The following is a 57,671-nucleotide window of genomic DNA, read 5'->3' as shown; positions in this document are numbered from 1 at the left end:
TTATATTGGCGACAGGGTGGAAAGCAATAATTTACGGAATCATGTGAAGGCTGTTTTGCCGGAATATATGGTGCCGGATTATTTTGTATATCTTGATGAGATGCCCCGAAACGAACGAAACAAGGTGGATTACTTAGCCTTGAAGAATATGGAGCCACCAGTGGAGGAGGAGGTATATGAGCCTCCGCAGAATGAGCTGGAGGCGAGGATTTGCTCTGCCTTTGCCAAGGTTTTGGAGTTACCCCGGGTCAGTGCATCGGCAGACTTCTTTAATATGGGCGGAACCTCCCTTTCCGTGGCTATGCTGGTGGCCAAGCTGGATGATACCAGCCTGTCATTTAATGATGTGGCCTCTTATCCAACTCCACGGGCTCTTGCTGCCTATATACAGGAAAAAGCCCATAATAATTATCCGGAAAAGCCACAAATGGACCGTGAATTTTATCCTTTGACCAAAACCCAGATGGGTATTTATCTGGAGGGCTTAACCGGTGGAAATAATGCCACCTACACCCTATCCTATCTGATGGTGGCAGATACCCGTGTAACTGCTGAACAGCTGGCAGCTGCCGTACAGGAGGTCGTGGCAGCTCATCCTTCCATGAAATATATTATTCGGGCGAGGAAGGATGGTATTCCCCATATGTATATGGCCCCTGAAGCCGTGGTTGAGGTTCCTGTGACAGATGGCAGTGAGGATAAACGCCTTGATTTTATCCGTGAATTTATGCCAGTGGTACCTATGACAGAAGAGCTACTGTTTTATTTTGCCATTTATCGCACCCCGGAAAGATGTTATTTGGCCTTAAAGAGTCATCTGATTTTTCTTGATGCTACCTCCCTGAGCCTTCTGATTAGCGAGCTGAACCGTGCTCTTGGTTCTTCCTCCGGAGGTGTGGAATATCTGCAGGAGGAATATACCATACAGCAGGTGGGGATGTATGAAGAAGCCCTTATGCAGGGCGGTGCCCATAAAAAGGCCGAGTCCTATTTTCAAAATTTGTTTGCCAGGATGGATGAAGTGCCGGCTCTGGTGGGTGATCGGGAGGGTAGCCTGACCCCGGGAGTAAGCGAAAACATTCGTTATGTACCGAAAACCCTTGCACCGGAAAGGGTCAAGGCCTTCTGTAGCCGTTACCAGATTTCCGAAGGCAGCTTCTTTATGGGAGCCATGGCATTACTGTTATCCAAATACCTTACTTGTAAACAGGTATCATTTTCCAGCGTATACAATGGCCGGGCCCGGACGGGAATGGATACCACCATTGGTACTCTTATAAAACGAATTCCTGTTTATGGAGATTTTACAGAAAATATTTCCGTGGTGGATTATCTGAAAAATATGGGACGACAAATCGTCAACAGCATGGGCAACGATATTTATTCCTTTGATGAGGTGCTGAAGCATTGTCCTGTAAATGAGGATGTGGAATTCATCTATCAGGGGGATTTATTTACTGATAACATGGGCGGTGGCCATGGTAACAGTGATGCTGAAGGTGGCAATCTCATTTGTGGAGATTCCTACTTCCTTGAGCATTACCACACCGGCATGGTAACCGGGTGCTTTTCCATTCAATTCTTCTGTACCGATGGTCTTTATAACATGACCATTGAATACCGTAATGAGCGGTTTTCACCGGCCTTTGTGAAGCGGTTTGCCCAGGATTTATTTACTGTGGCTGAGGGGCTTTTAAAGGAGGAATTAATTGGTGATATTTCCCTCCTGACAGAAGATGACAGGAAGTCCTTGGCACTCTTCAACAATACAGAGGTGGCCATGGACTTTGTGCCGGTACAGGAGCAGATTCGCCGTCAGGCCCATATGACACCGGATAAAGCAGCGGTTACTGCCGCCGGAAAGACCTTGACCTATAGAGAATTGGATGAGCTTTCCGACAGGGTGGCCTATTCCCTTTTACAGAAAGGGGTGACTATGGAAACGCTGGTAGGTGTTCTCTTTGACCGGGAGGTTTGGACCTATGTGGCTGAAATCGGCATATTAAAGGCCGGCGGGGCATTTGTGCCATTTATTCCGGAGTATCCGGACGAGCGAATTGAGTTTTGCCTGGAAGATGGCAATATTCCTATTTTGCTTACCTCAAAGGATTTGCTTGCTTCACGTTCCGCCCTAAAGGAGCATTGCAGGGTTTTGTCTTTGGACGAGCTCATTGAACGTGAGGGTGCAGAGGCTGCTCTGCCAGTTGTTGGTGCTGATAATTTGGCATATTGTATCTATACCTCCGGTACCACGGGCAAACCAAAAGGGGTAATGATTGAGCATAAAAATATTGCCAATTATGTCCATCGTAATGAAAAATCTCCGGAAATCATGCATTATACCAAGCCTGGGCGCATTGCACTGGCCCTAGCCTCCTTCTCCTTTGACGTGTCCATTGTGGAGGAGTTTGTTCCCCTGTGTAATGGGTGTTCTGTGGTAATTGCCACTGAGGAAGAAATACACACCCCAAGTCAGCTGGCTCAGCTGATTCTGAACAATGGGGTAAATGGCATCACCTGTACTCCAACCTATCTGTTGGGGCTTTTGGCTATTCCGGAAACGGCGGAAGCCTTAAGGCAGATTACCTTTTATGATGTGGGTGCTGAGGCCTTCCCAGCCGGTCTTTATCAAAAGCTGCGGGATTTGCGTCAGGACAGCGTGATTTTAAATGTTTATGGTCCTACAGAGGCCACTATGGGCTGTGCCGCCGAGGAAATGGCGGATAGCAGGGTGGTGACTGTTGGTACGCCTATAGCCAATACCCAGTTCTATATAGCTGATTCTTTTGGTAATCCATTGCCAGTTGGCATACGTGGCGAGCTGATGATTTGCGGTCAGCAGGTTGGTCGCGGCTATATTAATTTGCCTGACAAGACGGCGGCGTCCTTCTTTACCCATGATGGGGTACGGGCATATCGTAGCGGTGATTTGGCGGCATGGACCGATGAAGGAAAAATCCGGGTCTTTGGCCGTATTGATAATCAGATAAAGCTGCGTGGCTTCCGAATTGAACTGGATGAAATCGAAAAGGTATTGATGGAATATCCTGCCATTAATTCAGGGGCTGTTTCTGTCCTGAAAAAGGGAACGGGTGAATATCTGGTGGGCTATTATACTGCGGTTAAGGACGTGGATGATAATGACCTTAAGAACCATCTTGCTGCTAAACTCCCTGAATACATGGTACCTAATCTGTTTGTCCATTTGGAGGCTATGCCGTTGACACCAAATGGAAAGGTGAACAGGAGAGCGCTGCCAGAACCGGATTTATCAGCCTTCAGGGCCCAATATGAGCCACCTGCCACAGATGTGGAAAGGGCTCTTTGCCATGCCTTTGCTTTGGCTCTTAAATTGCCGGAGGACAAGGTGGGGGCATTGGATGATTTCTTTGATTTGGGTGGCGATTCCCTCAGTGCCATGGTGGCTTTGGCCAACGCGGATATTTCGGGACTGATTGCCGCAGATATTTTCCAGAAGCGTACCCCTAGAAAAATTGCTGCTATTGCCATGGAACGCATGAAAATGGGCAGTATCGAGGATCGGGAAATGGAGGCCCGGAAACGGCCATTGGCATTAACACCGCTGCAAACCCAAATCTTGGATGTACAGCTTTTCCGTCCGGATGCCACTATGTGGAGCAATATGCATTTTCTTGTTCAATTTGAGCCGAATGATGTTGATATTCATCGATTATGTAAAGCAGTTAATCGGGCAATTAACAATCATCCTGCCTTATCATCCGTATTCCGTTTTGACGAGAACCGGGAGCTGGTGCAGCAGTACGTGCCAGGTCTTTTGGAGGAGATTGAGGTTCAGGATATTAACGAAGAAACTGTACCAATGCTGCCGGATGTATTGGTGATGCCATTTGATAAAATATTAGATGCCTGTCTGTGTCGCGTGAAGGTATTCCGTTCGCCGTCCCATGGATATCTGTTTATGGATATTCACCACATGTTGATGGATGGTGATTCCCTTGGTGTGCTGCTGGCGGATATTGTAAATGCATACTTTGATCGTGATCTGCTTCCTGATTATTACTTTGCCCTTCGCAGTGAAGAAATACAGCGGATGAAGCAGGGGAGTTTTGAAGAGGATAGGGCTTGGTTTGAGTCCCGATATGGAGATGAGGTTTGGTGTAATATGCCTGATGAATCGGTGGAGGCCCAGATGCTGGTAGATCGTGACCATATCGATCAGGCTGATATGGATAAAAGACTTGAGTTTACAGCAGATGATGTGGAAAAAGCTGAGAGCTTCTGGGGTGTAAGCCACTCAGTTATGGCCATTGGAGCGGCTCTTTTGACCCTGTCCCGCTTTACGGGCAAACAGCATGTTATGGTAAACTGGATTTTCAATAATCGTTTGGCTGTGGAGGCCCAAAATGCCGTGGGTATGATGATAAAGAATTTACCGGCGGCTGCCCGGATGGAAGAATATACATCCATGTCTGACTTCCTTCTTTCAGTAAAGGAGCAGGTGGCGGAAGGAATTGCCCATAGCTCCTATGATTTTATGGCTGGGAACTATGAAGCATTTGTCAATGATTGTATTGAGGTAAATCTTCAGCTGGGAATCAATGGTGATGAACTGGATGTGTTAAAGCCAACCCTGATTGAACTTAATAATGATTTTTCCGCTGCCGGTGCCCGTTTGGAGCTGGAGCTTTTGGAAAATGAGCATGGGGATGGAGGCTTTGATTCTGAAATGGAATATGCAAAGGGGCTGTTTGACCCGACGCAAATGGAAGACTTCCACAATCTCTACGTAGAAATACTGGAAGGGATTGTCCGTTGTGAGGATAATATATGAATATAAAACTGTCAGATCATTTTACATGTGGCAAACTTGTTTTGTTTGCGTTGCCCACCATTGGTATGATTCTGGTTTCTACAACCTATGATCTTATTGATGGCTATTTCGTGTCCAATTATATTGGTAAGACAGCCTTTGCTGCCATAAATATTATTTATCCATATTTGTTGGCGATTATGGCCGTGGGGATGATGTTCGGAGTTGGTGGCAGCGCCCTTATTGCCGCTGAGCTGGGCAAGGGGGATAGAGATCGGGCCAACCGCTACTTTACCATGATTATCAAGGCAGCCTTTGGTGCTGGAATTTTTCTTGGAGCTGTTGGCTTGTTTGCATTACCTACAGTGTCTGGTTGGCTAGGGGCTACAGAGGATATGATGGCCTATGGATTGCCTTACGGTCGTGTCCTGTTAGTATTTATGCCAATAGCAATGCTTAGCTATGCCTTTCAAAGCCTATTAATTACTGCTGAAAAGCCCCAGTTTGGCTTGTATTTTTCCCTGATAAACATGTTGTCAAATATTTTTTTCGACTGGCTGTTTATCGTGATTTTTGGCTGGGGCATGACTGGAGCAGCACTGGCTACAGCCATAGGTATGTGCCTTAACGGTATTTTGCCTCTTATCTATTTTATGCGGGAAAATACCAGTCCGTTGCGGCTGGTTAAGAGTGGCTGGGAGATTGGACCATTGCTGGGGGCCATGGGGAATGGTTCCTCAGAAATGGTGACCAACGTTTCCACTGCATTAATTTTTATTTTTTACAATATGCAGCTTATGCGATTTATTGGTGAAGATGGTGTTGCTGCCTACGGAACGGTTCTTTTTGTTGAGGGTATTTTTGCCGCTATCTTTTATGGACTGGCTATGGAGGCTGCCTCTGTAGTGGGTTATCATGCAGGTGCACAAAATTATCAGGAGCTGCAGAGCCTGTTGAAAAATGGCATTAAGCTTAATTTGGGCTGTGGTATAGTGATGTTTGGTACAGCTCAATGCTTTGCCCCATTTGTGGCAGAAATCTATTTAGGCTATGATGCTGAGTTATGTGCTTTGGGAATATATGCCCTTAGGATGTTTGCTTTTGCCTTTATATTACAAGGCTTCAATGAATATGCGTCGGCATACTTTACTGGCTTGGGTAATGGTAAGGTTTCAGCAGCTATAGCTTTTATGCGCACCTTTGTGCTGCAATCCGTTGCCATTTTTGGCCTGCCACTTCTTTTCGGTGTTGATGGACTGTGGTTTTCCCAGACCTTTGCTGAGGTGGTTTCTACAGTGGTGGCCATCGTTTTCTTAATCAAATTTCGTCATGAATACATGGGGTAAAATGATAGATTATGTAGATGGAGTATCATCGATATGAAAGATATCTTTAGCTATTTGTCAGGTGGAAAAGTGAATAGTATTTTGCATAAGATGATACGGATACTCCTTGGCAGTAATCTGGTTATTATTCTGGTTTTGGTTATAATTGCCTTTTATGGCTTGGGCTCGGCTCTTTATCGGGCGGAAGAATTGGTGAACAGACTTGGTGAAGTGTCCTACGAGAACAGCTCGGAGCTTTTGGTTGAGCAAGGGCAGGAGGAGCTGATGTATATTACCAGTGATAATGCCAAAATTATCAGTTTATACATGGAGTCCAATGCCTATGATGTGGAGGCCGTTGCCCGTGAGGCCGGGGAAATTCACCGGCATTCGGAGTTGTATTCTCCATGGAAGGTAGCGGTGCCAAGTGAAGGGGATTTTAAACCACTGAAAATTTATCTTCAGCACGGAGCTGAGGTAAACCCGGACAATTATCGCCATGAAATAGCCTTAATGGGAAATATTGAAGGTCTCCTTGTCCGTCTTTTGGAATGTAATGATATGGTAAAATCCTTTTTCGTTACTTCCAATCATAATTTTACCCTTTCCGTTGATGAACCCGATGAGCTGGAAGGGAACAAGGAAAATATTCCACAGACTGTATACAACGCAGTGGAGGCTGATTGGTATAAGCAGGCGGTAGAAAAGGGAAATACTATCTTTACAGATGTTAGAATGTTTACATTCTCCAATATGCCTGGACTGTTTTGTGCCAGCCCATATTATGATGATGACGGCAACTTGCTTGGTGTGGCTTCCATGGAGATTTCCCTGGAAAATATGCGAATTCTTGTTAGAGATATTAATCTGCCTAATGCCGGATTTTGTTTTGCCTTGGATAAAAAGGGAAGGGTCATTTTATCCTCCCAGAAAGAGGCTTACGCAGTCGGTGCGGAAATGGAGCTGCCGGTAGATTTGAATAAGGATATCCGCACTGCAACAAATCATTTCCTGGCCCAGATAGCCCAGGAAATGACTTTGGGACACAAGGGGATACAGCTGGCAGAAATAGATGGTGATGAATATTTTGTTGCCTACACTCCCATTGAATGTACGGGATGGAGCTTTGCTACGGTCTTTGCCAAGGACGAGGTAATTGCCCCGGTAGAAAAAAATAGGGAAATTATTGAAAAGCTTACTGCTGACAAGATAGAAGATATGGTGAATCATATAGATTTAATCATACTTTTTATGGTCGTTTCTATTATCGTCCTGCTTTGTTTAGTGATTCGTGTCGGCCAAAAATTATCCGGCAGATTTGTTGCATCCATTCAACGGCTGACTGATGGTGTTCGTGATATAACCAAGCATGTTGTAATTGGTACATTGAATGCTTATGGCGACTTACCGGATGGAGATAAAAATAATGCCAATAATATGTTTAAGAAGCGGGTGAAAATAAATTCCGGAGATGAAATTGAGGAACTGGCAAATTGTTTTAATATTATGACTGAGGAACTGGAAGGTTACATGGATACCCTTGTGTCTGAGACAGCAGAAAAGGAGCGTATAGCCACTGAGCTGACTCTGGCCCAGGATATACAGATGGGTGTATTGCCTCATAAGTTTCCACCATTTCCGGAACATAAGGAATTTACTCTTTATGCATCTATGCAGTCAGCCAGGGAGGTTGGAGGCGATTTCTACGATTTCTACATGGTAGATGAAAACCATCTGGCAGTAACTATTGCTGATGTGTCCGGTAAGGGTGTTGGAGCGGCCATGTTTATGGCCATATCAAAAACTATATTAAAGAACTTGCTGCTTACAGGAAAAAATATGACGCTATCCGATATTGCGGCCCATGCCAACAATCAGCTCAAAGAGGATAATACCGCCAGAATGTTTGTAACGGCTTTCATTGGTCTTTTGGACATACGGACAGGTTATTTTGAATATGTAAATTGTGGCCATAATCCATCGCTTATTTACGAAAAGGAGACGGGAGCTTTCCGTTATCTTGATGTGGAATCAAATTTTGTCCTGGCCGGTCGCAAGAACATTACCTACGAAAGTCAGACCCTTATCCTGAAGCCGGGTGACAGTCTGTTCCTGTATACCGATGGCGTTACTGAGGCCATGAATAATAAAGATGAGCTATATGGTGAGGAAAGACTGCTGTCTCAGCTTAATTGCTCTAAAAATGCTGATGAACCTCAATCACTTTTGGAGGAAATTGACAAGTCTGTGGCAACCTTTGTGGGAGATGCAGAACAGTCTGATGATATTACTATGCTGGCACTGACTTATTTCGGCCCAGTTGGGGAAAAATAACTTTTTTCCAGATAAATAAAGGATTTTGAAGGTTTATTATCGAAGTGTAAAGGGTAAGATAATTTTTGAAAACGGAGGGGCTTTTTTATGTATCAGAATGAATATAAGCGTTGGATGTCCTTTGACCTTGAAGACTGCGACCTGTATCCTGAATTAGCAAAGATTGAAGGTAATGACGAGGAAATAAAGGACCGCTTTGCAGTGTCCTTAAAGTTTGGTACTGCTGGCCTGCGTGGTGTGCTGGGAGCCGGTACTAACCGTATGAATATTTACGTTGTTCGGCAGGCCACCCAGGGCCTGGCCAACTGGGTAAAGAAGCAGGGGGGCAGCCAGACTGTTGCTATCAGCTTTGATACCCGCCTAAAGAGTGATGTGTTCTCCAAGACTGCGGCTACTGTACTGGCGGCCAATGGCATCAAGGTCCGCATTTATGATGCAGCCATGCCGGTTCCCGCTTTGTCCTTTGCCACCCGCTATTATAAGTGCAATGCCGGTATTATGGTGACAGCTTCCCATAATCCGTCCAAGTATAACGGCTACAAAGCTTATGGCCCTGATGGCTGTCAGATGACTGATGATGCTGCCGCCATTGTTTATGATGAGATTCAGAAGACCGATGTGCTCACCGGTGCCAAGACCATGTCCTTTGCCCAGGGGGTAGAGGAAGGCCTTATCCGTTTTGTAGGAGATGACTGCAAGAAGGCCTTCTATGAGGCTATCGAGTCCAGACAGGTCCGTCCGGGGCTGGCCAAGACCAGCGGTCTGAAGCTGGTGTACAGCCCGTTGAATGGTTCCGGTCTGGTGCCTGTAACCCAGGTGCTGAAGGATATTGGTATCAATGATATTACCATTGTTCCTGAGCAGGAGTATCCAAACGGCTATTTCACCACCTGCAGCTATCCAAATCCGGAGATTTATGAGGCCCTGGAGGCTGGCCTTAAGCTGGCCAAGGAGTGCGGTGCCGATCTGATGCTGGCTACAGACCCTGATGCAGACCGTGTTGGTATTGCCATGAAGTGTCCTGACGGCTCCTATGAGCTGGTATCCGGCAATGAGATGGGCGTATTGCTGCTGGATTATATCTGTGCCGGCCGCATTGAAAAGGGTACCATGCCAAAGGACCCTGTAGCAGTTATGTCCCTTGTATCCACTCCGTTGGCTGATGCAGTGGCCAAGAATTATGGCGTGGAGCTCCGCAAGGTTTTGACTGGCTTTAAGTGGATTGGCGACCAGATTCTCCATTTGGAGGAGGTAGGCCAGGAGGAGCGGTTTATTTTCGGCTTTGAGGAAAGCTATGGTTATCTGTCCGGTTCCTATGTCCGTGACAAGGATGCTGTTGTTGCTTCCATGCTGATTTGCGAAATGGCGGCTTACTATAGAAGCATTGGCTCCAGCATTAAACAGCGTCTGGAGGAAATTTATGCCAAGTATGGCCGTTACTATAACAAGATTGACAGCTTTGAATTCCCTGGTCTCAGCGGAATGGACAAGATGGCGGGAATTATGCAGGGCCTTCGTGAGAATCCACCAAAGGAATTTGCGGGCTTAAAGGTTACCAAATCCGTGGATTACAAGAAGACAGAGGAGACCGGGCTGCCAGCCGCCAATGTGCTTATCTATACCTTGGAGGACGGCGCTACCATTGTGGTAAGACCTTCCGGCACTGAGCCAAAGATTAAGGCTTACTTTACAACATTGGGTAAGGATTTGGCGGAAGCACAGGCAAAGAAGGAAAAATTGTCTGTTGCCTGCAAACCATTGTTTGAATAATAATTGAAAAAATGCCATAGAACCTGTATAATGAAAGGGATTTTCGTACACGGTTGTTAGATTTGGGCATTTCATATTACTCGGGGAGAATGAATGAGGTGCAAGAAAAATGAAGTATGAGAAGATTCGCGAGCAGGATGCCAAGCATTACATTTATGAATTTGAGGGTAGGTACCCTGTAATCAGTGACAAGGCCTATTCCTTCAGCACAGCCACCCTGGTTGGTGATGTGGAGCTCAAGGAGTATGCCAGTGTTTGGCCAAATTCCACTCTGCGTGGTGATGTTAATAAGGTTGTTGTAGGCCGTTACAGCAACATTCAGGATAATTGCTGTCTCCATGTAGCAGATGATTATGCCTGTATTGTAGGAGATTATGTAACCGTTGGTCACAGCGTAACCCTTCATGCATGTACCATTGAGGATTATTGCCTTATCGGCATGGGCGCAACAGTGCTGGATGGAGCGGTTATCGGCCGTGGTTCCATCGTAGGGGCTGGAGCATTGGTTACCAAGGGCACTATTATTCCACCAAATTCTCTGGTGGTGGGCTGTCCTGCCAAGGTTAAGAAGACTCTGGACGAAAATGGCTTCAAGGCCATTCACGCCCAGGCAGTAAAGTATAAGTCCGAATGGGCTGAGAAATATGGTCTTGGTCCTGATGTAGGCGGCGAGGTTTACGACGGCTCCAAGATAGTTTAAAGGGAGATTTAAATGGCTATAATGGATGAGAAAATTCAGGGGATTACCGAGGATATTTTTGCAGATGTGGTGGAGGCCCATTCTGCCAGTAAGTTGTTTGAGCATTTGCAGATAGACAAGGATTGTATTATCAATATCCTGGATAACCTTGTAGCCATTCTGTTTCCTGTTCATTTTGCCGACCAGAAAACTCCTGGAAGCAATGCTTTAAAGTATGAAATGGGTACTCGGCTCTCCAATGTTGTGGAGGAGCTTACCAAGCAGATAAAAATATCCCTGCAGCAGCATCCTGAGTACATGAATAAAAATGATGATGTCCGCAGTGATCATGCTGAGGCTGTGGTGGGTGTCTTTATCGATTCTCTCCCCAATATCCGTCAGCTTTTGAAGAAGGATATTCAGGCGGGCTACGACGGAGACCCGGCTGCCACCAGCTTTGATGAGATTATTTTTTCATATCCCGGCTTTTATGCCATTATGGTGAACCGAATTGCCCATGTGCTGTATAAAATGGAAATTCCTATGATTCCCCGTATTATGACGGAATATGCCCATGGTCGTACTGGTGTGGACATTCATCCTGGTGCCCAAATTGGGGAGTATTTCTTTATTGACCACGGAACCGGCGTTGTTATTGGAGAAACCACCATTATTGGCAACCATGTTAAGCTTTATCAGGGGGTTACCCTGGGTGGTCTGTCCACCAGAGCTGGCCGGGGACTCATTGGTGTTCAACGTCATCCAACCATTGGGGATAATGTTACCATTTATTCCAATGCTTCTATTTTGGGTGGAGAAACTGTTATTGGTGATGGTTGTATTATCAGCGGTAACTGCTTCATTACCAGCTCTGTACCACCAGGAATGCGGGTAAGCAATGCCAAGGGTGAGCTGCAGATTATACCGGACAGGAAAGAGAAATAAAAATTTCATGAAAGTGCTGTCGTAGTTGGTGTTTGACAATATCATCAAGTGCGGCAGCCTTTTTAAAAATCATTGCAAATTCTGATGAGAGGATGGAGCCCATTGAGAAGGAAAAATGTTTTATGCAATATCTTTCTCTGTTTTTTGGCAGTTATTATTTGCCTTTTTACTCAAATTAATAGTACCTCCAATGCGGCCACCCAGCCTCTGAGGGAGCATAAGGACGTGCGGGTGGGTTATGTTCAGTCCACTAATTTTATGGAGGGTATAGGAGACAAAGCCGTAAAGAGAGGCATGGCCTATGATTATATCCAGAGGGTGTCATACTATGCCAATTGGCACTGTATCTATGTCTATGGAGATTGGAATACTATACTGGACAAGCTGTATAACGGTGAAATAGACTTAATGGCCGGGGTGTCCAAAACGCCGGAACGGATGGAAAAGGTGCTGTTTCCTGATTATCCTATGGGCTCTGAAAGCTATTATATTTACGTCCATGCCAACAATCCATTGGCAAATCAGGGAATGGCAGCACTGGCAGGACACACGGTAAGCGTAAATCATAATACCCTGATGGAGACTATACTGCGGAACTGGAATGATTCGGAAAATCATCATGTCCGCATCAAAACCTTCAGTGGCAACCAGTCGCGGTATAATGACTTTTATGCCGGGAAAACCGATGCCACAGTAGATACGGATAACGCTGTCAAGCCGGAGGATAAGATGATACCCGTGGCCAAAATTGGCCAATCGGAATTTTATTTGGCAGTAAACCGGCAGCGGCCTGATATATTGAAGGAGCTTAATACAGCACTGCGCAAGATTAATTCCACTACGCCTGGTTTTACCAATCAGCTCTCCAATAAGTATTTTTCCGGACTGGCTGTTTTGGCCCAGCTCCAAAATGATGAGCTTGCCTGGCTAAAGTATCACCCGGTTATCTCAGTGGGTTACGTTGATGATTATCTGCCATTATCCGGTACGGGCAACAATGGTCGGCCTACGGGTATCATTGTGGATGTACTGAATGAAATGGTTGAGGAGCTTAAGATACAGGACAAGGTTCAGTTTAAATATGTGGCCTTTGGCAGCTATGAGGCAATGATTCAGGGGCTGAAAAACGGTGCCGTGGATATGGTGTTCCCGGCCAACAATGACGTTGATCAGGCGGAACGGGATGATATATTCCTTACCAGTGAGGTTATCAATGCACCTATGTATCTGGTATATAAGGGTGACTATTCTGACCTGCAGCTTAGGCGTATGTCCGCCAAACGGGGCAATTCCATAGGTGACATCTATATCCGCGCCCATTATCCAAATGTAGAGCTGGTTTATTATGATGATATTTTTGAGGTATTGGATGCCGTTAAGGATGGAACAGTGGACGGCTGTATTTTAAACCAGTTCCGCAAGGATGGTTATCTTAGCCATCCTGATTATTGGGACCTTAACACCTTTATGCTAAAGGAAACCGTAAGCCGGTGTTTTGCCGTAAAATGCGGCAATAATGAGCTTCTGTCAATTCTAAATCGGGGGATAACCAATCTGCCGGAGGATTTTGGCATGAACTGCACATACACCTATACTGAAAAAATTTCTTCCATGACCATAAAGGATTTCTTTTTACAGCACATTTTTATCTTCACAATAGTAGTAGTACTTATCAGTACTGTTTTCAGCGGTCTGGTTGCCTACATCATACTCATTCAGCGCAATAAGAGGAGAATGGCTTTTCTTGCCCATCATGACAGCCTTACAGGCTTGTTGAACCGTCAGAGCTTTGATGAGGTTATTGATACCGGGGGAGCTCTGCCGGCAACGGAAAACCTCGTTGTAATAGCCATGGACCTTAATGGCTTAAAGAATGTCAATGATGCCCTGGGGCATGAAGCGGGAGATGAACTGATTAAGGGAGCAGCTGACTGCATGACCCGGATATTGTCACCTTATGGTACGGTTTACCGGATTGGCGGTGACGAATTTATGTCTGTTCTCTACGCTGAGCCTGATCAATGGCCGGATATTATTCAGCGGCTGAAGGAAGCCTTTAATGGCTGGAAGGGCGAAAAGGTGGACAAGCTGTCCGTTTCCGTTGGCTCGGTGGTGTTCAATGAAGCTGAAAACCTGACCATGAAAAAGATGGTAACCATGGCTGATGAGCGTATGTATCAGGACAAGGCTGAATATTACAGGCACTCCGGTGCTGACAGAAGAAAAAATAGATAATTTGCATACGATTAATCACAATAAAAAGAGCAGTGCGTTTTGCACTGCTCTATATTTTCCCATAATTTACCCTTTAAGGCGTTCAGCTATGCTTCTGGCAGCCAGCTTCATAAGTATGAAAAAGGGGTCTGTATCATTATAAAGAAGCTCCTGGATTTCTGTGGCCACATCATCAAGAATTTTATCTACTGCTGTATAAATCCTGCACCGTTCCTTCTCGTCCACCTTCTGGCAATAAAAGGACAAGCGGCCAGTACAGGTATTCTTGCCTCTTTCAAGCCCAAAGAAAAGCCGCTGTCTGTCAGCATCAAAATTGCCAAAGGCAGCGATTTGTCCAATGGCATCAGCACAGATTTCGTCCAGAGCGTGATTTTTCATACCACTAAGGAGCCTCAGGGTTTCGTAATGTGTGCCTTCATGGGCAAGACGAAGCCCATAGGAATGCTCCAGCCATTCTTCAGAGGACAATCCCAGCTTTTCAGCGGGAACATTGCTGTATGGAGCATGATTCAGGAGTATTATTCGGTGATGAAATATACTTGCTGCCCGGGCCTGAATTGTAAAAGCGTTGACCGACAGGGGCAGCTCCCGGGGGTGGCTGCCACCGTTTACCAGGGCCTCCATGGCACGAAAATCCTCATGGCAGCCTGTGGTTATTACTGGTAATTTTCCCCCTGCGGTCTGGGTGAAGGAAATGCTGAGAGAATCAGCTTTCAGCCATTTAAAGTCAGGAGTCGGAAGGCCCAGACTATTTTTCATGAACTCCAGTACATTGCTTCCGGCTGACTCCTGCCATCGATTAAGGAAAGGCTCGTCCTCCAGTGGCAGTACCGGAATTTTCTTCGGAATGCTATAACAGTGTTCCAGATACTCATCTGCACCTTGCAGTGGCATTTTATATTTATTCATTTCGATTATCCGTCCTTTCTTTATAATTCAATAATTCGTTATAATAAAAATGATTCCTGCTTAAATTGTTCTTAAGGCAAAATAGTAAAGCTGCTTCACCTTATAGAACAAAAATGGCAGGATTTTTTGATTTTTTGCAGAATTTAAATATAAATGGAACAAAAAGAATAATCGTTTTTTACGACAGCTTTTGCATAATTATATTTATTATAGAAGGGGCTTAATCAATATGAAGCGGTATTTTTACATTGGTGTTGCTGTTATCGTTGCCATGGCCTTTGCCATTGTAGCCTACGGAGCATGGCTTAATTACAGTGATGAGAACCAGATTGCAAATCGTATGGACAACAGAAGAGTGCAGCTTATTGGCGCCAAGGCAAAAATACAGGAGCTGCGTCCAACCCTTTCCCTGCCATCCATCCGCTTTTCCAGCCGTAATATGACAGATGCTGTGGCCCTTACGGATGGAAGGATTTTACGTTGGTATGTGGATAAGAACAGTCCCATCAGTAAGGGACAGCCCCTGCTTTCCATGGCCAATGAGCAGATTCCCCTTCGCATTCAGCAGGCCACCAGTGCCGTAAGCCGTGCTGAGGCCATGCTGGCCCAGACCTACAGCTCCTATCAGCGGCAGGGTCGGCTGCTGGCAAAAAATGCCACCTCCCAGGAAAAATATGAGGAGGCCCAGGCGCAATATCTGGCCGCCCAGCAGGCTCTTTTGGAGGCCCAGGCCCAGCGGGATCAGGTTATTGTACAGCAGGGCTGGCTGACAGTGACTGCCCCAATAAGCGGCGAAGTATTGGTAATTTATCAGCGTGAGGGGACCTATGTTCAGGCCGGTACTCCAGTAGCGCTGGTGGGTGATTTTGATAATCTCACCTTTTCCTTGAACTTACAGGATGTTGATTCCCGTCATCTGGAGCTTGGCCAGACCACGGAGCTCACCTTCCCGGAGCGTATTGCTGTGGGCAAGGCCTATGATACGGATTATGGCGCCGGAAATACGGGCTGGAATCAGAAAATCACTGCCACATTAAAGGAAATTGTCCCACCTCTGTCCCAGCCAGCCAATATGCGGCGTTCAGTGTGGGAAGTTGATAATACTACACGTCTGCTGGAGCCAATGACCTATACGGACGTTACCATGAGGACCAATAAGCCATATTACTGTCTTGCAGTGCCTCTGAAGGCCATGATTGATAAATCCCATGACAAGGTATTCGTGGTAGATGACGAGGGTATTTTACAGCTACGAAATGTAGTGACCGGCCCTGATGACGGCAAGCAGATTGAAATTGTCAGCGGCCTTCAGCCAGGTGACGTGGTGGCTGTAGGAAACTTTGAAGGCTTAAGCGATGGCATGAAGGTAGACATTACGCTGGAAGGGGATGAGGGCTGATGAGTGCAGAGGACAAGCACAATGATGGCGAGATGAGTGCCACCGAGCGTTGGCAAAACACCGGAAAAAGCATTTTCAGCAAGGAAGCCCTGGACAAAATGAGGTCCCCTGAAAAGCTGGATACTGTACTGCCAATTACTTCCCCTGTAGGCTGGATGGGCCTGGTGGGGGTTGCCATAATGCTGGTGGCGGTAGTGGTATGGTCCATCTTTGGCTCCTTCACAGTAAAAGCCGATGGCATGGGGCTGATTATGGATTTTTCCGGCGTTACCAAGGTTTCTTCCCTGTCCAACGGAACCATTGACGAAATTTATGTCCATGTTGGGCAAAAGGTGCATAAGGGTGACCTTATTGCCCACTTAAACCAGGCACAGGAGACGGCAGCTACCCGCATGGCCCAGTATGGACCGGAGATGGGATCCAGCAACCGCGATGTGGCCAACAGGGTGCATGAATATGATTCCCGCCGTTATCAAAAGGAAACTGCCGAGTATATTACTGCCTCAAGCGATGGTATTGTAACAGAAATTATGATTCATGAGGGAAGCATCATCGGCAGTGGTACCCCGGTTGTAAATCTGCGGGTGGATGACGGCCGTGAGGACTTAAAGGGCGTTTTGTATATTCCAGTAGCCAAGGGCAAACGGGTGGAGCAGGGCCAGAGCATTCAGCTGGCACCTAACGGGGTGGATGTATCCCAGACCGGCTACCTGCTGGGAACAGTGCGTTCAGTTTCCCAGTATCCTGTTTCTCCACAGACCATGCAGATGACCCTGGGCAATGAGCAGCTGGCTCAGTGGATAGTCAATACTCAGCAGAGTGCTGTTATGGAAGTGAATTTTGATCTGGTAAAGGATCCGGGCTCCCAGTCCGGTTATTTATGGACCAGCTCGGTGGGTGAGCACAAGCCTATATCTGCCGGCAGCTTCTGCACTGGTTCTATAATTATTGAGCGTCGTCCGCCTATTGAGAAGGTGTTCAATAAGTTAAGTCAATGGCTGAGGAACAGGTGAGGATATGATTGAGAAGCTGAAAAATATATTTTTCTCCCAGTTCCGGGTCAAGGTACCTACGGTACTCCAGATGGAGGCCACAGAATGCGGTGCAGCGGCCTTGGGAATGGTGCTGGCCCATTATGGACTGTGGATTCCGCTGGAAAAGCTTCGGGCTGAATGTGGTGTCAACCGTGATGGCTCCAAGGCCAGCTGTGTTGTCCGTGCGGCCCGGAAAAACCACTGTGAGGCCAACGGCTATCGATGGACGGTTAATGATCTGCTGAAGCTGCTGCCACAAAAGCCATTTCCTCTGATTATTCATTGGGAATTCAACCATTTTGTGGTGCTGGAGGGAATCAAGGATGACACTGTCTATCTGAATGATCCGGCCATGGGACGTCGGACAGTGAAGCTGGAGGAATTCCGTACCTCCTATACAGGTGTTTCGCTGCATATAACGCCAGGGCCGGACTTTGTAAAGTCGGGCAAGCGCTACAATGTCTATAAGGACATTTTTAAAAAGCTCAAGGAGGACCGCTGGGCGGCCACCTTTATCTTTGTTTTGGAATTATGTGCCATTATCCCCGGACTGGCGGCACCGGTTATGAGTCAGATCTTTATGGATGATATTCTGACAAAAAAGCATCCTGATTGGATGACCAATTTCTGTATCGCCATGACGGTATCCTTTATTATTTCCGGTATTATTACATGGCTGCGGGCAGTGGTGCTGACCTTCTGGCAGCGAAAGCTGACCCTGGCTGATTCCTCCAGCTACTTTTGGCATCTGCTGAAGCTGCCGATGCAGTTTTTCCATCAGCGGTATGCGGCGGAGGTAGCCAGTCGTGTGGGCTTTAATGAATCCATTGCCGGAGTTCTGTCAGGACCGGCGGCCACGGCGGTATTGGATTTATTTGTTGCTATTTTCTATTTGCTGTTATTGCTTCAATATAATGTTACCCTGACCCTTATCGGAGTAGCCTTTCTTTCCGTTGAGATTATCCTGTTTTTTGCAACACGACGTTATCTTACGGACCTTAATATGCGTATTCAGCAGGATGCGGGCAAGGCCTATGGTGTATCCATGAATGGCCTGCGGATGATTGAAACCATAAAGGCCAATGGTGACGAATCAGATTTCTTCACCAAATGGGCAGGCTATCAGACGAAAGTATTGACGGCCTCTCAGGAAACGGCCATGTGGTCCATGTCTGTAAAAATGCTGCCAGCCCTGTTATCCGGCATTAATGGAGCCCTGATAATGACCATTGGTGGCTTTTCAATTATGGAAGGTGCCATGACAGCAGGTATGTTTATGGCTTTCCAGCACTTAATGGGCAGCTTTACGGCACCTGTAAATGCCCTGGTGGGCCTGGGGTCCACCCTGCAGACCACTGAAATGCAGATGCAGCGTCTGAATGATGTACGTTGCTATGAAATAGACAGGCTGAACTTCCCAACAGAGGAAGATGAAGCACAAAAAGACTTTCCCAATGACCGTCTGTCCGGAGATGTAAGGCTGGAGGACGTAAGCTTTGGCTATAGCCCATTGGAAAAGCCTTTATTGGAGCATTTTAACCTTCATGCCAAGCCTGGCCAATGGATTGCCGTGGTGGGAGCCTCCGGCAGCGGAAAATCCACTCTGGCAAAGATTATTACAGGGTTATATGAGGAATGGAGCGGTACCCTGTCCTTTGACGGTGTGCCAAGACGTCAGCTGCCCCGTCAGGTGGTGGTGGGGTCACTGGCCTCTGTGGACCAGGATATATTCCTTATATCCGGAACTGTGGCAGAAAATATTACCCTGTTTGATAACACTGTACGCAAGTCAGACATTGTGGCAGCAGCCAAGGATGCCTGCATTCACGAGGATATTATAAAGCTGGAGAGGGGCTATGATTTCCAGGTGGCAGAAGGAGGCATGAATTTCTCCGGCGGTCAGCGTCAGCGTCTGGAAATTGCCCGGGCTCTGGCTGTTAATCCATCAATATTGGTGCTGGATGAGGCCACCAGTGCCCTGGACCCTATTACAGAAAAAATCGTTTTGGAAAATATCCGTCATCGTGGCTGCACCTGTATTATCGTAGCTCATCGCCTGTCCACCATTCGGGACTGTGACGAAATTATCGTTTTGTCCCAGGGCAAGGTGGTGGAACGGGGCACCCATCGGGAGATGATGAAGCACGATGGTCCTTACAAGCTTCTCATCGAAGAACGGGAGCAGGAGCATGATGACAGTATGGAGGATTAAAGGAGGTAAGGCCCATGACAACTAAAGAGCATTTATTGGCGGGGCAACGCTTCCTTTTGCAGAATGATGAGGAATTTCTGCAGATTCAGTCAGGCCAGGTGGAGGTTTATGCCGTAACCAATCCGGAGGAAAAAGGGGCTGATGTGCTTTCCTTCCGCCAGTGTTATCTGATGAAGCTAAACGCGGGAGATGCAGTTTTTCCGGCCATGGATGAATTTAAGGACATCTGCATGCAGGTTTATGCCGTGGAGGATACGGAGTTGTCAGTAGCTTCCATGGTAAAGCAGCCATTGGATGAACTGAAGTCTACTATGGAAAAATGGTTTAGTCAGCTGCTCCAAATTTCTTGGCTACGGATCAAGGCAGACAAGGGTGATGACATGCTCCAGCTTTGGCAAAGGGGCAATATGTTTGCCGGCATGGATGATTTTCCGTCAGTTTTGGGAGAATTTCAGGAGCATGAGCAGGTACTGTCCATGTTTTTGGGTATGCGGTTTGGGGCAGAGGACAAGCGTCTGTCACGTCGTATCCGCATGCGGAATAAGGTCAAGAAAATATTGGTAGAAAACGGTATCAGAAGTCTGCTGGGCGAAGAAATGCTATTTACGGGGGACAACGAGGATACCTCTACCAATCGTCATATATCGGAAGCCACCTTTGTAGTACAGCAGGTGGCCAAGGCCCTGTCCATGGCCACAGACAATATAAATATTACTGAAGAAAATGCCAGACTGTTGGATGAAGTGGGGTTACTGCGCCGTCTGATACAGAAGGGCAATATGCAAATGCGTCTGGTGACCCTGCCGGAAGGCTGGTATAAAAAGGACACAGGTGTCATGATAGGCTTTTATACGCCACCAGGTGCCAAGGAAAAGGAACTGGCGGCCATTATTCCTGTCACTCCTGAAAGCTACAAAATTGTTCTGCGCAATCATCCGGAGGGGATTCCCCTTGATGATGAGACAACAAAGCATCTTTCCAACGATGCTTTCCAGTGCTATGCGGGTTTTCCGGCCCGAAGCCTGAAGCTGATGGATCTGGTGAAATTTATGTTCCACCAGTGCTGGAAGGCGGATTATCGCACGATTATAATTTGCAGCTTATTTGCCGGTCTTATTCCTCTGGCAACACCTATAATCACTGAAACCATATTCCAGGATATTATTCCAATATTGGACAGACAGGGGCTGGCTACGGTAACCCAGGCCCTTATGGTCACCAGCTTTACCACGGCGGCCTTGGGAATTGTCCGTTCTATAGCTGTAATGCGTATTTCTACCAAGATAGAGATTACGGCTGAGGCGGCCATGTGGGGACGGCTGCTTTCCCTTCCGCCAAAATTCTTCCGCCGCTTTACGGTGGGAGAGCTGGCCAGCCGCATTGCGGGTATTGGTATCGCCAAGAGTCTGGCCTCCGGAGATTTCGTTGGCTCCATTTTGAGCTTTGTGTTCTCCTTCTGGAGCATTTTCCTCATGTGTTATTACAGCCTGAAGCTTACAGGAGCTGCCGTGGCTGTTTGGATTGTCTATGGTCTGTTTACTGCCCTGGTATTTAGGCGGGTGCTGTTTTTCCAGAGGAAAATTATTGATGCTGGCAATAAATCAGCCGGCACGGTACAGCAGATTTTCGCCGGCCTTCCAAAATTCCGGGTACATGGCGCCGGGGAGCAGGCCTACAATTTATGGACCAGGAGCTTTGGTGAACACTGGAATTGGAGCTTGAGACTGCGGTGGCTGAACAACTATACAGCGATTATTTCAAGCATACAGCCATTTATTCTCACCATGCTTTTATATTGGATTGCCGTATACGGCCTTAATGAGGTGGGCCCTGACGGAAAGACCGTTCAGCAGGGCATTGGCTATGCCCAGTTTATGGCATTTAATGCGGCCTACACCAGCTTTAACGGAGTTATTAGCGGTGTTATTGGCCTTGTCACCCAATACTTTGGCATTCAGCCGCAGCTGGAAAATCTGCGGCCTATCCTGAACGAAGTGCCGGAAAGCAACGAAGAAAAGCAGGATGCCGGGAAGCTGTCCGGGGCCTTTGAGGTCAGCCACCTGTCCTTTGCCTATTCCAACATGGTTCCAGATAGCAAGGGGGGCTATGAGGAAGTGGAAGGACCGGAGGTGCTGTCTGATGTGAGCTTTTCCGTTTCCCCGGGAGAGAATGTGGCCATAGTTGGCAAATCCGGCAGTGGCAAAAGCACCCTTGTGCGGCTATTGCTGGGCTTTGAGGATTTAAAAAAGGGCAGCATAACCTTTGACGGCCAGGAGCTGGCAGATTTGTCACTGCCTTCTGTCCGTTCCCAGATGGGCGTGGTGCTGCAAAATGGCCAGCTGATGACCGGGGATATTTTCAGCAACATTGTGGGGACTAAAATGCTTTCCCAGGATGATGCCTGGCAGGCGGCAGAGGCCGCCGGCATTGCAGAGGATATCGCCGATATGCCTATGGGCATGCAGACGGTTATTGGGGAAGGCAGCAGCAATATTTCCGGTGGTCAGCGTCAGCGTATTCTCATCGCCAGAGCGTTGGCGGGCAAGCCTTCAATATTAATTTTTGACGAGGCTACCAGTGCCTTGGACAACCGTTCCCAGAGTATTGTTACCAAGAGTCTGGAGAAGTTAAAGGTGACCCGTATAATTGTGGCTCATCGGCTATCAACTATCCGTAACTGTGACCGGATAATTGTCATGGACAGCGGAAAAATTGTGGAAACAGGTTCCTTTGATGAACTGATAGCCAAAAACGGCCTCTTTGCCGAGCTGGTTAAACGGCAAGTGGCGTAAAGGGATGTGAGGGGTAATGATAATAAAGAAGAAAAAAATATCAGGAGCCAAGGCATTGGCAGTACTGTTGTCTACAGCACTGCTGATGTCCGGGGGAATAGCCCAGGCAGAGAATATGCCGCTTTCCCTGGCGGACAGTATAGATATGGCCCTGGATACCAGTGATGCCATCGAAGCCTCAGAGGCTGGACGAAGAGCGGCCAAATGGACATTGTCTGCTGCCCGGCACTCCACGGGGCCAGTGGTCAGCTGGAATTCCCAGGCCTATAAAATCGGGGGCCGTTCCTATGAAAACGCCAATGATGCCCATGATATGTATGGGGATCCCCATAAAGAAACCAAGCTGTCAGTTGTGGGCTACACATTATTTTCAGATGAACCTGTAATATCCGAACAGGCGGTAACGGTAGGTGCCTATCCTTATCATAATACCTTTGCCAACAGCTGGAACATGACAGTACCGCTTTATACCGGTGGCAAGCTGGAGGGGCAGATAAGATCCAGCCGCTATGGGTTAAATCGTGCCGACCTGACTCTGGAACGGTCCCGACAGACTGTGCGTTTTCAGGCAGCGGAGGCCTATGCCAATCTGTTACATAGACTGAATCTAAAACGGATAGCCCAACAGGCAGTGGACATGGCCAATACCCAGCTGAAGCTAATTAATGACCAATTTAGTGAAGGGGCCGTAGCCAAGGCAGATGTGCTGATGATGGAGGTACGGTTGGCCAACTACAGGCAGAATCTGGTCAACAGTGAGGCGCTGATGGAGGTTGCAGAATCAACCCTGGCCAATGTGGTGGGACTGGAGCAGGATACAAAAATCCAGCCTGTGGATGTATTTTCCTATGAGCCATACGACAAGGATCTGGCGGCGTGTGAGGAATATGCCATGGCCCATCGTCCTGATGGCCTGGCCGCTGAATATGTTATCAAGGCTGCGGAGGCCCAGACAGATACGGCCAAGGCGGATTACAGGCCCAGGGTTAACGGAATAGTAGGTCATAGCCGGGCTTCCAATCACCCCTTTGGCATTGAGCGTAACCATACATGGGAAGCCGGAGTCGGCGTATCCTGGAATATTTTTGATAATGGCATAACAGAAGCCGGGGTGCAGAAGTCAAAGGCTTTGGAAGATCAATATCGGGCCGAAGCCAGGAACCTCTGGAAAAATATACGGCTGGAAACCCGCAGTGCCTATATCGAAATGAAAGCAGCCGAGGCCAATATCAACACTACTGCCGCAGCAGTAAAGCAGGCGGAGGAAAGCTACAATATAGCCAAGGTACGTTATGAAGAGGGTGTTGATATACTGCTGAGCGTTACAGATGCCCAGGAAAAGCTCACCCAGGCCCAGTCTAATTATTCTACTGCCCTGTATCAATACAATTTGTATCGGGCGAACCTGGAAAAAGCCATAGGTGTTCCAGTGGAGCTTGATCCAAGCATATATGTGGAGGCAGAGCAGCAGGGGGCTTCAGCTGATGAAGCCACAAGGACGGCACAGCTGGCCCAGTAAAGGAGTAAAAAATATGGAAAAATTACAAATTAGTACAAATGAAATGAATGGCTGGCATATTCTTTCCCTGTCCGGCAGTTTGGATCGGATGACATCGGAAGAAACCGGAAAACGGGGAGAAGAATTACAGCAGGACATTGAAAAAATAGCCATGGACCTGTCCGGGCTTGAATATATATCCAGTGCAGGAATCCGCGTATTGCTGAAGCTGGCCAAAAAAGCCAAGGCTGACGGCAAAAAATATGCTATTTGCGGGGCCACTGGATTTGTCAAGGAAGTACTGGAGGATGCCAATATGGATGTATTGGTGGATATGTTTGATTCCACCGACCAACTTTCATAAGGGCTGACGGATGTAGTTGTAACCGTTATTTTTGAAGGAGCAAGATTATGATTTCCAGCACTGAATATTGGAGTCAGAAGGCACGGCAGGCCATTACTGATGAAGAGGCTTTTACGGAATTATATGAATATTATTTTCCACGGGTTTATCAATATCTTCTGGGAAAAACCAAGGACAGCTCCCTGGCTGATGAATTTGTCAGTAAAACCTTTCTAAATATGTATCAGCATTTGCGGGATTACGATCCGGACCGGGGAGCCTTTTCCACCTGGCTGTTTCGTATTGCCCAAAATGTGGTGAACAAATACTATGGCAGCAAGGCGTATACTGCCCATACCGCCTGGGATGAGGACTTTGACCCGGCGGACCCGCAGCAGGCTACCCCGGAGCAGCAATATGTTGACAAGGAGCAGGATGAGGAATTGAAGGCTGCCATTATGCAGCTGCCGGAGCGGGATCAGAAGATTTTGGAAATGACGTACTGGCTGAACATGAAATCCAACGAAATCGGAGAGGCACTGGGGATGGCCCCCAGCTCTGTGCGGGTTGCCTTAAAGCAGGCCCGGGAGCGTTTGAAGGTGCTTTTGGAAAAGTAACCAATACGTTGAGCAAGGATGCCAAATAACATAATTGTTGAATTTTGATTTTGGTGCAGCGGAACAGCTTTAAGAATGGGGGCAGGGGATATGAAATTAAATATTCAGCAAAAGGCCCTGCTCTTAATTGGTCTGGCTGGTCTGTTGACCTGTATTTTCTGGGGTGGTGTACTGTTTTGGGGACTGGACAGGGTTGACAAAGAGCTGGACAGCCGTTCCACATATCTGGTGGGGACAGTCACCGATGAAGCGGAAAATTTCGCTACAGATGAGGTCCGCAAACGGTTGGAGGGCATTATTCGCCTGAAGGCTTATCGCATTAATTCCGTTATGGGTGAGCTGGAGGGAGATGTGCTTACTCTGTCTGAGAACATGACCAAGCTTTCCCAAAGCAAGGATAGCGCTCCTTATGCTTTACAGGACAGAAATCATGATCCCCGTTATTCGACAATTCATTCCAATGAAATTTATTATCTGCCTGGCCCCAATGGGGATAGGCTGTCTCCTTTGGCGCAAAAAGCCCTGAGTCTGGAGCCAAGTCTGGTTCACTTAATGGAAAGCTATGATATGACGCCAATTTTTTTGTTCGTTGGTTCCAAGGACGGCTGGAGCCTGCGAATGGATAAGCTGGCTAGTGATACGGAGCAAATTAAGCTGCCATCGGAGGCCACAACAGCCCAGTATGATGCGAGGGACAGGGTATGGTATAAGTTGGGTGAGAAGGCCAAAGCAACAGATTATCCGGTTTATACACCACTGTATGGCAGCCTTGGGGATGAGGCCATGGTGGGATGTGTCATGCCCTATCAGGATGCAGAGGGCTTCGCCGGAGTAGTTGGAATGGCAGTAGAGCCCCTTACCCTTTACCGAAAATTTGCCGACCAGGTGCTGGATGACAGCAATATCAGCTTTGTGCTGAATCAACAGGGCCAGATAATCTTTTCCTCAATCAGTGAGGGGACCTTGGAGCCAAACCGCCCGGACATAGACCTTCGCCAAACCCAAAATGAAGGCCTGGCTGTGGCAGCTACCGCCATGGCGGCAGGAGAAAGCGGCTCCAGTCATATTGAGTTAGATGGCAAGGAATATTATCTTGTATATGCTCCCATCAGTGAACAGGGTTGGAGCCTTGGAGAGCTGGTGAAGCTGGAGGAAATTCAGGAGCCCACCCGTAATATTGGTCTTGTAGTAGGACGGGATATGGGGGAAATAAAGGAAACCATAATGCCCATGCTTCCTCAAATACGCAGCATGATGGCCGGTTCCCTCGGGTTGCTTTTAGTAGTGCTGATTATTGTAAGCTGGCGTTGGGCTGCAAAATTCGCCCAGCCTGTAAAAGCCTTGTCCAATAGCGTAGGACAGGTTGCCAAGGGTAATTTTGATGAGAAAATAAATATTCATACCGAGGATGAAATAGAGGAATTGGCCGACAGCTTCAATTCCATGACGGATGAGCTTAAGGATTATATTGAAAAATTAACGGCGGTAACGGCGGAAAAAGCTAAAATAGCTGCCGGGCTGGATGTGGCTGCTGCCATTCAGCAGGGAATGCTGCCACAGGAATTTCCACAAAATGAGCATTTTTCCATATGTGCTTCCATGGAACCTTCCAAGGAAATGACTGGTGACTTTTACGATTTTTATTATATTGATGAACATCATCTGGTATTGACCATAGCCGAGGTATCTGACACGGGTATACCGGCAGCCATCTTTATGGTAGTAGCCAAAACCCTGTTAAAGAATGCCATCATCTCAAAAGGCATAGATAAACTGACTGTGGCCGTGGGGCAGACCAATGACCATTTGGCGGAGTGCAATGAGGATGGCTTGTTTATTACGGCTTTTATTGGGGTGCTGGATGTCAGAAATGGTGAGCTTACTTATGTAAAACAACGACTGGGTGTCAGCCAGGGGGTAACCTTCAGTCAGCAGACTGTCATGCTGTCCCCGGGTGATTTGATATATTTGCATACGCAAAATATGACCACCATGTCTATACGTTGGTATGAATAAAGGAGCGATTTAGTTGGGTATAAGACGAAGACTTTTTCTGCTCATGCTGGCGGGCTGTGCCTTGAGCCTGTTGATTTTGGGAGCTCCGCTTCTCTACGGCATGTACGGTTTGTATGATGCCATTGATGCCAAGGGGGACAGCCTTTCTCAGGCAGTATCCTCCTATACGACGGACTTTGCCAAGGAGCAGGCCTGGGAGCAGATGGAAAAGGAAGTCCAATTACGGGCTGATATAATTGGCTACGAAGCCAGGGCTGTAAAGACGGATGTGGAATATTTGTCCAAGGAAATGACCAGTATTATTGGTTCACCGGAAAAATATTCTCCTGTAATACTTCCTAATGCCCTTAATGAGGACGTTCCTGCAGGAAAGCCCTATATTCACTATAGTCCAAGCATGGTACAGGCTGGTGTTTCGCCTGAGCTGGAGCAGGAGATCCGGCGGGCTGCCAATATAACCAGCAGCATGGATACCATGGGAAAATATTACAACTGTATATTTATTGGCTCCAAGGACGGCTATGTAATTCGTTTGGATGTTCCTAATGAAAACGGAGAGCTGTCCCGTCTTAGTCAGGACCAATTACGGCATACTCATGACAATCGTGAACAATATTGGTACAGTCTGGGAGAATCAAATGACAAACCGGTTTATACCAAGGTTTATACCGGCACAGACGGAAAGCCGGTTATTTCCTGCGTAAGAAATTATTATGATTCCAACGGACAGATTGCCGGTGTGGTAGGGGTTGATTGTTCACCAACAAATTTCCTGCCCCTGGAGCAGGGAAATATTACCAACAGCTTTATTCTTGGCTCAAAGGGCGAGGTATTGCTTTCCTCTCTGCCAAAGGAACTGCTCATAATAGATGAAAATACCCAGGATCTGCGTCAAAATTCCAATAAGGTGCTGGCGGAAGTAGCTGCAAATATGCTGGAGGGCAGAACCGGTTATAATAAGTTCACAATAAATGATGAAGAATATTATATTGCATACGCTCCTATCCCAGCCTTGGGATGGAGTGTGGCCACAGTGCTGGACAAAGATGTGGTAATTGCGGCGGCTGACCAGGGACAGGCCCGCATGATGAACCGCATGGGAGAGTTCAGGACTTCCTTTACTCACCTGTTTTTGGGCTTTGCAGCAGTGGCAATTTTGATATTGGCTGTTTTCCTTGCCATAGCCTCCTATGGCAGTAAAAACGGAGCCGAGCATTTTTACCGGCCGATAAAAAAATTGATGGAAGGCACCAGGGAAATTGCCCGGGGAAATTTTTCTTATAAAATGGACGTGGACACAGGGGATGAACTGGAAGAGCTGGCGGATTCCTTTAATGAAATGACAGAGAAGCTGGAAAAGCATGAGCAGCAGATTGCCAAAACAATTCAGGATAAGTCCCGTATAGAAGCAGAGCTGGATATGGCGGCCCGGATTCAGGCGAGTCTTTTGCCTCTTCCCCTGGCTGTACAGGATAGGGTTAAGCTGGCTGCAACCATGTCACCCGCCAGGGAAGTGGGAGGTGACTTCTATAACTTTTACTACCTTGATGATGACAGACTGGCCATAACCATAGCAGATGTATCAGACAAGGGGGTATCAGCCGCTCTATTTATGGCCATGGCTACCACAATTTTACAGAACTGCATCATGACGGAGCCGCAACTGACCCTTGCGGTGGGCAAGGCCAATGACCAGCTGGCAGCCCAAAATGAAGAAGAGCTGTTTGTGACGGTGTTTGCCGGAGTACTTAATTTAACCAACGGACAACTAAATTACGTAAATGCCGGTCATAATCCGCCATTATTATGGCATGATGCGAAGCTGGACTATTTGCCACGAACTAAAAAAAGCCCAATATTGGGCATTATGCCGGGAATACAGTTCGAGGATAATACGGTGAAGCTGTCGTCAGATGACAGCCTTTTCCTCTACACTGACGGAGTTACCGAGGCCATGAACGAAGAACTGGAGCTGTTTGGAGCACAGCGGCTGGAGCAACTGCTTTCAGGAATAATGAAGCAGGCGGAACCGGCAGAGGTAATAAATAGGGTTATGGACTCCATAAGGGGCCATGCTAAGGCAGCGGACCAGTCAGATGATATTACCATGGTTGCCCTTAAGTATACGGATGGGGGAAAAGAGGAGGCTGCTGTTTCACGGGAAATTACCATTCCGGCCTCAGTAAATGAGCTTTCCAGGGTAATGGCTTTCGTCAAGGAGCTGGCACCATCAGACAATGTTTCTTCCCGGGCATTGCAGCAGCTTATGCTGGTGGTAGAGGAAATATTCGTTAATATTGCGGATTATGCCTATGACGGCACTGCCGGTGTAGCTGTAATTAAGGGAAAAGTAACGGGAACACCTCCGGAGATAGAGCTTTCCTTTATTGACGAAGGGGTTCCCTATAATCCGCTGGAAAATCAGGACCCGGATTTGGACCAAGCTCTGGATGACCGAAAAATTGGGGGGCTGGGGATATATCTTGTCAGGAAAAAGGTAGACCACATTTCTTATGAACGACAGGATGGAAAAAATATATTGACCATAAAGAAAAAATTAATTTAATGAAGAATTTTTTCAATATATTAATAACAATTTATGCTTCCCAGGGATATAAAGGACAAGAAGAATGATAAATCACGAAAACCGACTTGGGAGGGATAGAAAATGGATGATGAAAAATTGACAACCAGACTGGAAAACTTTGATTTTTCCTCTAGTCATCCTGTGAAGGAGACTTTATTGAATCAGCTGCTCTTCATGCACCGCCGGGATAATGCCCCACAAGGCTTATGGTCAGGCAAAATGACAGATGAGGAGCTGGACATGGCAGTAGCTGCCGGCAATCCTGCTCTGGAAAAGAAACATGAAAAGTAAGCAAAATGACGGAAAAGAGAGGAGGCGCAGCTGGTGTATTACAAGCTGAAGGATGATTTGCGGTTGCGGGGCTGGGAGCTTTTGCCTACGGGTATTGTACGACAGCTGTCTGATGAAGTAAGCTTTATGCCCACAGATGTTTATCGGGCCCTGCAAAAAGCCTGTGGTTCTGTTCCTGTAAACAGTCCGCTATTTTCACCAAAGGAAAAGAAAATACTCGATGAACTGTTACAAGAAGGCATTTTGGAGGAAACAAATACTCCGGTGCCTCTTTCTCCTGCTCAAAAATATCGCGTGTATCCCAACCGTTTTCTTTATTCTGTTCATTGGTCCATTACGGGAAATTGCAACTGTCGCTGCCGCCATTGCTATATGTCCGCACCTTCTGCGAAAATTGGCGAACCTTCCTTGGAGGAATGTCTGGATGTGGTCAGACAGATGGAGGCGGCCGGACTGCGCACCGTATCCCTGACCGGAGGTGAAGCTCTGTTACGGAAGGATTTCTTTAACATTGTTGATGCACTTTTGGAGGCAGATATTCTCATTACTACCGTTATGTCCAACGGACTACTGGTTAACGAAGGGATTTTGGACAAATTTGAACAGCGAGGAATTAAGCCGGAATTTAATATGAGCTTTGATGGCATTGACTGTCATGATTGGCTGCGGGGGATTCCGGGAGTGGAAAAGGCAGTTAAAAGGGCTTTTTCCCTATGCAAGGAAAGAAATTTTCCTACGGGGGCAGAATATTGTCTGCATAAGGGAAATATGGATGCCCTGCGGGAGAGCGTAAAGCTACTTGGGGAATTGGGGTGCCAAACCCTGAAGGTAAACCGTCTTAGCCTGGAAGGTGAAGGCCTGGCCATGGCAGATAAGGCCATTACACGGGATGAGGAATATCAGGCCTACTTGGATTATATACCGCAATTTTACGAGGATGGTGCACCTCTTAACATTATGCTGGCTGGAATCTTCAGCAATGTTGGCAATAATGACTATATCATTCCATGCGAAAAGAATCTGGAGGAGGAAGACTGCGACAATTACTGCCTTTGTGGCCATGCCCGTAGTCATATGTACATAACTCCTGATGGGTATATGGTACCTTGTATTCCGATGGGCAGCGTGGAAGGTGGACGGCGTCATTTTCCTAATCTGAAGACAACATCACTTAGCTCAGCATTGCAGGATTCCTATTATATGGACTTCATTGATATGAGACTGCGGGATTACTTCACGCATAATCCAGGGTGTGAGTCCTGTAAATATCGTAACCGCTGTGCCGGTGGCTGCCGTGGTCATGTGGCAGCTGTAGGCGGTGGCGAGGATCTGCTGGCCAGGGACGAGGACACCTGTGCATTTTTCCGGCAGGGCTGGTACCAAAAAATTAATGAATTAATGGCATCAGTATTGAATAAATCTTAAAAATAGGTTGATTGGGTTAATCCTTTTATAATGTACAATATTAATGACATAAACTTTGTTTGAGGAGTGATTGTATGAAAAAAATTCAGAGGAAAATAGGGGCTAAATCAAAAAGTGCTCTGGTATCAGCTGTGCTTATCGGCCTAATGTCTATCACTCCTTATGCTTCGGCCGACGAAAGTGAATATTTGGCAACCGAATATTTGGACTATAATGGCAGACATGTTGCGGAAATCAATTTTTTGAAAGAGGGCCAGGGGATTGGTGCCACCAATCGATATCTGGTTCCTGCATCTACATACAATTTGTCGAGTGAGCTGATTGCGGCCACGGCAGCCAGTGCGTCCTACTGGACAAATATGTTGGGGCCTGGCCTGAAGAATACCACTCCTTGGCAGATTTTTGTGTCAACATACTGGGACGGAAATGCATCAGCAGCCTCTCAAAGCATTGTGTCCAACGGTATAAATCCGGCCCGCAGAAGTTATAAGAACAACTTACACTTCGTTATGGATCAGCTCCAAAATGGTACTGTTTATAATAAGCTGACCTATGAAAATGCCAAAACCGGGATATTGCCGGAAGGTGAATACGGTTTTAGCCGGATTAGGATAGGCTATTATTCAGGGGCCAAGCGATCTGGTGCCATTGACGGCTGGTGGATAGACACCGATACAGTGCTGCCAACCAACGAACAGGCCACCAATTTTGCGTCAACCCTTCGCCATGAGTTAGGCCATGCCCTGGGTATTTCTGCACGCAAGCGGACAAGAAATGACAAAACAATGTTTCTTTCGACACTAACTGATGAAAAATCCTGGACCTTACATCTCTATGACCAGAATGGGAACAAGGCCAAGCCCGGAATGCAGATTATTACCTCAGATACTTTTGATGAAATGAAGGATGACAACCCGAAAATTTCTCCAAAGGACTACTTTATTGTAGACAAAAAGGTTTCAGCAGATGGTAGTGGTTTTGCATATTTTACTGGGCCTAATGTGGTGGATGCCCTGGGAGAAGGTAAATTTTTTGGACGCAGTGCCATACCTGTCAATGGATGGGAAGGTGACAGATTTGACGGTTCCCATATTCAGACGTCCGGCATGATAAGCCATCGAAATTATAGTAACTATGCTGTTTTTTTGGAAGTGGAATTGGCTGCATTGCAGGATTTGGGCTATAAGCTGGACCGCAGGGCATATTATGGCAAGTCCATTTATGTAAATGGAGGAAATATTACCAACACTCAGGGATATTCTGCCCGCAATACTACTGGAACAGCTTATTTGGCAGATACCTACAGTGATGTACCTCTCGGCATTGGTTTACATGTATATGGTTATGGCAATACGGTTACCCAGGCAGCTGATATACTGACCCATGGTACGGGAGCTGTTGGCATTCGTGTAGATGGTATGACAAACAAACTGGTTATCCCGAAGGATACGGAAATTCACGCTGATGGATATCGTGGCAACGGTGTGATGATTGCCTATGGACGGGACCAAAATGTGGACCAGGCAGGTACTGTAACCGCCTTGGGAGAAGGGGGTACAGCCATGCGTTTTGATTTCGGGTCCGGACGCGGGTACCGTGAGTATCGCGGTTCATATATTCGTTATAGACGTTGGGTAAACAGGAAAAATAGTGGCAAAGAGCCTGGAGAAATAAATCGGGCCATTAATTATGAGCTGACTGAGCTTAATCCTGAAGCCTATAATGCCGGAAACGATGAGCTGGAAGGAGCTTTAGTGAATAATTATAATCTTTCCGGCAAGCTGACTGGCAGTAATGCGGCCATATATATTGGTAAAAATGCCTTTGTAAAGAATATTAATATCAATTCCGGAGCAAGTATCCAGGGAAATATAATTTCTGATTGGAAGCATTTTGGAGATGCGGCCAATGAAGGAGCCTATGATAAAGGTGATGATAGGGATGTACTTCGCATTCAGTATAATGGAAAAACAGGAATTTATGGCTATGATTACCACACATACATTCCTGATTTGGTAACCAATCTTAACTTTAATAATGATGGCATGGTTTATAAGGGAAACATATTGGGCGAAGACAATATGAAGCTGAATGTAAAGGGTGGTACTCTTACTTATAACGGCCAGGCCAACGTAGTCAATGTAAATGTAGAAAAGGATGCAAAGCTGTATGGTGGCTCTTACACAGTTAATGATATGTTGGAAAAGATGGCCACAGGATATACAGACGAGACCACAGGAAAGTTCATCAATCATGGTACCATTGGTGCAGAAAATGGCGATACCACTATGAATATTAAGGGAAATCTTGTTTCTGACGGGTATCTACAGGCCTATGATGGTGGTACACAAGGACAGATCAAGGTTGACGGGGATGCCAATATTGAGGGCTCCACGGTTTTGGCAGAGGCTTCACTGCCAGGTGAGGACACCATTGTTCTTGAAACAACTGGCTCCATATCCGGCAGCATTACTAACGACAAGTTTAATCCTTATGCTTTTTCCGCTATGCTAAATACGACTGGTGCAGTGGAAGGAAATAAGCTGATTGTATATGCCTATGCCAATAATAATCTGGTAGGGGCTGACCCGCAGCAGGTGGAAACCTATTATGCCATGAGTAACATGTTCGACCACCTTTATCACTATGGTGACAAACGGACGGAAGAAATGCGCACCCTATACAGTATGGATAACAAGGAGGCAAAGGAAGCTCTTACTTCCATTTCTTCCAGTCCAGTGCCAAATACCATGAATCTCATTCAGAGAAATACCATGAACAGCCATATTATCACTTCACGACTTAGTGAGGCCTTTGCCAAAAAAGATGTGGAGGTTGCTGTTCCGATGGCAGGATTGGATGGGGATGACAACAGCAAGAATCCTACCATGAAGATGAAGCTGGATCAGCCGGTGGACAATGATTTCTGGTTTAAGACATCCCGTAACTGGGGTGAAGGAAGCGGCACCAGCTATTATCAGGGGACAACCCTTGCCGGTGGCTGGGACCGGGCCTATGGCAAGAACTGGCGGTCCGGTGTATTTGTCAGCTACGGCAGCTTCTCCTTTGCAGATAATTTATCCCACGACGGCATAAAGGACACCCGCCTTGGTTTATATGGAGGCTACAGTAATGGCCCTCATAACGGTTATGTATATCTGGATTATGGCTGGCAGAAGAATGATCTGACCCGTCGCCTGACTGGTCTTGGTCTGCAGGCCCAGGCTGATTATAACAGCCGTATTCTGGAGCTGGGCGGAGAATATAAATACGATTTGAATGCCAAGAGCATGAATACATGGCATATCAGTCCTTATGCCAATGTACAGCTGTCCCAGCTGTGGCAGGACGGCTACACGGAAAAGGGTGCCGGCATTTTCGGCCATAGGGTGGACAGCCAGTCCAATACCTATTTCGCCGGTGGCCTTGGTATTGAATTCAAGCGCTATCTGAGCAATGGCAGCTATGGAATGAGGCTGGGAGTAAAGCACGCCTTTGCGGGCAGTGACCCTAAACTCACCTACGGTTATGTTGGCGATACTAACAACAGCTACGAGCTTCGTGGCCAGAATGACAAGACCCATTTTGTTATGTCCCTTGGTGGCGAGGCTGAATTTGCCCCGGGCTGGACCCTGGCCGGAGATTTGGCCCTGCAGAAGGGCAGCCATGACAAAGACATTATGGCGGCAATTACCTTGAGAAGAATGTGGTAAAATAATACGCAATAAAAAATACCAGCTGGCGAAGAATAATCTCGTCGGCTGGTATTCTTATTGTCCACATAATCAACGCTTCTACTGTTTAAATACGTCTTTATGTTGGTTGATAATTTCTGCCATAATCATTTTTCCCATTATATCAGGATGAAGACCGTCATTGGCAAAGACGGGATCCATAAAGGTATGGGTTGGGTCATAGAAATATGGCTCCAAATCAATATAGTATGGCTTGGATTTAATGTATTTATTTATGGCCACCATCTTGGTGTACCAGTTAGGGTCTGTTGGCGTCCTGAAGGCCAGCATAATATTGGCCGGATTTACAGGCGGCAGGGTCAGCATTATTGGCCGGATATCATTGGAAATACACTTCTGATAAATACCTTCCAGATCTGAAATAACCGTTTCAGCTGTAATATATGGATTACGCAGGCAGTTGGAGCCCGTCAGAATCATAAGATTAATCGGCTTAATAGGCACCACGTCCTGGTCAAAGCGGTCCAGGGACATGCGTGAAGTATCACCGCTGCGGCCAATATTAATAGCCGGAAAATCAAGATAGGTGGTGTAGCTGTACTCCATGCTGGATGGTGAGAAGGAAACCGCACCCCCGCCATGGGTAATGCTGTCACCAAAGGCTGCAGCAAACGGCCTGGTCAGGTGGGCCGGCATTTCAAAGGTATCTGTATCTGAGTAAACGCCGATGGTTTCTCCCTTGGCATTAACAGCCCGTACCCGCCAATAGTATTTGCCGGCATACATACGTGGATACTCATCGTAACAGCTGAAGGAATCGTTGACCACCTTGGCCCATGCCCGATGTGGAGTAGGGGCAGTGTTGTTTTCCTCCAACGGCGGCTCTGCCATTAGCTCCACCTCATAGTTTATGGCACCAAACATAGGAATCCAGTGATAAACCGGATAAATTGGCTGCTGGAAATCCGGCATTACATCAAAGTTATTGAGCAAAGGTTTATTTGGAATAGTCTTGGCGGAATCAACCACAATAGGCTCTGCCGTCGAGAACACGCCGATAGGCTCTTTTCTGAGATTCAGGGCACGTACCCGCCAGTACAGACGGGGCTGATTCAGATACGGCCGCAAATCAAACTGAACTCCGTTGGTAAATACCTGCTGAGTGGAAGTCAGATGGTTTGTCTTTGATAAAGTAGTGGTATTTTCTTCATCCGGTGGTCCCGAAAGCAGCTCAAACTCATAGAGGACTCCATCCGGAATACTGTGCCAAACAAAATACGGAATAGGACTGGCAGGATTTTCCCTGGTATATCGGTAAATTGGTATAGGCCTCATAGGATTGTTGTAGTTTGGATTTGGCACGAATATTTCATCTGAGGATAATTTGCCGAAAATACCATAGGCTGTGACCTTGTAATAATTAGGAATAGCTGTGGTCGGCACATGATAGGAATTTTCAAAGGTGTATTCGTTCTTCAGATGGTGATATTCACCACTTCCCGCTACCTTACCAGTGGTTTTGGAGTATACATCCACCTTGTAAAAGCAAGGATAAGGGTACTTGGTCCAGGTCATGGTCATGCTGCCGTTTTCCTCAGTGAAGGTAGCCTCTATTTTTAAATTCTTTAAATTAAATAAATCAGTTTTCTCGGTTAAAAATACGCACAGGGCAGTAAAGCTTAAAGTCAGAAGAAGAACTGAAACAAATGCAACGATAAATTTACGCATTATTAATTCACCTATAATTTAAAATTAACTCATAGAATAGATTATACAATATAATGGAAGTAACAACAATCAACTCTTTTCAAATAGGTATGAAACGAGTATAATATAGAAGTTAAAACGTTATTTGAGAATAAATCTACTAATTGGAGATATGACGGAATGGAAATTAACCAGGAATTTGTTGATGGCATAAAGAAAATTTTACCTGAAGAACAGTTTTTTATAAATGAACCAATGAGCAAGCACACCACCTTCAATATTGGTGGTCCTGCGGATTATCTTATTTTCCCAGGCAGCATGGATCAGCTCCAGGCGGTGGTAAAGCTCATGAATCAATGTGATATACCTTTTACTATACTTGGCAACGGATCCAATGTACTGGTATTGGACAAAGGAATCAGAGGCGCTGTATTAAAATTCCACGCGCCAATGTCCTACAAGCGTTGTGAGGGCAATAAAATTATTGCCGGTGCCGGGGCTTATTTGAAGCATATTTCCCAGTATGCGGCTGAAAACGGTCTGTCGGGCATGGAGTTTGCCTGCGGTATTCCGGGTTCTCTTGGCGGTGCAGTGTTCATGAATGCCGGAGCCTACGACGGGGAAATGAAAAACGTGGTAAGAGAGGTTAAGACCGTTACAGCCACTGGCAAGGTTTTGACCTATGGTCCTGACGAATTTAATTTTGGCTATCGCCACAGTGTATTCCAGGCCAATGGTCAGGCTATAGCGGAGATTACCCTGGAGCTGGAGCCTGGAGACAAGCAGGAGATTCAGGCCAAAATGGATGATTATACTGCACGCCGTGAAAGCAAGCAGCCACTGGAAATGCCAAGTGCCGGCAGCACCTTTAAGCGTCCTGAGGGCTATTATGCGGGAACACTGATAGACAGCACCGGTTTAAAGGGCCTGCAGGTTGGCGGAGCCCAGATTTCCACCAAGCATGCCGGCTTTGTGGTTAATTCCGGCAATGCCACTGCCCAGGATGTACTGGACCTTATAAAAGAGGTACAGGACCGGGTATACAAGGAAAAGGGCGTAAAGCTTTATCCTGAGGTGCGTATAATCGGAGAACAGTAATGGCAGTAGAAATTGAGCGCAAATTCCTTATAAATGAAGCCAAATGGCAGCCTGTGGATGAGGGTGTCAATATCCGTCAGGGCTATCTCTGTACGGACAAGGAACGGACTGTGCGGGTGCGGACCAAAGGAAATAAAGGCTACCTTACAATTAAAGGCCAGACTGAGGGCCTGTCCCGGCTGGAGCTGGAATATGAGATTCCACTTGAGGAAGCCACCCAGCTGTTGGATAATCTATGTCACAGGCCGTTAATTGAAAAGACCCGTCACATAGAGGAGCACTTGGGCCATATATGGGAAATTGATGTGTTCTTTGGTGATAATGAGGGCCTGATAGTGGCAGAGGTGGAGCTTTCTTCCGAGGAGGAAGAAATAGATCTTCCGGATTGGATTGTGGAGGAAGTATCCCATGATAAACGGTATTATAATTCCTGCCTGTCACAAAAGCCCTATACAACATGGTAATAAATAATTTATTTAATTAAAGATGTGTAGACTATATTTGGAACAGTACCGATGCAAAATACGTCCGTATATAGCCTACACATCTTTTTAATTAAATAGGCATTTTGACCCATACTAATAGTACTATTATGTGATATAATTTTTACTCGGGTGTTGAAATAAACATATAATTTATTATTAATCATAACCCTTTAGTTTATTAACTAAAGGCCCTTTTTATGTTATAAATTGTTTTAATATGGAGGAAGTTACTCTTAATTGTTATGAGCAAGAAGTTTGGTTTTATAGGCCTGGGCTTGTCCCTGGCCATTTTGCCGTATCCGGCTGTTTGTGCCTCTCCACTGGCTATGCCGGATGCAGGTGTTATTTCTTCAAATATAAATAAAGACAGAGAATGGCGTCCAAAGAACGATACGGACGAGGTAGAGGTAGATATTAATCTGGGACAGCAACAGCTGGCAGATAATAAAATTAAGGTCAAGGTCAATGAAATACAGCTCAGCGGTAATACTATTTATTCAACCCAGGAGCTGCTGGAGCATGTGAATCATTTCATTATGCCGCAAATGACCTTTGAGGATATGCTGAAGGTGAGTCAGGCAATTACTGATTATTATCGTGATCATGGCTACATGACTACCATTGCATATCTGCCTACTCAGAACATTACAGAAGGAAACATCAGAATTGACGTTATGGAAGGCGCCTATGATGAAATTTCCTTTGACAACACCTCGGAGCTGGTTACGGGCCGTGCCGAGGGCTTAACACACAGGGCCAAGAAGGATAGAGTTATCAACAAGCATGAACTTGACCGGATGCTGCTTATTTTAAATGACATTCCCGGCGTTAAGGCTCACGGAATTTTGTCACCGGGGGAAACTCGGGGCGAAGCTAATACATTATTTAAGCTGACCACCACGGAACGCAGCGGTGGCTTTATTTATGCAGATAATTTCGGCAACACTTACACCGGCCGTAACCGTATCGGTGTTTTATATCATTGGAATAATGTGGGCCATGTAGGTGACCAGCTGCAGCTGGGTTATATGCGCAGTACACAACGTAATGATTTGCAGAACTATTCCATTAAATATGAACTGCCAATATTAAATTTTGGTACCTTCGGAGCTTTGGAGTATTATCGTACTGACTATGAGCTGGGGGGCAAATATCGTCCACTCCATGCTTACGGCTATTCAGATACCTTGCGACTGACCACCAGAACCCCAATGAAGCGCACCTTGGACAATAATCTGTATTTCAGATTTAATGCAGGCATTACCCGTTTGACAGACCGTATTGGTTACTGGGATACAGATTCCCGCAAGCACCTCTTTGGTATTCGTTTTGGTCTGGACGGGGATTATCGGACCAAAAGCTACGCTTCCAGCTATAAGGTGATGCACACTATTGGCCGCCTGGTAATGGATACCCGGTATGCCATGGCCGGCGACGTCTTTAATACAGAAGGCTTTTATCAGAAAACCAATTTTGATTTTTATCATATTCAACGGTTAAACAGTAATTTGACCGCCCATTTTACCTTGTCCGGACAGAAGTCATGGAATAATCTTGATTCGTCGGAGAAGTTTTATATTGCCGGCTATAACGGTGTTCGAGCCTTTCCACAGGGTGAGGCCTGCGGTGATGACGGCGTTTTGGGCTCACTGGAATTGCGCCAAAGCCTTGGAAACAATTTCCAGCTGGCGGCATTTTATGATGCAGGCTGGGTTAATGTGATAAATAATAATCCATTTGGTGCCAACTCTTCCCGCTATTTGCAGGGCGTTGGCCTGGGACTGATTTATCAGAAGTCCGGTGACTGGTATGCCAGAATTGATCATGCCCGTCCAGTGGGTAATCCATATTCAGAAAGCTATGGCCACGATGCTGATGGTATCTGGTGGTTCCAGGCTGTAAAGAAAATTTAAGCTTAATAAGTAATTAAACGGAGAAATTGTATAAAGTGAGTAAGAATAATTATTTAAAAAAGAAAATACTTATTGGCCTTGCCACTGCTTCCGTATTGTGTGGGCCAATGGGAATCGGGTACGCAGTGCCTGATGTGACTGCTTTGCCAACGGATGGAAAAATAGCGCAGAGTGCTGATGGTACAAAAATGGGCGAAGTATCATTCGATAAAATAGATGATAGTCATACCTTGAATGTATTTCAGACCTCCAAGCGGGCTATTATTGATTGGGAGTCATTTAACGTAGGTAAGGATGCTACCGTAAATTTTGTTCAAACTCTTAATGGCAAGCCAAACGTGGCAGCCATGACCCTGAACAGGGTAAATGCTGCTGGTGGTATGTCTGAAATTGCCGGCCAAATTAATTCAATCGGTTCCTTCCTGCTGGTAAATCCAAATGGAATTATGTTTTACGAGGGATCTGCTGTCAATGCAGCCGGAGTGGTTCTTTCCACTGCAGAAATTAATGCCGATGAATTTTATAACAATGGCAGACTGTATTTCAGCCAGAGTAACGCGACAAATAACAATATCACTATAAATGGTTCAATAAATGCTTCCACCAATGGCTCTTATCTTACCGGTGCTGATGGTATGCTGGCGAAATTAAAGGAACAGGTGGATAATTCCGCCCTTAATCTTGATGGTATTGAATTTGCTACCGGCTTTTCAGTAGCCAACAACGTCATTAAGCTGGTGGCTGATGGAGATATCATAGTAGGGAATAAGGGCTCCTTGCAGGCTGTGACCTCTACAACTCTTTCCGGTGACAAGACAGTGGGTACCGAAGAATTCTCTGTGGAAGGAGAAAGCAGTACCCGTGAAGGTTCCATAACCCTGCGGGCAGACCAGAATGCAGATGATATAAATGCTGATAACAAAGCTGCCAAGGTATATCTTAATAATGACGATGCAGCACAGATAGCTTCACACAGTGTAGGTATATATTATAATCCTGACCTTGTTGAGCATGATGTGGATGGAGTAAAAAAGGATATTAATGGCGCCAAGGTTGCTGACTTGGGGCTGGCCAATACCGGTGCCGAAACATACACTCAGAAGGATTACACCAAGTATTCTGAAGAAGCTGCAGCTTATAAGTCCAAGGTGGCCCAGAGCTTTAATGAATTTAGCCGTAATGATGCCAAAGAGGCTGTAACCAAAACTCGTGATATCCGTAACCAGAGCTACAATATGCTGGTAAATAACCTCTATCAGATGGAGGCTATTCAGTATTCAAACAAGTCCAATATGGGTGGTTCATATGCTCAGGGTACCAGCTTTGGTGCTGCTGATACCAAGAATTGGAATGGCGGTAAAGGCTTTAATTCTATTGGATCCACAAACAATGTATTCCATGGCAGCTTTACAGGCCATGGTGGTTCCAATACCTATTCTATTACTGATTTATCCATTAATCGTTCAGACGAGAATAATATTGGTCTGTTTGGTGTTGCCAAGGGGGCTTCTTTCTGGTCCGTTAATTTAGTTGACTCCAATATTATTGGCCATGATAATGTTGGTGGTATTGCGGGCAGTGCTTCTGATCATAGCAAGTTCAGCAGCATTAGTGTCCGCAAGCGGGTTACTGAGTATGATAAGGCTACTACCAAGACTCTGAATGCTGATAATGTTGCTGGAAATGATAATGTAGGCGGTATCGTAGGCAATTTGGCTGATGGTACCATTCGTTTTTCCAATAACGGTGCCCAGGTGTCCGGACATGATAATGTAGGTGGCTTAGCTGGTAATCTTTCTGGCGTAGCTGAAGGCGGTTCTGAAGAAGGTAGTGTATATAACGTCTATAAGAGCAGCAATAATGGCTTTTATAGCGACACTGAAACTATAAAGGAAACTGTAAATGAGGGCTATGGTGTTATAAAATCCACTGGCAAAAATGCTGGTGGTTTAGTAGGCTCCTTAGCTTCAACCAATAAGGATGCTACAGGTATCGAAAAGGAAGCTGTTATTGAGTCTAAGTCCAACGGCCAGGTTCAGGGTACTAACAATGTAGGCGGACTTGTAGGCGACCTTGCATCTGGTACTGTTAAGTGGTCCTATAATACCAATGAGGATGCTGCTTTAAGTAAAAACTCTGTCGTTGATACAGCTTCTGTTGGTGCTGGTACCTCTGTGTATGGCCAGGTTACTGGTGGTGACAATGTTGGTGGTATTATCGGCTTCATGTCTGGTGGCAAGGTGGAGGAATCCTATAATGCCGGCAACGTATCCGGAACCACCAATGTAGGCGGTGTTGTGGGCAATATGAGCGGTGGTGAAATTGCCAAGGCTTATAATGCAGACAATAATACTGTACTTAAAAGTAGTACAAATGATGCAGAATACTATGGTTTTACGGTTAAAAACGAATCTGGTATTGTCTCCTACACATATGATCACTCTAAGCAAACGTGGTTAAAAAATGGTACTGAGATAATTACAGCAGAACAGCTAAAAGCTGTGCCTGAAAATACCCGTACTTACTACAATCGTCTAGCCTATAGAGATGCCACTGTAACCGGTACAGAAAACGTAGGTGGTGTTGTGGGCTCTATGTCTGGTGGTTCCATAAATGAGGTATACAACGCTGGACAGGTAAAGACAGATGGAACATCAAGCAATATTGGTGCATTTACTGGCGAATATACCGGTGGTACTATTAATAACAGTTTTTATGTTACTACTGAAAATGACAGAACTAAAATTGCCGCTCAGGACAAAGCTATAGGAAATGACGTTGCTGTAGCTGGCATTACAGCTAAAACATTACATGAGGCCCAGAATACCAATGATACAAAGTGGACTGGGGATGCAAATAAAAATACCGGCAATGGCTGGACTATTTATAATAATTCCTCCACACCATTGCTGAACCACTTCATGAAGTGGATTAATATCAATCGTCAGTATGAATACGATGGTACAGTGCATAATCTTATGACTACTGATGTTGCTAATTATTATGGCGGTGCATTCTTCGATAATGGTGATGGCAAGAATGTATACTCCACCAATCCAAGATACGGCCTCGTTAAGGATGTAATGGGTGGCTATAAAGCCAGCGACTGGGTAATCAAGTCCGGTAGTGCCAATGCCGATACCAGCCATTCTTCTGTTTACACTTATGATAATTCCACCATGTGGTCACCACAGCATGGTTATTACACTCATGACGATGCCCGCATGATTATTACTCCAAAGACTGTTACTGCCACCTTAACCGGTGAAAAGACTTATGGTGAAAATGCTGTTGAAGGTGTTGCAACCAATGCTGAGGATAAAGCCGGAAAGTACACAATGACATTTGGTGCCGATGACTTTATTGGTGACGATACCGCTGATTCTGTATTTGCTATAGACCGTAGCGTGGCAATATACAAGAACGATAAGAATCAGCTGGGAGTCGACACTTATGACAATGTAGATGATTTTACAAACCCAACCTTTAACCGTAAGGATAACAACTATAACTATAATGTTGAATTTAAAGATACATTAACCGTAAATAAGGCGGATCTTTTGGTTGATATCGTTGGCACCAAGGTATATGGTGATACCGTTAACAAGGGCAGCTATAAGTATTATGCCCATGGTCAAAACACTGATACTGCTGATGATAAGCTGAATAATGGCAAATTGAAGAGCTGGGAAACAACCCTGACTACCAAAGATAATGCCAAGGCACTTAATAAAGATACTGTTACTGCTTTGGCTGCTGACATGACTGTATCCCATAATAACAAAGACACTGGTGAAAAAACCATTACTACTGGTACTGATGTTATTGGCCATTATGATGAAAGTGGCAAGTTTATCGAGGATGCCTATACATTATCCAAGGCGGAAATCTCTGGTGTAGACGATACCAATAAGGTACTTAAGACACTGGAAAACAACTATAACCTTATTTTTGACATGGCCAAGGGCAGTAATGGTAAAGTAACTGTTACCCCTAAAACTATCAATATGGTAGTTGAAGGTGAGAAGATTTATGGTCAGGATGCTCTTAAGGGCGGTGTAGTTGGCAAAACTGTGGCAGAAGCCAGCAAAAATGGCAACTATTCTGTCAAAATTGAAGGTTATATAGCTGGTGACAATCCTGCATTGGAAGCTGATTTTAAGGATATTGCCTATACTGGGGATGCTGGGGATGATAATAAGCTTGCAGTGGGCGTATATACTGATACTACTAATACATCAGCTCATTTTACAAATCCTAGTGTAACCAATACTAAGTTTAGCGAGTCTGAAAAAATAAATCATAATTATACTGGTAAGATTACCAATAAGCTGACCGTCAAGAAGGCTGATTTGTATATCAATATTGACGGCTCCAAGCAGTATGGAGATAGTATAAATGGTACTTCTGCGACCTATACCTATTCTGCTGCCAGCAAGAATGACGCCAATGCAACTGGTACTGCCACAGAAAAGGATAAACTGAATGATGGTAGTCTGAAAAGCTGGGATTCCCTTCCATCTGATGTAGCCATCAATAAGATGAATATTACATCATTAACAGCTAATGATGATGTTTATCATAATGATAAAAAACAGGAAAACCGTGATATCACTGCTAACTCCAATGTAATAACTGACAGCAAAGGAAATATTGTTGCTTATGATTTAGAAAAGGCTGGCTTTAAAGACAATACCTTTAATAACTTGAAAAACTATAATGTTATCTTTGACACTAACAAGGGCAGCAAGGGAACCATGACGGTAAATCCTGCTAAGCTCACTGTTAAATCTACAGGTACCAAAAACTATGGTGATGCGCCTCTTAAGGGTGGAGTATTAGGTACTACTTCTGAAAAGGGCAAGTATGCTGTGAGCGTTACAGGCTATGTGGCTGGTGATACCACTTCCGGTACTTTTGATGTTAAATTGGATAATGTAAAGAGTGGTGCTGATAATGAAAAATTAGCCGTTGGTACTTATACTGATAAAAATAGTACAGACTTTACTAATCCAGTATTTACACCTAAGAAGAGTAATACTCGCAATTATGATATTATCTTTAATAATGAGTTAACTGTTAAGGCGGTAGAGCCAACTCCAACTACAAGCACCGTTCCTTCCAGAGGATCCAGTTCTGTGCCAACAACTGGATCAAGTACAATTCCTGCCAGTGAACCTGCTGCGACTCCTGTAGTCGAACCAAGTACTGCTCCAGTTAGTGAGCCTGTTAAGACTCCAACAGCTGAGCCAATTACAGCTCCAGTCAGTGAGCCTACTACGACTCCAGTCAGTGAGCCAACCACAACTCCTGTAGCCGAGCCAACTGTAGCTCCTACCACAGAGCCTTCCAAGATTATTACTGATGTAATTATTGAAATCAAGGAAACGACAGAGGTTATAAATGCTGAATCCAAGGAAGTAACTGAGGAAAGCAAAAAAATCCGCTATGGTGGTTACATTCCAAAGGATTCCAGAGATGGCATCAGATTTATTACTGTTGAAGATACCGGCATCAATGTTGAGGAAGCAAAGATAGAGAATACTACTATTACTGTTGCTCCTGACAGTGTGGTGGACAATAGTGATGAAGTAATTATGAGCGATGACGTGGATGTTGCAGCAGAGTAAATTTTAAAAATTTTATATTTTATTCAACGATGTGTAGACTATATTCGGAACGCTTGCGCTCACTAGTTTGCATAGCGGATACTAAGCTCATCCTGCGCTTTCAGCTTGGATTTGCTAAGTACCGATGCAAAATACGTCCTCATATAGTCTACACATCTTTTTTATTTCTGAATAATCTTCAACACATAAATCCAACACGTTCCTCATGTAAGCACTCCATTTTTATTGCTATATTTTTCATGAACTTGTGTGCAACTCTACTGTACATTTTTTTCAAATTTTACATTTATTTTACAAAAATATGCCAAAATATGTTGACAAAAGTGTTTAATAGCGTAATAATATACACATGTTTACGAGGTTTTGAACTAAAGTAAGCAGATACAACATGATATTTTGTGAATGGCAATGAATGGGACGAAGAGTAGTAGTTTTTTTACAGAGAGTCGGGTTGCTGGAAGCCGATATTAAGCAAAGCTTGGACATCACCCATGAGCTTCAACGTCGAGTTGCACAAGTTGCAGAGGAGGCGTTGACGTGGTTCAGCGTTAATGAAGGTTGAGTATAATGCAGGGTGGTACCGCGAGACATCGCCCCTGTTGCCTTATGGCAATGGGGGCTTTTTTAGTTGGAGGATTTTATGAAGCATGTTTTATCTGTATTGGTTAAAAACCAGCCAGGTGTGTTGGTGAGAGTAGCCAGCATGTTTTCCCGGCGAGAGTTTAACATAGAAAGCCTGACTGTAGGGGAAACGGAAAAAAGCGAGTTTTCCCGTATTACAGTAGTAGTCAGCGGTGATGAAAACATCGTTGATCAGGTTTTGAAGCAGTTGGGCAAGATGCCGGACGTAGAAGTGGTCAAGCGCCTCAATGAAGGCTCTTCCGTATGCAGGATTATGACCCTTATCAAGGTTCAGGCAGATGACACCAACCGGCTGGATGTGTTAAAAATGGCCGAGCTTTTCGGAGCCCGTGTCATTGATGTGCAGCCCACCACATTGATTTTTGAAATCACTGGAAGTGAGGACAAGGTGAAGGCCTTTAACCGGGTTCTTTCCTCCTACAAGGTTTTGGAGGTCATTCAGACTGGCTTTACCGGTCTGGAGCGGGGGGAGCATACTATACTAGAATATTGCGAGGAGAGAGAGTATTATGGCAAAAATCTTTTATGATCAGGATGTTAATTGGGAAGTTATTAAGGATAAGACCGTTGCCATTATCGGTTATGGTTCCCAGGGTCATGCTCATGCACTGAACCTGAAGGAAAGCGGCCTGAACGTGGTTGTAGGTCTTTATGAAGGTTCCCGTTCCAAGGCAGTTGCTGAGAGCAAGGGTCTGAAGGTCCTGCCAGTTGGTGAGGCTACCGCTGCAGCAGATATTGTCATGATTCTGATTCCAGACGAGAAGCAGGCTGAGGTTTACAAGAATGAAATCGCTCCTAATCTGAAGTCTGGTGCAGCTCTTGCCTTTGCACATGGTTTTAATATCCATTTCCAGCAGATTATTCCACCAAAGGATGTAGACGTATTCATGGTTGCTCCAAAGGGTCCTGGCCATCTTGTACGCCGTACCTTCACTGAGGGTGGCGGTGTTCCGGATGTATTCGCTGTAGAGCAGGATGCTACCGGCCATGCATTTGAGCTTGCACTGGCTTATGCCCGCGGTATCGGCGGTACCCGTTCCGGCTGTATCCAGACTACCTTCAGAGAAGAAACTGAAACCGACCTCTTTGGTGAGCAGGCTGTTCTCTGCGGTGGCGTTTGCTCCCTTATCAAGAACGGCTTTGAAACTCTGGTGGCTGCAGGCTATCAGCCAGAGATTGCTTATTTCGAGTGCTTCCACGAGATGAAGCTCATTGTTGACCTCATGTATGAGGGCGGTATGGCCAAGATGCGCAAGTCCATTTCCAATACTGCTGAGTTCGGTGATTATGTATCCGGTCCTCGTGTAGTTGGTGAGCCAAGCCGCAAGGCTATGGAGCAGGTACTGAAGGAAATTCAGGATGGTACCTTTGCCAACAAGTTCCTCACTGACAACCGTGCTGCCGGCTGGGCTAACTTCTATGCTATGCGCCGTCTGAATGCTGAGCATCAGATTGAAGAGGTTGGCGCCAAGCTCCGTGGCATGATGTCTTGGCTGAAGGATGGAGCTGACCTTTCCAAAGACTAATTAAGTTTAAAAGAGGTTTTCTTCCTCAAATATAGAATAGTCTAAATGTAGAACGGCTTACGCCATATTCTGGTGTAAGCCGTTTTTTGAAAAATGAACTGTGCATTTAGGAGGGACAAACAATGGGTATGAACATGACCGAAAAGATTCTGGCCCAGCATGCAGGACTGGAATCTGTGGTACCGGGTCAGCTTATTACCTGTAAGCTGGACATGGTACTGGCCAATGATGTAACTGCACCGCCGGCCATAAAGGAATTTGCCAAGATAGGCCGTCCGGTATTTGATAATACAAAAATTGCCCTGGTGCCTGACCATTTCACGCCAAACAAGGATATTAAGGCGGCTGGTCTGGCGAAAACTGTGCGGGATTTCGCCAAGGAAAACAAAATTAAGAACTATTTTGAAGTGGGCCGGGTAGGCATTGAGCATGTTATATTGCCGGAGAAGGGCATTGTGGCACCTGGCATGTGCATTATTGGAGCGGATTCCCATACCTGCACATACGGCGCCGTAAATGCTTTTTCCACTGGTGTAGGCTCTACTGATCTTGGTGTAGCCATGGCCACTGGTGAAGCCTGGTTCAAGGTTCCCAAGACCATCAAGATTGAACTGACCGGCAAAAAGCCAAAGAATATCTGTGGTAAGGATGTTATTTTAACACTTATCGGAAAAATCGGTGTGGATGGGGCTCTGTACAAGTCACTGGAGTTTGCCGGAGAAGGCGTTGCAGAGCTGACCATGACAGACCGTTTGACCATTGCCAACATGGCCATTGAGGCTGGCGGCAAGAATGGAATTTTCCCTTATGACAAGGTTGCCGAGGAATATGTCAAGGGCCGTGTAGATTATGATTTTACACCGGTGGAGGCAGATGCTGACGCCCAGTATGACCAGGTTATTGAAATTAATCTGTCTGAGCTGACTCCAGTGGTGGCATTCCCTCATTTGCCGGAGAATACCCACCCTGTATCTGAGATTGGCGAAATCAAGATTGACCAGGTGGTTATTGGCTCCTGTACCAATGGCCGTTTCGAGGATCTTGAGCAGGCAGCAGAGGTCTTTAAGGGACACAAGGTACATCCTGATGTGCGCTGCATTATTATTCCTGGCTCCCAGAAGGTATATATGGACGCCATTCATGCAGGCTTCGTGGATATATTTGTAGAAGCCGGCTGTGCTGTCAGCACTCCAACCTGTGGTCCTTGTCTTGGGGCCCACATGGGTATCATGACTGCCGGGGAAAAGGCAGTATCTACCACTAACCGTAATTTTAGAGGCCGTATGGGCCATGTAGATTCCGAGGTTTATCTGGCCGGTCCTTATGTAGCTGCTGCCAGCGCTATTCTTGGACGGATTGCAGTTCCAGAGGAGGTTGAATAATATGGCACATGAAGGCAAGGTATGGCGGTATGGTGACAATATCGACACTGATGTTATCATTCCCGCAAGGTATTTAAACTCCTTTGATCCCAAGGATTTGGCGGCTCATTGTATGGAAGACAGTGACGAACACCAGGACGCACCTTTTGCGGCCAATGTGGTTGAAGGTGACATTATGGTGGGGGGCAAGAATTTCGGCTGTGGCTCCTCCCGTGAGCACGCGCCGGTGGCAATTAAGGCTGCCGGGGTTCCTGTGGTAATTGCCGCGGATTTTGCCCGTATTTTCTACAGAAACGGTATCAACATCGGTTTGCCGCTGCTGGAAATCGGTGATGATGTTAAGAAAATTAGTCATGGGGATAAATTGAAGGTGGACCCATCCACCGGTGTTATTGAAAATCTCACTACCGGGGAAACCTTCCACGCCCAGCCACTTCCGGGCTTTGTGCAGGAAATTGCCAAGGCAGGCGGTTTGATTAATTATATTAAGGAGAAGAAATAATGGCGAAAAAGATAGTAGTTATTCCCGGTGATGGAATCGGCAAGGAAATAACTGATTCCGCCGTAGAAGTATTAAAGAAGGTTGCAGAGAAGTTCTCTCTGGACCTTGAATATGAGTATAAGGACGCTGGTGGTACTGCCTATGATAAGTTTGGGGTACCGTTGCCGGAGGATACCCTGGAGGCCTGCAAGGCAGCTGATGGTGTACTGTTTGGCGCTGTTGGCGGCGACAAATGGGACAATGTGGACCCACAGCTCCGGCCTGAGAAGGCTATTTTAGGCCTTAGAAAAGGGCTGGGCCTGTACGCCAATCTTCGTCCAGTTAAGGTTGCAGACTCTCTGGTGGAGTATTCCCCGTTAAAGCCTGACAGAATCAAGGGCTGTGATATTGTTATTGTCCGTGAGCTTGTTGGAGGCATTTATTTTGGTGATAAATGCGAGTCTGAGCAGCATAACGGAGCTGAAAGAGCCTGGGATTTGGAGAATTACTCCGTTCCTGAGGTACAACGCATTGCCAAGCTGGCCTTTGAAACCGCCAAGCTGCGCCGCAGCAAGGTGACTTCCGTAGACAAGGCCAATGTACTGGCTACCTCCCGTCTGTGGCGCCGTACAGTTGCCGAAGTGGCCAAGGATTATCCTGAGGTGGAGCTGAACAATCTCTATGTGGATAATACGGCTATGCAGCTGGCAGTACGACCAACCCAGTTTGATGTAATTCTCACCGGTAATCTGTTTGGTGATATTTTAAGTGATGAGGCAGCTGTATTGGGTGGTTCCATCGGCATGATGCCATCAGCTTCCATTGGTGAACTGACCAGCCTGTATGAGCCAATTCACGGCTCCGCACCGGATATTGCCGGCAAGGGTATTGCCAACCCGGTTGGTACCATTTTGTCAGCGGCTATGCTGCTTCGTTATTCTCTTAAGGAAGAAAAAGCTGCAGTGGCCATTGAGCAGGCAGTGGACAAGGCTTTGGCTGCTGGCTGGCGGACAGCAGATTTGTGGCATGACGGCTTCAAGAAGGCTGACACGGCTGCTATGACTCAGGCAGTAATTGACTGCCTCTAATCTCTAATGGAGGTATGCTCACATGAAGGGTGCCCAGATAGTTGTTGAAATATTAAAGGAGCAGGGTATAGACACCCTGTTTGGTTATCCGGGAGGAATGATTCTTCCTCTTTATGATGCCCTATATGATGAGAAAAATATAAATCAGGTGCTGGTAACCCATGAGCAGAATGCAGCTCATGCGGCGGACGGCTATGCCCGGGCCACAGGAAAGGTAGGCGTGTGTATAGCCACCTCCGGTCCCGGGGCTACCAATCTGGTAACTGGTATTGCCACGGCCTTTATGGATTCCATTCCTATAGTGGCAATAACCGGTCAGGTGGATACCAGCCTGCTGGGAACTGACTCCTTCCAGGAAACGGATATAATGGGTGTAACCATGCCTATTACCAAGCATAATTTCAAGGTTAAGAGTCCAAAGGTATTGGCAGAAACCCTGCGGGAGGCTTTTAAAATTGCCAAAAGCGGCCGTCCTGGCCCTGTATTGGTAGATATTCCAAAGGATATTCTGCTAAACGAGGCACCTTTTGCCAAGGAGGAAATTATCCCGAAGAAACCAGGGGAGCCTGATGTAGACTTTAAAATCTGTGCTGCTGAGGCGGCCCAGGTTATTTGCGAAGCTGAGCGGCCAGTAGTTATTGTAGGCGGTGGTGTAGTTTCGGCAGGGGCCACCAAAGAGGTTATTGCCTTTGCGGAGCATTATAATCTGCCTATAGTGTTTACCCTTATGGGAATCGGCGGTGTGCCAATGTCACATCCCAATGCCTTAGGCTTTACGGGAATGCATGGAAAAAAGGCGGCCAACAGTGCAGTATATCGGGCTGATCTGATTATTTCCCTGGGCAGCCGTTTTGCGGACCGACTGACGGGCAATGTGGACAAATACACAGCCAATACCAAGTTTATCCATATTGATATTGACCCGGCGGAAATTGATAAAAATATCCCAAGCTCCATTGGACTGGCCGGTGATATGAAGACCATTCTGGCCATGCTGATGAGGCGGGAGCCAGCGAAAAAGCTGGATGAATGGTGGGAGGAAATTCATTCCTGGAAGGACGAGTTTGCCTACGATTATGATGTAAATCGTCTTACATTGCCATGGGCTTTGCATCATATTGTAAAAGCAACCCAGGGCAAGGAATTTGCCTTTGCCACTGATGTGGGCCAGCATCAGATGTGGTGTGCCCTGCATTTACGGGTTGAAGAGCCCCGGACCTGGTTTACCTCAGGTGGTTTGGGAACCATGGGCTATGGCCTGCCGGCTGCCATGGGTGCCCAGGTGGCTTATGTAACCAGTGGCAGTAAACGTCGGGTGATTCATGTAGCTGGTGATGGCGGTATAAAAATGACTGGTAATGAGTATTACACCATAGCCAGACTTAATTTGCCGATTATTTCCATCATCGTGAATAACACCAGCCTGGGCATGATCCGTCAGCTCCAGACCGTTTTCTACAACAAACGCTACATTGCCTGTGAGCTGGACTATAATATGGATTACGCAGCCTATGCCAAGAGCTTTGGTATTGATTCCTACAGTGTATCCACACCGGATGATTTCGCTGTGGCCTTTAACAAGTGTCTAGGTGAAGCAGATAAGCCTCATGTAATTGTGGTAAATCTCCATCGCAGCTTTGTGGAACCAATGACCAAGGGCGGGGCCAAGATAAACGAATTTGTAGATTTTAAATAAGAAGTTATAAGCTGTGATAATATATGTAACCATATTGTCACAGCTTATTTTTATTATGTTATAATGTAGTGAAAAGGAAATAGCGTTTTGATTTAAACATAAATCCAGTTAAAAAGGTGCATATCATGAACGAGAAAATCGAAAATTTTATAAAATTTTGGTTCCCGGAATACCAAATCATAGAATGTTTGCAGAAACACGGCTTTATTGAGAGTGAAAAGCCTGCCAATAATTATTATTCTACAACTTCACCTAGCTATTCCAATGGAAATCTTGCCACTGCACCCGCAAATAATGACAGACCTGTATCTATAAATACGTCCATATTTTCCACAAAAAACAACTCTGTTACAACGGAAAGTAAGACTAATTCTCCAGCCAATGATACTTTTGCTTATTTGGGAGATGAACTAAAAAAACAATGGATTGGTTCAGAAGAAGATATAACATCTCTTTGTAAAGCATTTGAGAGGCCCTACGTTCGTGGCTTTGATAACAATAAGCCTCGTAATGTGATGCTTATTGTTGGGCATGAAAGTCGTGGGAAGCTTTTTGCCGTACGTTGTATTAGTGATATTTTAAAAAAGAAAAAGGTATTTAAAAAAGCAGAAGTGTCTCTGGTGAATTTTTCGGATTATGATGGTGATTCAACAAACAACCTTTTTATGTCTGATTTATATAAAGCCTTGAATGCCAAAGGAGAATCCGTTGCTTTCGAGGCTATAGACAAAGCTTCACCTGCACAATTGGATATATTGTACCAGCTTATTACAGTGGGTTATTATAAGCTTTCTAAACGATATATGATGCTTAACGGTAGTCTGATGGAAGCTGCCGGAGTATTGGATAAAGGTCTTGTATCACAGATTTCTGCTAATGGCAAATTTTTCATTTTTACATCAACCTGTGATAAAAATAATGTACTATCATCATTAGGCAATAAAATTATTAAAGAAATAGATGATGTCATAGTTCTGGAACCATTCTCACAAGAGCAAAAAATTGCCTTAGGTACACAATTATTAATTGATTTTAAATTAAAATGTAATGAAAAATTAAATATTCCAATTATTTTTGATAATTCATTAATTAATGAAATTATTGCACAGTATAAAGTAAATCGTGGGGTGAAAGCATTATCTGAACACATCGATGAGCAGCTCTATGAACCTTTGACCGAGATGGTATTACAGAAAAAGATTACAAATGCTGCTGAAAGCAAAATAAGCTACAACGACGGGTATATTGTTACCCTGAGTGATGGTACCATCCTTAAATTAATTGATTATACGAATAAATACAATAGCGCAGCCATCGACGAAGCCCGTCACGAGTTGGAACAGGTGGTAGGGCTGACCGAGGTAAAAGAATATATCCTTAATTTGGAAAACAATTACAAGGTTCAGCATTTACGTGAGCGCAAAGGCCTGAAAAGGTCTGAACTGTCAATGCACATGATTTTTACGGGCAATCCCGGCACCGGCAAAACCACTATAGCAAGAATAGTGGCCAAGTATCTGAAAGCCATAGGTGTGCTTTCATCCGGGCATCTTTGTGAAGTAACAAGGGCTGATTTGGTTGCTGAATATGTAGGCCACACAGCGGTAAAAACATCTACTGTAATAAAAAGTGCCTTGGGTGGTGTGTTATTTATTGATGAAGCATACGCTTTGTGCCGTAACCAGAGTGATGTTTTTGGTTTGGAAGCAATCGATACCTTAGTGAAAGCCATGGAGGACAATCGTGATAATCTTGTGGTTATCCTGGCCGGATATGATGAAGAAATGTCAGAATTTCTAAAGACAAATTCCGGATTAAAATCCAGATTTCCTAATGTGGTGCACTTTGATGATTATACAGTAGATGAAATGTATAAAATTGCCCAAATTGCCACCAAATCCAAGGGCTATAGTCTTTCAGCCGCATGTGAGGATGGGTTACGACACCAATTCGAGCTGAGCCAAAGTAAAGACAAAAAAGACAGCGGCAATGGCCGGTTAGTTCGAAATCTTATTGAAAAGGCCATATTAAATCAATCCCAACGTATTGTTAAAAATCCCGGGGATGATATGGAGCTTCTTATGCCAGAGGATTTTGGATTCACCAATATTCCTGAATTTGATTTGGATAGGGAACTCGACAAAGTTATTGGTTTGGGATCAGTAAAAAAATATATTCGTAGTTTGAATGCCCGTTTGAAGCTGCAGGCAGAGCGGAAGAAGGTTGGTCTAAAGACAGATAACACCCAAACTATGCACATGATTTTTACCGGCAATCCAGGCACCGGCAAAACTATGATGGCAAGAACTGTGGCTAATGTCTTATATAATATGAATGTCATCAAAACCAATAATCTGGTGGAGACTGACAGATCTGGATTAGTAGCTGGTTATGTAGGGCAAACTGCTATAAAAACAAGGGAAGTAATTGAAAGTGCCTTAGGAGGCGTATTGTTTATTGATGAAGCCTATGCACTTGCTCAGGGCGGTCAAAACGATTTTGGACAGGAAGCGATTGATACATTGGTCAAAATGATGGATGATAACCGGGACAATTTGGTAGTTATATTGGCTGGCTACAATGACGATATGAGACATTTCCTGACTAAAAACGTGGGGCTACATTCTCGTTTTCCAAATATTATTGAATTCCCTGATTATACTGTTGATGAGCTTATGCAGATTGCCGATGGTATGTATTCGGCACAGGGATATGTGTTGAATGATAAAGGTAAAAAGGTTTTGCAGGAGCATCTGGTCATCGCAAAACAGGATACGCATTTTGGTAACGGCCGTCATGTGCGTAATGTATTTGAACGATCATTAAATAATCAGGCTCTACGCCTTAGCGGTAAATCTAAGTTATCCAAGGAAGACTTGATTACTATTACAGAAGAAGATATTCGGGGGGTATAGTGATATGGGAAAAGGACTAAAAGATTTTTTTATGTATTCTTGGTTTCTTTTTTTAATATTCATGCTATTTATCGCTGGATTTGCATTATTTATGCTGATTTTTCATGATATTCCTGGAATGATTAGCAGTGGCTTTGTAGGTATAACAGCTGGTTTTGCGATTTTTGGTTCTATGAGCTTCATTGTTATGTTAACAGGATTTATACCAGTTTTTAGAAGATGTTATTATAAATTTCCTTGGCTTTACCCTTTTACTATAATGCTGATGATGAATCTTTTTATCGCTGCATTGGCTGAATTTATTTTAGAGCAGGGCTTTGCAGTTACTGGCAGCCCACGATATGAGATTACAGTATTCTTGATGATAGTTCAGGTTATCGTTTGTCGTTATATTATGTGCCTTTATCTTAAAAAGCATCCTGTAGTTTATTACAAAGATGATGAACAGTATTATTAACTGAAGGTGACTTGGTATGAATTTTTTTAAAAAGGAATCAACAGAAAAATCAATTACCCAGGAAAACTTATCTCAAAACAGTGAATCAATTCAGTATGGTACTGAAACTAAAAATAGGCAGTATGTACATCCATATACCAAGAGAATAAAGAAAGGGTCTTGGATATTTTTGGCTGTCTTGTTGATAGGTTTTTTTTATGCTTTCAACATATCTACTAAGGCAAAGGTAGATAACAGTCCCGCAGCACAAGAAGCTTTGGAAAGTCATATATCTACCACATTGGCACCGGGAACCAAATTACTGCAACAAGATGGCAATTATGTTGGGGGAGATATTGTAATTAGTCATTCCAGCGAAGAGACAACAACTAATCTTTTGGTATGGGACTACGCAGCGGAAGATGGTGATTATGTACAGATTTTGGCTAATGATACTCCCTTAGGCGAACCATTCATGATAAAAAATAAGCCAGTTTCCTTCACTGTCCCAACAACTGGTGAAATACAAGTAGTAGGAACTCATGACGGTGGCGGAGGTATAACATACGCAGTTCACTATGGAATGAACAATACTACATATTTTAATGGGATGAACCAAGGCGGGAGTAATACGTATACATTACAGCGTGAGTAATTGCGATACGTAATGAACTGAATCTCGTATAAATTAACCATAGAATGGGAGGAATTTATTATGTCAGAATCCAACTGGGGTGGTAAAAGGGAAGGGGCAGGTCGTCGTCCTAAAGCACATGATGGAACTGAGCGAAAAATGCGCTCCACCAGAGCCTCAGATGAGGAATGGGAACTTATAAAGCAATTCGCTCATTTGCTAAAGGATAATCCAGAAAAGGCTAAAGAGCTAATAGATAAATTAAACTAGTATAAGGTAGAATTGACACAATAATAAAAAGTATGATAATATAGTCACACAAGAGAGGCCACTGAGGACGGAACTGGCAGCCGTCGCCGGATGATCGCGAGGTCTGATTAGGAGATGCAGGATAGTCACCCTGCCTTGGCTTCGGAAACGAAAGACGTAACCTTACGGTTACGTCTTTTTTGAATGCTCTTTTAAATATCCTCCATCAGCATATTGTTTGAATTTCCATTCCTCGATGGTAAAAATAGTACGTGCAAAAGCATTGCCCTTAGTGGAAACACGAACACCTATTACTATATGATCAGCCATGGTTTTTATATATTTTATTGAGTTATCTTTCGGATTACGATTAACATAATCCGGAGCCTTTAAAATATCCTCAATAAGAGTAAAATACTTTTCAAAGGCTTTCGGATGGCTTTCCTTCATGTGCAGAATATTGCTGTTGCCAAGCAATATAGGTGTGCCAGGCGCAATATCAAGTCCCAAAAGCTTTATAGTTTTTTCGTCAATAATGCCAACTTGACGTGTACTCATATTGTTTAACCCTTTCATCCACTCCATTGTAGGGCGACTTTATTAATTTTGATGTTATTCATCTTCTGTTATTATAATAAATTAATTTAATCAATTTGTAAAAGAAAATTCTGATAAAGACGATAATATTTTAAATTAATTACCAAATTGTTACCATTAAATACTTTGCCCCCTTTTGACCCCCAAATTTTAAAACTGTAAAAATATCTTATTTTAAATACCTTTATATGCATATGTATAGCGGGGGAATATGTGAAGCTACCAGCATTTATTTTTACTTCCGATAAGTATAAATTATCGGAAGTAAATTAATAAAAGAAAAAGGGCCGCAAA

At 45.2% G+C, this 57,671-nt stretch carries 36 protein-coding genes (1 of these 36 running past the window's edge); 33 read left to right on the top strand and 3 right to left on the bottom strand.

All coding sequences use genetic code 11. The features are described 5' to 3' along the window. The 7 genes from D081_RS08295 to D081_RS08265 form a co-directional block, all read left to right on the top strand. Positions 1-4,813: the 3' portion of a non-ribosomal peptide synthetase gene (locus tag D081_RS08295; RefSeq protein ID WP_158087611.1), read on the top strand. The gene continues 1,289 nt to the left of window position 1, outside the view; 4,813 of the gene's 6,102 nt are visible here — the last part of the coding sequence; its start codon lies off the left edge, out of view; it ends in the stop codon at positions 4,811-4,813. Beyond that, the gene (locus D081_RS08290) at positions 4,810-6,138 is read left to right on the top strand and encodes an MATE family efflux transporter (protein ID WP_085023728.1); all 1,329 of its coding nucleotides are present in this window, start codon (positions 4,810-4,812) and stop codon (positions 6,136-6,138) included. The genes D081_RS08295 and D081_RS08290 overlap by 4 nt, the downstream gene beginning before the upstream one ends. A gap of 33 nt (positions 6,139-6,171) precedes the next feature. After that, the gene (locus D081_RS08285; RefSeq protein ID WP_085023727.1) at positions 6,172-8,451 is read left to right on the top strand and encodes a SpoIIE family protein phosphatase; all 2,280 of its coding nucleotides are present in this window, start codon (positions 6,172-6,174) and stop codon (positions 8,449-8,451) included. Between the two features lie 87 nt (positions 8,452-8,538). Further along, a complete protein-coding gene (locus D081_RS08280; RefSeq protein WP_085023726.1) occupies positions 8,539-10,221 on the top strand; it encodes a phospho-sugar mutase in 1,683 nt (560 codons plus the stop codon). Positions 10,222-10,330: 109 nt separating this feature from the next. Further along, positions 10,331-10,921, top strand: coding sequence for a gamma carbonic anhydrase family protein (locus D081_RS08275; RefSeq protein ID WP_085023725.1), 591 nt, complete (start codon positions 10,331-10,333; stop codon positions 10,919-10,921). A gap of 12 nt (positions 10,922-10,933) precedes the next feature. After that, entirely contained in the window at positions 10,934-11,845 is a 912-nt protein-coding gene (locus tag D081_RS08270) for a serine O-acetyltransferase (RefSeq protein ID WP_198941979.1), read from the top strand. 225 nt (positions 11,846-12,070) lie between these two features. Next, positions 12,071-14,080 (top strand): transporter substrate-binding domain-containing protein, encoded by a 2,010-nt coding sequence (locus D081_RS08265; RefSeq protein ID WP_233127463.1) that lies wholly within the window; start codon positions 12,071-12,073, stop codon positions 14,078-14,080. A 66-nt stretch (positions 14,081-14,146) separates the two neighbouring features. Here the strand turns inward: D081_RS08265 and D081_RS08260 are convergent, their stop codons facing one another. After that, on the bottom strand, positions 14,147-14,989 hold the full coding sequence (locus tag D081_RS08260) for a hypothetical protein (RefSeq protein ID WP_085023723.1): 843 nt from the start codon (positions 14,987-14,989) through the stop codon (positions 14,147-14,149). Positions 14,990-15,218: 229 nt separating this feature from the next. Here D081_RS08260 and D081_RS08255 point away from each other — a divergent pair, with 229 nt between their 5' ends. From D081_RS08255 to D081_RS08200, 12 genes are all read left to right on the top strand, one after another. Then, positions 15,219-16,388 (top strand): efflux RND transporter periplasmic adaptor subunit, encoded by a 1,170-nt coding sequence (locus tag D081_RS08255; protein ID WP_085023722.1) that lies wholly within the window; start codon positions 15,219-15,221, stop codon positions 16,386-16,388. Then, positions 16,388-17,401, top strand: a complete 1,014-nt coding sequence (locus D081_RS08250) for a biotin/lipoyl-binding protein (RefSeq protein ID WP_085023721.1) — start codon at positions 16,388-16,390, stop codon at positions 17,399-17,401. Before D081_RS08255 ends, D081_RS08250 begins: the two co-directional genes overlap by 1 nt. Before the next feature lie 4 nt (positions 17,402-17,405). Continuing rightward, positions 17,406-19,634 (top strand): NHLP family bacteriocin export ABC transporter peptidase/permease/ATPase subunit, encoded by a 2,229-nt coding sequence (locus tag D081_RS08245; protein ID WP_085023720.1) that lies wholly within the window; start codon positions 17,406-17,408, stop codon positions 19,632-19,634. A 14-nt stretch (positions 19,635-19,648) separates the two neighbouring features. Beyond that, complete coding sequence (locus D081_RS08240) at positions 19,649-22,426, top strand: NHLP bacteriocin export ABC transporter permease/ATPase subunit (protein ID WP_085023719.1); 2,778 nt, start codon at positions 19,649-19,651, stop codon at positions 22,424-22,426. A gap of 16 nt (positions 22,427-22,442) precedes the next feature. Then, positions 22,443-23,945: a TolC family protein gene (locus D081_RS08235; RefSeq protein ID WP_085023718.1), complete on the top strand. Its 1,503-nt coding sequence runs from the start codon at positions 22,443-22,445 to the stop codon at positions 23,943-23,945. Positions 23,946-23,958: 13 nt separating this feature from the next. Next, a complete protein-coding gene (locus tag D081_RS08230) occupies positions 23,959-24,288 on the top strand; it encodes an STAS domain-containing protein (protein ID WP_158087608.1) in 330 nt (109 codons plus the stop codon). Between the two features lie 47 nt (positions 24,289-24,335). Beyond that, entirely contained in the window at positions 24,336-24,884 is a 549-nt protein-coding gene (locus D081_RS08225; RefSeq protein WP_085023716.1) for an RNA polymerase sigma factor, read from the top strand. Between the two features lie 90 nt (positions 24,885-24,974). After that, positions 24,975-26,900 (top strand): cache domain-containing protein, encoded by a 1,926-nt coding sequence (locus D081_RS08220; RefSeq protein WP_158087607.1) that lies wholly within the window; start codon positions 24,975-24,977, stop codon positions 26,898-26,900. A gap of 13 nt (positions 26,901-26,913) precedes the next feature. Continuing rightward, positions 26,914-29,466: a SpoIIE family protein phosphatase gene (locus D081_RS08215; protein ID WP_085023714.1), complete on the top strand. Its 2,553-nt coding sequence runs from the start codon at positions 26,914-26,916 to the stop codon at positions 29,464-29,466. A 102-nt stretch (positions 29,467-29,568) separates the two neighbouring features. Continuing rightward, the gene (locus tag D081_RS08210) at positions 29,569-29,778 is read left to right on the top strand and encodes a hypothetical protein (RefSeq protein WP_085023713.1); all 210 of its coding nucleotides are present in this window, start codon (positions 29,569-29,571) and stop codon (positions 29,776-29,778) included. Between the two features lie 33 nt (positions 29,779-29,811). After that, positions 29,812-31,203, top strand: a complete 1,392-nt coding sequence (locus tag D081_RS08205) for a radical SAM protein (protein WP_085023712.1) — start codon at positions 29,812-29,814, stop codon at positions 31,201-31,203. Between the two features lie 74 nt (positions 31,204-31,277). Then, positions 31,278-34,916 (top strand): autotransporter domain-containing protein, encoded by a 3,639-nt coding sequence (locus tag D081_RS08200; RefSeq protein WP_085023711.1) that lies wholly within the window; start codon positions 31,278-31,280, stop codon positions 34,914-34,916. Positions 34,917-34,997: 81 nt separating this feature from the next. Here the strand turns inward: D081_RS08200 and D081_RS08195 are convergent, their stop codons facing one another. Then, positions 34,998-36,626: a GDSL-type esterase/lipase family protein gene (locus tag D081_RS08195; RefSeq protein ID WP_085023710.1), complete on the bottom strand. Its 1,629-nt coding sequence runs from the start codon at positions 36,624-36,626 to the stop codon at positions 34,998-35,000. 159 nt (positions 36,627-36,785) lie between these two features. Between D081_RS08195 and murB the strand changes: the two genes are divergently transcribed. The 14 genes from murB to D081_RS08125 all read left to right on the top strand — a co-directional run bounded on the left by murB (position 36,786) and on the right by D081_RS08125 (position 56,801). Beyond that, on the top strand, positions 36,786-37,703 hold the full coding sequence (gene murB / locus D081_RS08190) for a UDP-N-acetylmuramate dehydrogenase (RefSeq protein ID WP_085023709.1): 918 nt from the start codon (positions 36,786-36,788) through the stop codon (positions 37,701-37,703). After that, complete coding sequence (locus D081_RS08185; protein ID WP_085023708.1) at positions 37,703-38,167, top strand: CYTH domain-containing protein; 465 nt, start codon at positions 37,703-37,705, stop codon at positions 38,165-38,167. Before murB ends, D081_RS08185 begins: the two co-directional genes overlap by 1 nt. 263 nt (positions 38,168-38,430) lie before the next feature. Beyond that, entirely contained in the window at positions 38,431-40,101 is a 1,671-nt protein-coding gene (locus D081_RS08180) for a ShlB/FhaC/HecB family hemolysin secretion/activation protein (RefSeq protein WP_085023707.1), read from the top strand. Positions 40,102-40,136: 35 nt separating this feature from the next. Continuing rightward, positions 40,137-45,731: a filamentous hemagglutinin N-terminal domain-containing protein gene (locus tag D081_RS08175; protein WP_085023706.1), complete on the top strand. Its 5,595-nt coding sequence runs from the start codon at positions 40,137-40,139 to the stop codon at positions 45,729-45,731. A gap of 640 nt (positions 45,732-46,371) precedes the next feature. After that, positions 46,372-46,902, top strand: coding sequence for an acetolactate synthase small subunit (gene ilvN, locus D081_RS08170; protein WP_085023778.1), 531 nt, complete (start codon positions 46,372-46,374; stop codon positions 46,900-46,902). Beyond that, complete coding sequence (gene ilvC, locus D081_RS08165) at positions 46,883-47,899, top strand: ketol-acid reductoisomerase (protein ID WP_085023705.1); 1,017 nt, start codon at positions 46,883-46,885, stop codon at positions 47,897-47,899. Before ilvN ends, ilvC begins: the two co-directional genes overlap by 20 nt. A 122-nt stretch (positions 47,900-48,021) precedes the next feature. Further along, entirely contained in the window at positions 48,022-49,281 is a 1,260-nt protein-coding gene (gene leuC / locus D081_RS08160) for a 3-isopropylmalate dehydratase large subunit (protein WP_085023704.1), read from the top strand. Between the two features lies 1 nt (position 49,282). Further along, a complete protein-coding gene (locus D081_RS08155; RefSeq protein WP_085023703.1) occupies positions 49,283-49,783 on the top strand; it encodes a 3-isopropylmalate dehydratase small subunit in 501 nt (166 codons plus the stop codon). Next, positions 49,783-50,850 (top strand): 3-isopropylmalate dehydrogenase, encoded by a 1,068-nt coding sequence (gene leuB, locus D081_RS08150; RefSeq protein ID WP_085023702.1) that lies wholly within the window; start codon positions 49,783-49,785, stop codon positions 50,848-50,850. The genes D081_RS08155 and leuB overlap by 1 nt, the downstream gene beginning before the upstream one ends. Before the next feature lie 22 nt (positions 50,851-50,872). After that, entirely contained in the window at positions 50,873-52,546 is a 1,674-nt protein-coding gene (gene ilvB, locus D081_RS08145) for a biosynthetic-type acetolactate synthase large subunit (RefSeq protein ID WP_085023701.1), read from the top strand. Between the two features lie 125 nt (positions 52,547-52,671). Next, positions 52,672-55,461 carry an AAA family ATPase gene (locus D081_RS08140; protein WP_085023700.1) on the top strand — a complete coding sequence of 930 codons (2,790 nt, stop codon included), beginning with the start codon at positions 52,672-52,674 and terminating at the stop codon, positions 55,459-55,461. A gap of 4 nt (positions 55,462-55,465) precedes the next feature. Then, positions 55,466-55,918, top strand: a complete 453-nt coding sequence (locus D081_RS08135) for a hypothetical protein (RefSeq protein ID WP_085023699.1) — start codon at positions 55,466-55,468, stop codon at positions 55,916-55,918. Between the two features lie 16 nt (positions 55,919-55,934). Continuing rightward, complete coding sequence (locus D081_RS08130; protein WP_085023698.1) at positions 55,935-56,552, top strand: hypothetical protein; 618 nt, start codon at positions 55,935-55,937, stop codon at positions 56,550-56,552. Positions 56,553-56,612: 60 nt separating this feature from the next. Further along, positions 56,613-56,801: a hypothetical protein gene (locus D081_RS08125; protein WP_085023697.1), complete on the top strand. Its 189-nt coding sequence runs from the start codon at positions 56,613-56,615 to the stop codon at positions 56,799-56,801. 168 nt (positions 56,802-56,969) lie between these two features. On the opposite strand, the gene D081_RS08120 is transcribed toward D081_RS08125, so the two are convergent. After that, the gene (locus D081_RS08120) at positions 56,970-57,338 is read right to left on the bottom strand and encodes a PBECR2 nuclease fold domain-containing protein (RefSeq protein ID WP_085023696.1); all 369 of its coding nucleotides are present in this window, start codon (positions 57,336-57,338) and stop codon (positions 56,970-56,972) included. Positions 57,339-57,671: the final 333 nt, after the last annotated feature.

It is taken from the genome of Anaerovibrio sp. JC8, assembly GCF_002100115.1.
GTDB lineage: Bacteria > Bacillota > Negativicutes > Selenomonadales > Selenomonadaceae > Anaerovibrio.
The sequence above is the reverse complement of the archived record's forward strand: the minus strand, read 5'-3'. Positions and strand labels throughout refer to the sequence as shown.

What these genes read in the sequence shown, in the direction of transcription:
- ilvN (WP_085023778.1), top strand. Translation starts at nt 46,372, where the DNA reads ATGAAGCATGTTTTATCTGTATTGGTTAAAAACCAGCCAGGTGTGTTG.
- D081_RS08285 (WP_085023727.1), top strand. Translation starts at nt 6,172, where the DNA reads ATGAAAGATATCTTTAGCTATTTGTCAGGTGGAAAAGTGAATAGTATT.
- D081_RS08140 (WP_085023700.1), top strand. Translation starts at nt 52,672, where the DNA reads ATGAACGAGAAAATCGAAAATTTTATAAAATTTTGGTTCCCGGAATAC.
- D081_RS08210 (WP_085023713.1), top strand. Translation starts at nt 29,569, where the DNA reads ATGGATGATGAAAAATTGACAACCAGACTGGAAAACTTTGATTTTTCC.
- D081_RS08195 (WP_085023710.1), bottom strand. Translation starts at nt 36,626, where the DNA reads ATGCGTAAATTTATCGTTGCATTTGTTTCAGTTCTTCTTCTGACTTTA.
- D081_RS08230 (WP_158087608.1), top strand. Translation starts at nt 23,959, where the DNA reads ATGGAAAAATTACAAATTAGTACAAATGAAATGAATGGCTGGCATATT.
- D081_RS08280 (WP_085023726.1), top strand. Translation starts at nt 8,539, where the DNA reads ATGTATCAGAATGAATATAAGCGTTGGATGTCCTTTGACCTTGAAGAC.
- D081_RS08180 (WP_085023707.1), top strand. Translation starts at nt 38,431, where the DNA reads ATGAGCAAGAAGTTTGGTTTTATAGGCCTGGGCTTGTCCCTGGCCATT.
- D081_RS08260 (WP_085023723.1), bottom strand. Translation starts at nt 14,989, where the DNA reads ATGAATAAATATAAAATGCCACTGCAAGGTGCAGATGAGTATCTGGAA.
- D081_RS08155 (WP_085023703.1), top strand. Translation starts at nt 49,283, where the DNA reads ATGGCACATGAAGGCAAGGTATGGCGGTATGGTGACAATATCGACACT.
- D081_RS08255 (WP_085023722.1), top strand. Translation starts at nt 15,219, where the DNA reads ATGAAGCGGTATTTTTACATTGGTGTTGCTGTTATCGTTGCCATGGCC.
- D081_RS08135 (WP_085023699.1), top strand. Translation starts at nt 55,466, where the DNA reads ATGGGAAAAGGACTAAAAGATTTTTTTATGTATTCTTGGTTTCTTTTT.
- D081_RS08275 (WP_085023725.1), top strand. Translation starts at nt 10,331, where the DNA reads ATGAAGTATGAGAAGATTCGCGAGCAGGATGCCAAGCATTACATTTAT.
- D081_RS08130 (WP_085023698.1), top strand. Translation starts at nt 55,935, where the DNA reads ATGAATTTTTTTAAAAAGGAATCAACAGAAAAATCAATTACCCAGGAA.
- D081_RS08250 (WP_085023721.1), top strand. Translation starts at nt 16,388, where the DNA reads ATGAGTGCAGAGGACAAGCACAATGATGGCGAGATGAGTGCCACCGAG.
- D081_RS08125 (WP_085023697.1), top strand. Translation starts at nt 56,613, where the DNA reads ATGTCAGAATCCAACTGGGGTGGTAAAAGGGAAGGGGCAGGTCGTCGT.
- D081_RS08235 (WP_085023718.1), top strand. Translation starts at nt 22,443, where the DNA reads ATGATAATAAAGAAGAAAAAAATATCAGGAGCCAAGGCATTGGCAGTA.
- D081_RS08185 (WP_085023708.1), top strand. Translation starts at nt 37,703, where the DNA reads ATGGCAGTAGAAATTGAGCGCAAATTCCTTATAAATGAAGCCAAATGG.
- D081_RS08290 (WP_085023728.1), top strand. Translation starts at nt 4,810, where the DNA reads ATGAATATAAAACTGTCAGATCATTTTACATGTGGCAAACTTGTTTTG.
- D081_RS08200 (WP_085023711.1), top strand. Translation starts at nt 31,278, where the DNA reads ATGAAAAAAATTCAGAGGAAAATAGGGGCTAAATCAAAAAGTGCTCTG.
- leuC (WP_085023704.1), top strand. Translation starts at nt 48,022, where the DNA reads ATGGGTATGAACATGACCGAAAAGATTCTGGCCCAGCATGCAGGACTG.
- murB (WP_085023709.1), top strand. Translation starts at nt 36,786, where the DNA reads ATGGAAATTAACCAGGAATTTGTTGATGGCATAAAGAAAATTTTACCT.
- D081_RS08245 (WP_085023720.1), top strand. Translation starts at nt 17,406, where the DNA reads ATGATTGAGAAGCTGAAAAATATATTTTTCTCCCAGTTCCGGGTCAAG.
- D081_RS08270 (WP_198941979.1), top strand. Translation starts at nt 10,934, where the DNA reads ATGGCTATAATGGATGAGAAAATTCAGGGGATTACCGAGGATATTTTT.
- D081_RS08120 (WP_085023696.1), bottom strand. Translation starts at nt 57,338, where the DNA reads ATGAGTACACGTCAAGTTGGCATTATTGACGAAAAAACTATAAAGCTT.
- D081_RS08225 (WP_085023716.1), top strand. Translation starts at nt 24,336, where the DNA reads ATGATTTCCAGCACTGAATATTGGAGTCAGAAGGCACGGCAGGCCATT.
- D081_RS08220 (WP_158087607.1), top strand. Translation starts at nt 24,975, where the DNA reads ATGAAATTAAATATTCAGCAAAAGGCCCTGCTCTTAATTGGTCTGGCT.
- ilvB (WP_085023701.1), top strand. Translation starts at nt 50,873, where the DNA reads ATGAAGGGTGCCCAGATAGTTGTTGAAATATTAAAGGAGCAGGGTATA.
- D081_RS08240 (WP_085023719.1), top strand. Translation starts at nt 19,649, where the DNA reads ATGACAACTAAAGAGCATTTATTGGCGGGGCAACGCTTCCTTTTGCAG.
- ilvC (WP_085023705.1), top strand. Translation starts at nt 46,883, where the DNA reads ATGGCAAAAATCTTTTATGATCAGGATGTTAATTGGGAAGTTATTAAG.
- leuB (WP_085023702.1), top strand. Translation starts at nt 49,783, where the DNA reads ATGGCGAAAAAGATAGTAGTTATTCCCGGTGATGGAATCGGCAAGGAA.